A 42,248-nucleotide genomic window follows, 5' to 3' on the forward strand; every position below is an offset into this window, starting at 1 on the left:
GTGCGGCGGGACCACCGATCGCCCGCCGCCGCCGTGCGGCGGGACCACCGATCGCCCGCCGCTGCCGTGCGGCGGGACCACCGTCCGCCGCGCCCGAGCGGCGGCCGACGTTCCACCTCCCCCCCGGTGCCCGGTCGACCTGCCCCGTCGGCCGGGCACCTTGCAACCCTTGCGCGCCGAAGTACCGTCCTACGGCTATGAGGAAGTTCGCCGCCGCCCTCGCGGCCCTGGCCCTCGCCGGCTGCACCGGCGGCACGCCCACCGGCGCACCCGGTCCATCCACCACCCAACCGGGCGCCACGGCCTCGTCATCGCCTTCGACAACGTTGTCATCGCCCGGCGCGACCGACCGCCCCGCACCGCCACCGCAGTCCAGCGCCGAGCCGCTGCCCGGTGGCCCGACCGCCGTCCCGGCCGAGCGGATCGACGCCGGCACCCTGTCCGAGCTGTACAAGAAGGACGTGCAGGCCTCCGCGGACGGCCGGACCCTGCGCGTCGTCGGACTCGCCGGCGGGTGCAAGCGGGCGTCGGCCGAGGTCACCGCGCAGGCGGCGGACCAGGTGCGGATCACGCTCGTGACGACCTACTACCCGCCGGCCGGCGGCGGGGTGTGCACGCAGGAGTTCTACGACGTGCCGCTGAACGTCACCCTGGACGCCCCGCTGGGGGACCGCCGGGTCGTCCTGGAGAGCCGCGAGGACACCGCATGACACCCGTTCGGGTGATCTAGCATTCGGCGGATGGCGATCCCCGACGCGTTGAACTCCGCCCTGGCGGACCCGAAGTTCTGGGCGATGTACTGCTTCGAGGAGGACTTCGAGGGCTACGACGAGTACTTCGACCAGGACAGCCACGTCCTGGCCTTCCCCGTGGGCGGCGGGTACTCGCTGGACCTCGACATCAGCGACTCGTACTTCGACCTGGGCCTGCGGGCGCCGGGCGCGGACGAGCCGGTCACCGTCGGCTGGTCCGACGAGGCCCACTTCCACCCGCACGCCCTGCGCTGGGAGGAACTGGACCTGGTGTGCCGGGCCGCCGCGCTGCTCGACCCCGACCTGCGCCACCCCGGTCCGGGCCTCGCGCTGCTGAGCCGGTTCGTCGTGGTCAGCGCGTACGACGACGTCGAGACGATCCGCTCGCTGCTGCACGCCGCGTTCACCGGCCTCAAGCCGAAGGACGCCGAGGGCTACTGGCCGGCCGCGCAGGACGTCGCCGGCGATGCGGACTTCCGGCACCAGGCCGTGGTGTGGCACCGGGACACCGACGGCAACTACAGCGTGCACAAGGACATGTCGACGTTCGACGGCACCGACCTCTACAGCACCCGGACGCGCGGCTCGGACTTCCCGTGGGCGGACTGGCGCTCCCTGCTCGACCAAGCGGAACGCACCCTCGCCGCCGCCGTGGACCCGGCCTGGCTGGAACCCCTGGCGGTCGGCAAGCTCCTCGACCGCGCTGTCACCGACCGCGACCCGGCCGCCGCGCCGGAACTGGCCCGCACCCTGGCCGACGCGGGCTGCGCGAACCGGACGATCCTGACCGCGCTGACCGACCCGGTCCACCCTGCCGAGCCGGCGTGGGTCCTCGAACTCCTCAGCACCGCCCCGCGCGGCGCCCTGCTGCGCGGCCTGCCGACCACCGACGCCCGCGTGTGGTGGCCGCGCGCTTGACCTTGACGCGGGCGTCAATCTTTACGTTCGCGGCATGACGTTCAACGGCAAGGCAGTGATCGTGACGGGCGGCGGCACGGGCATCGGGCGGGCCACCGCGCGCGCCTTCGCCGAGCGGGGCGCGCGGGTGCTGGTCGTCGGCCGCACCGCCGCCCGGCTCGCGGAGACCGCCGAGGGCCTGCCCGGCATCCGCCCGCTGGTCCTCGACATCGCCGACCCGGACGCGCCCCCGGTCGTCATCGACACGGCGGTGCGCGAGTTCGGCCGGCTCGACGTGCTGGTCAACAACGCCGGCGTGGTTCGGCAGGGCCACGACCGGGACGCGGCGCTGGACATGCTGACGACCAACCTGCTGGCACCGACCCACCTCGCCGAGGCCGCCCGGCCGCACCTGGCCGCGTCGAAGGGCGTGATCGTCAACGTCAGCACGTCCATCGGGCAGCGCGGCTGGCCGATGCCCGGCGGAGCGCTGTACGCGGCGTTGAAGAGCGCCCTGGAGTCGCTGACCCGGAGCTGGGCGGTGCAGTTCGCGCCGGACGTGCGCGTGGTCGCCGTCGCGCCAGGCCCGATCGCCACGCCGATCGGGCTGCACCAGGGCCTGACACCGGAGCAGAACGCGGCCCTGCGGGAAGCCCTGGTCGCGCACGTCCCGCTGAAGCGGATCGGGCAGCCGGAGGAAGTGGCGTTCTGGATCACCCGACTGGCGAGCCCCGAGGCCGCCTTCACGACCGGTGTGGTGCTGCCGGTGGACGGGGGCGCCGTCGTGGCATGACGTACCGTCGGGCGGGTGAAGATCGGGCAGTTGGCGCGAGCCGGCGGGGTGTCGGCGCGGGCGTTGCGGTTCTACGAGGAGAACGGGCTGCTGGAGTCCACCCGCCTGCCCAACGGCTACCGCGTCTACCCGGACACGGCGGTCGCGCGCGTCCGCAACATCCGGCGACTGCTGGACCACGGCCTCACGCTGGAGGACGTGGCGCACTTCCGGTGCTGCCTCGACGGCGACGTGCTGGCGGCGGACCCCGATCCGGCGCTGGTCGAAGTGGCCCGCCGCAGGCTGGCGGTCCTGGACGAGCGCATCGGGGCGCTCGTCCGGGTCCGCGACCAGCTCGCCTCGGCGCTTACTTCCGGAAGGTGATCTGGAAGGTCGGCGCGGAGGTCTCGGCGAAGAAGTCGTTGCCCTTGTCGTCCACCACGATGAACGCCGGGAAGTCCTCCACCTCGATCTTCCAGACCGCCTCCATGCCCAGCTCCGGGTACTCCAGCACCTCGACGTGGCGGATGCAGTCCTGCGCCAGCCGCGCCGCCGGGCCGCCGATCGAGCCCAGGTAGAAGCCGCCGTGCGTCTGGCAGGCGTTGGTCACCTGCGCCGACCGGTTGCCCTTGGCCAGCATCACCATCGAGCCGCCGGCCGCCTGGAACTGCTCGACGTAGGAGTCCATGCGGCCGGCCGTCGTCGGGCCGAACGAGCCGGACGCGTAACCCTCGGGCGTCTTCGCCGGACCGGCGTAGTACACCGGGTGGTCCTTCAGGTACTGCGGCATCGGCTCGCCCGCGTCGAGGCGTTCCTTGATCTTGGCGTGCGCGATGTCGCGGGCCACCACCAGCGGGCCGGTCAGCGACACGCGGGTCTTCACCGGCAACTTCGACAGGGTCTCGCGGATCTCCGCCATCGGGCGGGTCAGGTCGATCCGGACCACCTCGTCGGACAGGTCCTCGCCCTCGACGTCGGGCAGGAACCGCGCCGGGTCGCGCTCCAACTGCTCCAGGAACACGCCCTCGGGCGTGATCTTCGCCTTGGCCTGGCGGTCCGCCGAGCACGACACCGCGACGCCCACCGGGCAGGACGCGCCGTGCCGGGGCAGCCGGATCACGCGCACGTCGTGGCAGAAGTACTTGCCGCCGAACTGCGCGCCGATGCCGAAGTTCCGGGTCAGCTCCAGGACCTGCTGCTCCAGGTCGAGGTCGCGGAAGGCGTGGCCGGCCGCGGACCCCTCGGTCGGCAGGTGGTCCAGGTAGCGGGCGGAGGCGAGCTTGGCGACCTTCAGGTTCTGCTCGGCCGACAGACCGCCGACGACCACGGCCAGGTGGTACGGCGGGCACGCGGCGGTGCCCAGCGAGCGCAGCTTCTCGTCCAGGAACCGGGCCAGCCGCGCCGGGTTGAGCAGCGCCTTGGTCTCCTGGTACAGGAACGTCTTGTTCGCCGAACCGCCGCCCTTGGCCATGAACAGGAACTCGTACTTGGGTTCCGTGCCGGGCGCGGAGAACAGGTCGATCTGCGCGGGCAGGTTGGTGCCGGTGTTCTTCTCGTCCCAGAAGGTGACCGGGGCCATCTGCGAGTACCGCAGGTTCAGCTCCTGGTAGGCCTCGAAGATGCCGCGCGACAGGGCTTCCGCGTCGGCGCCGCCGGTCAGGACGGACTCGGTGCGCTTGCCCATGACGATCGCCGTGCCGGTGTCCTGGCACATCGGCAGCACGCCGCCTGCGGAGATGCACGCGTTGCGCAGCAGGTCCATGGCGACGAACCGGTCGTTGCCGCTGGCCTCGGGGTCGTCGACGATCGCGCGCAACTGCTTGAGGTGCGACGAGCGCAGCAGGTGCTGGATGTCGCGGACGGCCTCCTTGGCCAGCAGCGTCAGCGTCGACGGCTCGACCTGGAGGAACTTCCGGCCGGCGGCCTCGACCACGGACACGCCGTCGGAGGTGACCAGGCGGTACTCCGTGGTGGTGTCCGGGCCGAGCGGCAGGACGTCGGTGTACTCGAAAGCTGTGGTGGGCACTGCGGGCACGTCGCGGGCTCCCTTGCGCGCGTTCGGGTTCCAACGAACCTATACCGAGCGGTCCGGTCCGGTCCCTCCACCGTGGTGTGATTCGCGTCGTGGTGGAGAGCGCTTCGAAGCGGCGGCTGGGTGTCGGCGAACTCGACGCCGGCGGTTCGACGTGGCGGTCGGCGTTCCTGGCGACCGTGGCGCTGTTCGCGGACGTCGACGCGGACTCCTTGGCGGGCTACGGCCGCACGGAACCGTTCACGCCGGCGGAAGAAACGAGAATCGCGCTGTACCGCGCGTATCTGTGCCTGATCATGATTGTCGAGGGAACCCCACGCGGCTACCGCGGTCCCGAGCACGACTCACATGTCACGTTCTTCCGCCAAAAACTAGCCGAATACCTGAGCTGACGACCACGCACCCCGCGAGGCCGCGTCGGCTTGTCGCGCCGCCTTTCCCGCCGATCACGCTTTCCGATCGGCGGGAAACGCGGCGCGATGAGCCGACTCCAGGCGGCCGAGCCGCCGCGACGGAGTCGCGGCAGAAAATACGGAAGGCCGGGCCGGCCCCCGACCGCCCCGACCTTCCTCAGCGTGCGACGACCCCCGCGAGATGGGGCGGGGGTGTCGCAAAGCTCGTGTAACACGCGACCGTGCCGTGATCGGCGTCACAAGTCAACCCGGCTGAACGGGTGATCCGCGCACCGGCCGGCCGAAGCCCGCGATCACCGGCCGGTGAGCGACGATCACTAGCTGGCGTAAGCGCGCAGCTTGGCGGCCCGCTCGCCCTGGCGGAGCTTGGCCATGACCTCGCGCTCGATCTGGCGCACCCGCTCGCGGGACAGGCCGAACTGCTTGCCGATCTGGTCGAGCGTGCGCGGCTGGCCGTCCTCCAGGCCGTAGCGCAGCCGGATCACCGCCTGCTCGCGCGGCTCCAGCGTGGCCAGCACGCGGCGCAGGTCGTCCTGCAGCAGGCCGGAGATGACGGCGCTCTCCGCGTCGGTCGCGTCGGAGTCCTCGATGAAGTCGCCCAGCGGGGCGTCCTCCTCGGCGCCGACCGGCATGTCCAGGCTCACCGGGTCGCGCGCGTGGTCGAGCAGGTCGGCCACCTTGTCCGGCGTCAGGCCCGACTCGCGCGCCAACTCGTCGTTGGTCGCCTCGCGGCCCAGTTGCTGGTGCAGGTCGCGCTTGATCCGGGCGAGCTTGTTGACCTGCTCCACGAGGTGGACGGGCAGCCGGATGGTGCGGCCCTGGTCCGCCATCCCCCGGGTGATCGCCTGGCGGATCCACCACGTGGCGTAGGTCGAGAACTTGAAGCCCTTGGTGTAGTCGAACTTCTCCACCGCGCGGATCAGACCCAGGTTCCCCTCCTGGATCAGGTCCAGCAGCGGCATCCCGCGGCCGGTGTAGCGCTTGGCCAGCGAGACGACCAGGCGGAGGTTCGCCTCCAACAGGTGGTTCTTCGCGACGTGGCCGTCGCGGATGAGCTGGCGCAGTTCCCCCTTGCGCGTGGCCGACAGGTTCGCACCCGTCTCCAGCATGTGCTGGGCGAAGACCCCCGCCTCGATCCGCTTCGCGAGTTCCACTTCCTCGGCCGCGGTGAGCAGCGCTGTCTTCCCGATCCCGTTCAGGTACACCCGGACCAGGTCGGCGGCCGGGCCCTGGGCGTCGAGGTCGAACTCGGCGCTCGTGGTGGTCGTGTCGCTCTCGACCTCGCGGTCGAGGACCTTCGGGACGGTCATGGAGCTCCCTCCCCCTTGTTCGCGGGCTGGCAGTGCGGTCACGCATCCCGCGCTGCGCTGCGCGAGGTTGCCTTTCGGCTGTCATCGGGGGAAACGTTCGCCGGTGCGAAATGGTTCCCGCCTCCCCGATCTGAGAGACGTCACTGCCGTCACAGCGGTTGCGCCACGAATCCTGAGATTTGGCTGAGAAGGATCTAGAGTTCCACCAACACGGTGAAGGGACCGTCGTTCACACTCCGCACCGACATCATCGCGCCGAACCGGCCCGTTTCCACCCGCGCGCCCTTTTGGCGCAGTTCCCGGACGACCGCGTCGACCAACGGCTCGGCGTGCTCGGGCCGGGCGGCGGCCGTCCAGGACGGCCGCCGACCCTTCCGCGTCTCGCCGTAGAGTGTGAACTGACTCACAACCAACAGCGGCGCACCGGTCGTGGCGCACGACTCCTCGTCGCGCAGGATGCGCAACTCGTGCAGTTTCCGCGCCATCAAGGGAGCTTTGGCCTCGGTGTCCTCGGCGTGGACGCCCAGCAGCACCAGCAACCCCGGCTCGTCGATCGCGCCCACGCGCTCGCCGTCCACGGTCACCTCCGCCTCGGTGACCCGCGCCACGACCGCTCTCACGCCGGCACCACCATGCCGTGCCGCACCAGCTCCCGGACGATCGGCAGCGCCGCCCGCGCCAGGTCCTCGGCGGGGACGTCGTCGGCGTAGGCGAGCAGCGTGATCAGGTCCTCCAGCGGCAACGCGCCCCGGAAGCCCGCCAGCAGGCGCGCGGCGGTCTCGTCCAGCTCGTGCTGCCACCCGGGCCCGTCCGTGCGGTGCAGGCGGCGCACGACGGACTCCCAGCCGTCCTCGGTGGGCGCGGAGACCTCTTCCAGCAGGACCGTCTCCGGCACGGTGAACCGGGTGGCGAGCACGGCGTCGGCGTCGTGCGTGCGCAGCCACTCGACCCGGTCCAGCCAGGCGGCGGACTCCGGCCCCAGCGGGTCGTCGTAGGCGTGGCGCAGGTCTTCGCACACCACCTCGGGGTGCGCGGCGTCGGTGCGCCGCAGGGTCACGAACCCGAAGCCGATGCCCTCCACGTCCTGCTCGGCGAACCAGTCCAGCCAGGCCGACGCCTTCGCGCGCCCCTCCGCCGACCGCGGGTCCACGCCCGCGTCGCGCAGCCACGTGCCGACGTAGAGCGCCGGGTCGGCGACGTCGCGCTGGACGAACCAGGCGTCCACGCCGCGCGGCAGCCACCGCGACACCCGGTCCGCCCAGTCCTCGCCCCGCCGGTGCAGCCAGGAGGCGAGGAGCTGCCCGACCCCGCCTTCGTTGAGGAAGGACGGGAGCTGCCGCACGACCAGCGCGCTGGCGTCGTCCCCGCCGAGCCCGGAGTCGCGGTAGACGTAGTCGACCCGCGGCGGACCCACCACGAACGGCGGGTTGCACACGACATGGTCGAACCGCCGGTTGCGCAACGGCGCGAACCACTCGCCCTGCCGCAGCTCCACGTCGATCCCGTTGAGCCGGAAGGTGGCGTCCGCGAGCCGCAGGGCCCGTTCGGACAGGTCGGTGGCGGTGATCCTGCGCGCGTGCCGGCTGGCGTGCAGGGCCTGCACCCCGCACCCGGTGCCGAGGTCGAGCAACGTCTCCACCGGCCGCCGGGACGTGGCCCGCGCGAGGCTGATCGACGCGTGCCCGACGCCGAGCACGTGGTCGGCCGGCACGGGCCCGCCGCGCTGCTCGGAGTCGAGGTCGGCGATCACCCACCAGGACCCCTCGTCGTCCCCGTAAGGCCGCACGTCCAACCCGGCCCGCACCCGGTCCCCGTCGCGCACCAGCAGCTGCGCGCCGACGGCTTCGTCGAGGTCGAGCCCGTCCAGCGCCGTGCGCACGGCGGCGGCGTCCTCGGCGTCGCCGAGCAGGAAGAGCCGGATCAACGTGCCCAACCCGCCCGCGTCCGCGGAGGCCCGCCGGGCGGCTTCCGGCTCACCGCGGCCCAGCGCGGCGTGCGCTTGGGGCCCGAGGACGTCCACGACCCCGTCAGCGTCGTACCCGGCGTTCTGGAACGCGCCGCGCAGGCGCGCGGTCAGCGAAGGAGAAAGGTCTGGAAGCACACCGGATTCTCCCGCCCCGGTGCCCGACCCGCTCGCCTCGGGGTCCCTTCACGACGGAAAACGCCCATTCAAGGCGCGCTGATAGCCAGAGCGATAGCCATAGCGAGCCGCTGATCCGGATCCTCCAACGGCAACGGGGTCACCTCGGCCATTTTCTGCATCCGATAACGCAAGGTGTTCGGGTGCACCGACAAAGCGCGGGCCGCTTCCCGCGCGTCCCCCTGCGCCGCGAGCCACGCCCGCAAGGTGGCCGCGTAGTGCGTTCCGTGCTCTTCGTCGTGCCGGACCAGTTCCGCCACCGGCCCCCGGACCGGCAACCGACCGCCGGCCGCCACCGCCGCGAGCCGCCGGAGCAGGACCTTCGCCCAAGCGTGGTCGTAGACGACCGGCTCGCCCGCGGACAGCGCAAGGCACTCGTCGGCCTCGTGGCGCGACGCCGGGAGCTGGGCGGCCTCCGCCCGACCGCCGATGCCGGCCTCCACCACGACCTCCGCCGGCAGTTCGCGCCTGAGCGAGCGGACCCACTCGACCGCCGCCGACGGGTCGTCGCCGCACGGCAGCACGGTGTAGAGGACGTTCCCGAACAGGGCGCTGCGCCCCGGCCGTGACCAGCCGAAACCCGCCGTGGCCCGCTCGAACGCGAGCAGCGCCGCGCCGTGCTCGCCCTCGCCGGCGTGGGCCTGCACGGCGATCACCCGCAGGTCGGTGGTCGGCAGGCCCAGGCGGGGCAGGTTGGCGCCGCTGTCCAGGGCCCCGATCACCAGGTCCGCCTCGGCCTGCCGCTCCAGGTCCGCCGACGCCCTCGCGCGCAGCAGGTGCAGGGCGGCGGTCCGCGCGCCGTCGGCCAGCGCCGCGTGCCGGGCCTGGTCCACGTCCCGGTCCACCTCGACCCACACCGAACCCAGCAGCTCGCGGCCGGCCCGGACGGCGGCCACCAGCCGGCCCCCGAGCTGGTCGGTGAGCTTGGGCACGAACAGCGGCTCGTCGCTGCGGGACAGGTGGGTGAACACGCCGTACTCGTCCAGGGCCTGCCGGGCCTCCTCGGGCACCCGCCGGCCCAGGATGGTCTGGACGCGCACCTGGTCCACGCCCTGTTGCCGGTAGGAGTAGGCCAGGACGCGCGACTGCTGGTCCTCGATGGTGACCGGGCCGCCCACCACGGCGGCGATGGCGTCGGCCACGGCGAACAGGTCACCGGACCCCTTGCGCTGCCCGCCCAGGACCAGCGTCTGCGCCACGTTCGCCAGCTGCCCCCACGCCACGGACGGCTCCACCAGCAGCACCGCCGCGCCCGAGCGCTTGGCGGCGGCCACCACCCGCTCGTCCAGCGGCGGCCGGCCGTGCAGGACCACGGCCGCCGCGGCGGTCGAGCCGACCAGGCGGGCGGCGGCGGTGGGGGTCGGCACGCCCAGGCCGAGCAGGACGTCGTCGGGCGCGGCGGTCGCGGGCTCGGCGGGGTCGTGCAGGGCCACCCCGCGCAGCTCCACGTCCCGGCCCCGGGGCGCGCAGCTCAGGTGCGTGCCCAGGCTGCCGAGCACGTCCACCAGCCGATCAAGGGCCACCACGGTCGGATCGTACGGTCACCCGCCGCGAACGTGCTCGAATACACCACCCTGACGGTGTCGCGGTAGGCCGAGCAGTGGGACTATGGAACACATGGTCGACCACGAGCGCGACGGCACCCCGGTGCTGATCACCGAAGCGGCGCCCTCCTACGAGGAGCAGCACGCCGCTCGCAAGCGCAAGTACGCGATCATGATGGGCGCCCGCATCCCGTGCCTGGTCCTGGCCATGGTCTTCTACCAGACGTGGTGGCTCGCGCTGCTGTTCCTCGTGCTGTCCGTGCCGCTGCCGTGGATGGCGGTGCTCATCGCGAACGACCGGCCCCCGCGCAAGGCGGAGAAGGCCAACCGGTTCGTCAAGGAGCACCGCGCCATCGAGGCCCGCGGGCATCAGGTCATCGACGGCTGAGCCCCAGCCACCGGTTGCGCCTTCGCCACCGGTTGGGCGCCCACGTTCGACACCGCCGAAGCCGCCGCCCGGACGCCCCCGGCCAGGGAGTCCGCCCGGGACGCGCCGCTCAACCACGCCGCGAGCAGCCCCGCGTCGAACGCGTCCCCGGCACCCGTCGAGTCCACGCACTCCACGTCCAGCGCCGGCACCGACAGCACGCCCCGCCGGTCCACCCAGCTCGCGCCGTCCGCGCCCGAGGTCAGCGCCACCGCGCCCACCGCGTCCAGCAGTTCCACCGCGCTGGCCGGCTCCGGTGACCCGGTGAGCGCGACCAGCTCCTCGGCGTTGGGCAGCAACAGGTCCACCCCGGCGATGTCGTCGAGGAACCCGTCGTAGACCAGCGCCGCCGACTGCGGGTCCACCGAGGTGGTCAGCCCGGCCTCGCGGGCCGCGCGCAGCACCGCCAGCCCGGCGGGCCGGGAGGAGGCGTCCAGCAGGACGTACCCGGACAGGTGCAGGTGCTTGACCCCGTGCAGCAGCCCGGGGTCGAGGTCGGCGGGGGAGAAGCGGGCGTTCGCGCCCCGGTCGGGCAGCATGGTGCGCTGCCCGGTGTCGTCCACCAGGACCACGACGCAGCAGGTGGCGGCCTCGGTGTCCACGGCGAACGCGCACCGCACGCCCGCCGCGGTCAGCTCCGCGTGCACCTGCCGGCCGGCCGGGTCCGCGCCCACCCGGGCGACCAGCGTGGGCGTCGCGCCGCACGCCGCCAACCACGCCGCCGTGTTCGCGCCCGCGCCACCGGGCTCGATGGTGACCCTGGCGCGCGAGTCGCCGCCGTGGACGATCGGGCCGGAGTGCCGGGCCACCACGTCCAGCCCGGCGTCCCCGACGACGACGATCGACGTCACTTCGCCAGCTCCACGGCGACCTCGGCGGCCAGGGCCGCGTTGGACAGCACCAGCGCCTCGTTGGCGTCCAGGCTCACGCCGCCGCTGGCGGTGTGGAAGTGCTCCAGCAGCGCCGGCGTGACGTCCTTGCCGTGCACGTCCCGGGTCTTCTCCAGGCCTTCGCGCAGCAGCCGGTCGTGCAGGTCCGGGTCCATCTCGAACTCGGCCGGGATCGGGTTGGCCAGCAGCACGCCCGCGCTGCCCGGGACCTGCCCGAAGTGCGCCGCGACGACGGCCGCCGCCTGCTCGGGCGCGTCCACCCGCCACGGCACGGCGTGGCCGGACTCGCGCCGGTAGAACGCGGGGAAGGAGTCGGTCCGGTAGCCCAGCACGGGCACCGACCGGGTCTCCAGCAGCTCCAGGGTGGCCGGGATGTCCAGGATCGACTTCACGCCCGAGCACACCACCAGGATCGGGGTCGTGGCCAGCACGTCGAGGTCGGCGGACACGTCCCAGGTCTCCCGCGCGCCCCGGTGCACGCCGCCCAGGCCGCCGGTGGCGAACACCGTCACGCCGGCCTGGCGCGCGATGGCGGAGGTCGAGGCGACGGTGGTCGCGCCGTCCTTCTTCAACGCGTAGGCCGCGCCCAGGTCCCGCCGGGACAGCTTGACCAGGTCGTTGGCCGGGTCGCAGACGTGGTCCAGCTCGGCGTCGGTCAGGCCGACCTTGGGCACCCCGCCCAGCACCGCGATCGTGGCGGGCACCGCGCCCGCCGCGCGCACCACGTCCTCCAGGCGCGCGGCGACCTCGCGGTTGCGGCCGGGCGGCAGGCCGTGGGACAGGATGGTGGATTCCAGGGCGACCACGGGCCGGTTCTCGGCCAGGGCGGTGCGGACCTCGTCGGTGATGCTCGGCGTACTCACGAGGGGCCATCCTCCCAGGTAAGCTGGGGACGTGAGCACGCAGACTCTGCCCGAGGTCGACGTCCGCCCGGAAGGCACCGACCACACCGGGGACGACACCCCGAAGATGTTCCACTACGTGCGCAAGAACAAGATCGCCGAGAGCGCGGTCATGGGCACGCACGTGGTGGCGCTGTGCGGCGAGGTGTTCCCGGTGACGCGGTCGCCGAAGCCGGGCTCCCCGGTGTGCCCGGACTGCAAGAAGATCTTCGACGGCCTGCCCAAGGGCGGCGGCGAGTAGGTCACCCGCCGAACAGGTCGTAGAGCTGCCGGGTCGCCTCGGCGCCGTAGGTGACGCTGCCCACCGGCACGCGTCCACCCACCGCGTCGAGGACCTTCGCCGTCCACACGGGCCCGAACGCGCCGCACAGCTCGACCAGTTCCGCGCCGTCGTCCACCAGCCGCCGCGCGGCGTCCACGACCTGCTCGACGCGTCCCACGCCGACCAGGACGGTCCGGCACGCCCCGGTGTCCACCACGGACGTGTCCCGCGCCGGGTCGCAGCCTTCGGCGAGATAGACGAAACCCCAGTGCCGCAGTGCCATGATCGCCTCCTGTTGGTCCTGACCAGGGTGGTCGTGACCAGGCAATCCCGGCGCGCACCGCGGCGTCCACGAGGCCGGGCCTGACACGCGTCAGGCACGGCCTGACGCGCCAGGTCCGACGTGGTGCGCGGCCGGCCCCGGTGTGGGTGCGGTCACAGCTTCCGGGCGAGCGTGGCCAGCCGGTCGGCTTGGTCGTGCGCCGGGCTCCACACCAGCGCGTGCCTCACCCGCGGCGCGGAGCGCAGAGCCGCCCAGTGCAGGCCCTCGGACCGGTCCCACCGCGGGCGCAGCGCCACCGCATCGCCACCGTGGCGCAGTTCCGCGACGAACAGCGACCGCCGCGACGGCCCGGAGCGCACGGTCGGCCGCCAGCCTCGCGCGGCACACGCTCCCAGCAGGGCGTCGTGGTAGCCGGGGGCCAGGTCGCGGTCGTAGAGCAGCAGGTCACGGCCGGTCAGGTCGGCCCACTCGACCTCGTCGCACCCCGCCAGCGGGTGGGTGTCGGCGACCAGCACGCCCAGCGCGGCGTCGCTCACCACCGCGGTCCGCAGGCCGTCCACCGCCTCGGGCAGCGCGATCAGCCCGGCGTCCAGCCCGCCGCCGCGCACCCGCTCCAGCTGCCGCGCCGCCTGGAGGTCCAGCAACTCCACGGTCTCGGCCGCGTGCAGCGCGGGCAGGACCGCCGGCGGCGCGCCCGGCGTCACCCCGATCCGCAGCGGCCGGTCCGCGGTGTCCCGGACGGCCCGCACGGCGAGGTCGGCGGCGTCGAGCAGGCGGCGGGCGTGGGGGAGCAGGGTCAGCGCGGCGGCGGTGGGCGTCATGCCGGCCGGGGTGCGGGTGAACAGGGTGACGTCCAGCTCGCGCTCCAACGCGATGATCTGCTGGCTCAGCGACGACGCGCGGACGCCCAGGCGTTCGGCGGCGCGGGTGAGGTGCCGTTCCTCGACCACCGCGCACAGGTACCGCAGGCGGCGAAGGTCCACGGACCGCACCCTACGGTTTGCGCTCCACCGGCAGGCGTTCGGTCTTCGTCGTGTCCGCCGGCGACGGGGCGGTGCCCAGCTCGCCGTTGCGCTCCGCCGGCCGCCAGGCCCGCTTGCCCTCGTCGGACCGGATGCGTTCGGCGGCCCGTTCCAGCTCCAACCGCCGCCACCGCCGGCGCTGGCGACGGGTCATCTTCGCGGGCCACATCTCCTGGATGGCGCTGTTGAAGTACGCGCCGATGGTGATCGCCAGGCCGATGAAGAACGCGAACAGCAGGAACGCGATGGGCGTGGCCAGCGCGCCGTAGGTGTAGCCGGTCGTGGTGATCCACCGGATGTAGAGGCGCAGGCCGATGGACGACAGCAGGAACACCGCCATCGCCAGCACCGCGCCCGGCAGCAACCGGTGCCACGGCAGCTTGTTGGGCAGCGACACCTTGTAGAGCGTCGCCAACGCCACGACCAGCAACACCGCGGCGGCGGGGTAGTAGAAGGCGCTCAGCCAGAACTCGATGGTGGCGCGCCACCCGCTCGGGAAGATCTCCGGCAGCAGGTCCGGGCCCAGCGCCAGCACCGGCAGCCCGACGATCAGCAGGACCAGGCTCGCCATGTAGAGCAGGAGCGCGAAGATCCGCTGCCACACCTCGTTGCGCACGCCGTACTGGTCGTGCGCGGCGGTGATGGCGTCCACGAACGACGACATCGCCGACGAGCCCGCCCACAGCGAGATCAGGAAGCCCACCGACACGATCTCGCCCTTGCCGATGGTCAGGATCTGGTCGACCGTGGGCGCGATCACGTCGTTGACGACGTCCTGGCTGAAGATCGTCCGGCAGGTCGAGATGATCCGGTCCTTGACCGCGCTGACCACCTCGGGGCCCAGCCAGTCGCCGAGGTAGCCCATCGAGCCGAGCAGGCCCAGCAGCAGCGGCGGGAAGGACAGGATCTGCCAGAACGCCGCCTCGGCGGCCTCGGAGAAGATGCTGCCCTCCCAGGCCTTGGCCAGCGTGCGCGCCAACAGCCGCAGTGGTCCCTTCCGGGGCCTGCTGCGTGCCGTCTCGTCAGTCGGCGAACCCATCGCAGGGTCAAGCATGGTGCATCGCGGGTGATTTCGCGGCATCGGAGCCGAGGTGTCGCCGGGCCGGCAGGTAAGCTGTCGGTGCCCTCGACGGTCATCCACCCGAGGGCATTCGCATGTTCACCGGGGCGCAGGAGGGGTTCAGAGGTTGTCGCTACCGCAAGTCGCCACGACCCGCCCGCTCCGCGCCTGGCAGCGGCGCGCCCTGACCAAGTACCTCGCGGCCGGGCCGAAGGACTTCCTCGCCGTCGCGACGCCGGGCGCCGGCAAGACCACGTTCGGGCTGCGCGTCGCGGCCGAGCTGCTCGCCGACCGCACGGTCGAGGCGGTGACGATCGTCGCGCCGACCGAGCACCTCAAGCACCAGTGGGCGCAGGCGGCGGCGGCCGTGGGCATCGCGATCGACTCGAACTTCCGCAACACCAACGCGGTGACCTCCCGCGACTACCACGGCGTGGCGGTGACGTACGCGCAGGTCGCGGCGCACCCGACGCTGCACCGGGTGCGCACGGAGAACCGCAAGACCCTGGTCCTGCTGGACGAGGTGCACCACGGCGGCGACGCGAAGTCGTGGGGTGACGCGATCCGGGAGGCGTTCACGCCCGCGACGCGGCGGCTGTGCCTGACCGGCACGCCGTTCCGGTCGGACGACTCGCCCATCCCGTTCATCAGCTACGAGCCGGGTCCGGACGGCGTGCAGCGCAGCAAGTCCGACCACTCGTACGGGTACTCGGACGCGCTCAAGGACGGCGTCGTCCGGCCGGTGATCTTCCTCGCGTACTCGGGCGAGGCGAGCTGGCGGACCAGCGCGGGCGAGGAGTTCTCCGCCCGGTTGGGCGAGCCGCTGACCCAGGAGCAGACGGCGCGGGCGTGGCGCGTGGCGCTGGACCCGACCGGCGAGTGGATGCCGTCGGTGTTGAAGGCGGCCGACGTGCGGCTGACCCAGTTGCGCGAGGGCGGCATGCCCGACGCCGGTGGGCTGGTGATCGCGACCGACCAGACGGTGGCGAAGGCGTACGCGGAGATCCTGAAGCGGACCACGGGCCACGACGCGACGCTGGTGCTGTCCGACGACCCGAAGGCGTCGGGGCGGATCGCCGAGTTCTCGGAGTCGACGGACCGGTGGATGATCGCGGTCCGGATGGTGTCCGAGGGCGTGGACGTGCCGCGCTTGGCGGTGGGCGTGTACGCGACCAGCGCCTCCACGCCGCTGTTCTTCGCGCAGGCGATCGGCCGTTTCGTGCGGGCGAGGGCCAAGGGCGAGACGGCGAGCGTGTTCCTGCCCAGCGTGCCGGTGCTGCTGGGGTTGGCCAGCGAGCTGGAGCAGCAACGCGACCACGTCCTGGGCAAGCCGCACCGGGAGAAGGACGGCTGGGACGACGAGCTGCTGTCGCAGGCCAACCAGGTCCAGGACGAGCCGGGCGAGGAGGAGCGCGCGTACACGGCGCTGGGCGCGTCGGCCGAGCTGGACCAGGTGATCTACGACGGGTCGTCGTTCGGGACGGCGGCGTTCGCGGGCAGCGAGGAGGAGCAGGAGTACCTGGGTCTGCCGGGCCTGTTGGAGCCCGACCAGGTGCGCGCCCTGCTGCGGCAACGCCAGGAGAAGCAACTGGTCGAGGCCAGCCGCAAGGCCGCCTCCGCACCGGTGTCCGCTCCCGCCCCGGCCGCGCGGCCGGCGAGCGTGCAGGAGCGGTTGGCCGCCCTGCGCAAGGAACTGAACACCCTGGTCGCGATGCACCACCACCGCACCAAGAAGCCGCACGGGAAGATCCACAACCAGCTGCGCGAGTACTGCGGCGGGCCGCCCACGGCCATGGCTTCGATCGAGCAGCTGGAAGAGCGGATCGCCACTCTGCGCTCCTGGTGACGCCCTGGCAGCAGCTGCGCACCTGGCCCTGCCCCCGCTCATCGGACTGTTCGCCAGTTTCGCCACCCAGCCGCGCCGGGCTGTGCCGCGGCGAGCTGCGCCGGCTGTGTCGCGCCCGGTTGTGTCGCGCCGCGCCCGCCCAGCCTCCGCTCGTCGAGCCGCCGCGATTTCGCCTGCTCAGCCTCGCCGCCCTCGCCCCGGCCGCCGCCAATCCCCAGCCTGCGGAGTGGCTCGGCGTGGCCTCCGGCCGGCCGGCCGGTGGTGGTTGTGGCGAGGGTTGTGGTGGTTGTGGCGGAGGCTGGAGCGAGGCTGCTGGAGCCCGTGTTGGCCCGGCCATTCGCAGTGGCTCGCAACAAACCCCACGTAACCCCTCAGGTGACCGGTCGTAACCGACTACTGCATCCGGAGTAGGCAGATGTCCGTTCGGTTACCTCGTCGTTAGCTCATCGTGCCTACTTTATCGGTCAAGTGTGCTTCCGGTCACCGCCTGTCCCGGCATACGTTGTGCGCCACAACATTTCCCGCGTAGCTCTGAAAGGGATGCGGATGCGCAGCAAGAGCCTCGCCCTCATCGCCGTCGGCACTGGCCTCGCCGTTGCCATGACGGCGTGCGGCGCCAACACGTCCGGCGGTGGCACCACCACGGGCACGAACACTGACAGCGGCTCGGGCGGCGCGAAGGTCGGCGTCATCCTCCCCGAAACCGCCACCTCCGCACGCTGGGAGGGCTTCGACAAGCCGCTCCTGGAGAAGGCCCTCAAGGACGAAGGTCTGACGCCCGACATCCAGAACGCCCAGGGTGACGTGCAGAAGTTCTCGACCCTGGCGGACGGCATGATCAACGCCGGCGTCAAGGTCCTGATCATCGCCACCCCGAACAGCGAAATCGGCGCGGCGGTCGCGAAGAAGGCCGAGGCGCAGGGCATCGCCGTCATCGACTACGACCGGCTCAACCTGGGCGGCAGCTCGAAGTACTACGTCTCCTTCGACAACGTGAAGGTCGGCGAGTTGCAGGGCCAGGGCCTCGTCGAGGGCCTCGCCAAGCTCGCCCCGGGCAAGAAGCCGGCCGAGGTCATCGAGATCGAGGGCGCCCCGACCGACAACAACGCGACCCTGTTCCACGAGGGCCAGCAGAAGGTCCTCAAGCCCAAGTACGAGTCCGGCGACTACAAGCTGGTCCAGTCGCAGCCCATCGAGGGCTGGGACAACCAGAAGGGCGGCACCACCTTCGAGCAGATCCTGACCGGCAACGGCCAGAAGGTCGACGGCGTCGTCGCCGCCAACGACGGCCTCGCCGGCGCCGTCATCACCGTGCTGAAGAAGTACGGCCTCAACGGCAAGGTCCCGGTCACCGGCCAGGACGCCACCCCGGAGGGCCTGCAGGCCGTCCTGCGCGGCGACCAGTACATGACCGTCTTCAAGCCGATCGCCGAGGAGGCCCAGGCCGCCGCCAAGCTGGCCGCCGCGCTGGCCAAGGGCGACACCGCCGCCGCCGACAAGCTCGCCACCGGCGTCACCAAGGACACCAAGGGCAACCGGGACGTCAAGTCGGTGCTGCTGACCGCGCAGCTGATCACCAAGGACAAGGTGAAGACCGTCGTGGACGCGGGCTTCGTCAAGGCCTCGGAGATCTGCGTCGCCGACACCCAGGCCGCCTGCACCGAGCTGGGCATCAAGTAATCCAGCGCTCGCCGATGCGGGGTGTGGCCTCACCACACCCCGCACCGGCGCGCACTCACCCCAGGAGACCTCAAGTGACTGAGCCGATCCTCGAACTGCGCGGCGTGAACAAGAGCTTCGGCCCCGTGCACGTCCTGCACGACATCGACTTCACCGTCCAGCCCGGTGAGGTGACCGCGCTGGTCGGCGACAACGGCGCGGGCAAGTCGACGCTGGTCAAGTGCATCGCGGGCATCCACCCGATCGACTCCGGCGAGGTGCTCTTCGAAGGGCAGCCCGTCCACATCCACGGGCCGCGCGACGCCGCCGCCCTCGGCATCGAGGTCGTCTACCAGGACCTCGCGCTGTGCGACAACCTCGACATCGTCCAGAACATGTTCCTCGGCCGCGAGCGCGGCAAGGCCGGCCTGCTCGACGAGGCCGACATGGAGCAGGCCGCCCGCAAGACCCTGACCTCGCTGAGCGTCCGCACGGTCAAGTCCGTGCGCACCCAGGTCGCCTCGCTGTCCGGCGGCCAGCGGCAGACCGTCGCGATCGCCAAGGCCGTGCTCTGGAACAGCAAGGTCGTCCTGCTGGACGAGCCGACCGCCGCCCTCGGCGTCGCCCAGACCCGGCAGGTGCTCGACCTCGTGCGCAGGCTCGCCGAACAGGGCCTCGGCGTCGTCCTGATCAGCCACAACATGAACGACGTCTTCGAGGTCGCGGACCGCATCGCGTGCCTCTACCTCGGCCGCATGGCCGCCGAGGTGCACACCAAGGACGTCACCCACGGCCAGGTCGTGGAGCTGATCACCGCGGGTCGTTCCGGCGACCTCGGCATCGCCCGCCCCGAATCCGCCACCATCTGAGGACCCCGGCATGACCAACACCACCAGCGAGACGTCGTCCCAGGACACCCCGCCCCCGGCCCCGGGCGCGATCTCGGACTTCGGCATCGACACCACGTCCCGCTCGACCGGCGAGGCGGTGCGCGACTACGGCGCGCGGCTGCGCGGCGGCGAACTGGGCCCGCTGCCCGCCCTCCTCGGCCTGTTCGTGCTGCTGATCGTGTTCAGCTCGCTCGCCGACACGTTCTTCACCCTCGGCAACATCGCGAACCTCCTCGCGCAGGGCGCGAGCATCACGATCATCGCCATGGGCCTGGTGTTCGTGCTGCTGCTGGGCGAGATCGACCTGTCCGCGGGCACCGCGTCCGGCGTGTGCGCCGCGGTCATGGCGCTGCACCTGAACAAGGGCGGCAACCTGCTGGGCGGCATGGGCGACACCGTCTTCTTCGTCTTCTGCGGCGTGCTGGCGCTGGCCGTGGTGCTCGCCGTGCTGATGCGGATCTGGGCCGGCGCGGCCCTGTCCGCGGTCGCGCTGGTCATCGCCGCGATCGGCGTGCCCGTCAACCCGTGGGTCGAGATGCTGCTCGCGATCTGCGTCGGCACGGCCATCGGCTGCATCACCGGCTTCCTGGTCGCCAAGGTCGGCATCCCGTCGTTCGTGGTGACGCTGGCGCTGTTCCTGATGTGGAGCGGCGTCGTGCTGCAACTCATCGGCCAGGGCGGCGTGCTGGGCCTGAACAACGAGGTGATGTTCAAGGTCGCCAACGGCAACCTGTCCACCGCCGGTTCCTGGGCGCTCTTCGCGATCGCGGTCGGCGGTTATGCTGCCGTCGTGCTCGGCAGGCATTTCTCCAGGCTGCGCAAGGGTCTGGTCGCTCCCCCCACCCCGCTGGTGCTGACCAAGGTCGGCGCGGTCGTGGTGCTCGGCGCGGTCGGCACCTACCTGCTGACGCTCAACCGGTCCGCGTCGCCGCTCGTGGTGATCACGGGTGTGCCGTACGTGGTGCCCATCGTGCTGGTGCTGCTGGTGATCGGCACGTTCGTCCTGGAGCGCACCCGCTACGGCCGGCACGTCTACGCCGTGGGCGGCAACAAGGAAGCCGCGAACCGGGCCGGCATCAACGTCGCCCAGATCCGCATGAGCGTGTTCGTGATCTGCTCCTCCGCGGCGGCGATCGGCGCGATCGTGTACTCGTCCAAGGTCGGCTCGGTGGACCCCAACGCCGGCGCCGGCAACACGCTGCTGCTCTCGGTCGGCGCGGCCGTCATCGGCGGCACCTCGCTGTTCGGCGGCAAGGGCCGGATGCGGGACGCGGTGATCGGCGCGGCCGTGATCGCGACCATCAACAACGGCATGGGCCTGCTCAAGCAGCCCGCCGCCGTCGTGTTCATCGTGACCGGCTTGGTGCTGCTGCTGGCCGCCAGCGTCGACGCGCTGTCCCGTCGCCGGGCGGCGGTGGCCCCGCGCTGACGTGACCACCCCCACCGCCGGTGCCCGGCCCGACGAGGTCCGCAGGCACAACCGCACCGCGCTGTTGCGCAAGCTGCACGTGGACGGACCGTCCACCAGGGCGTCGCTCGCGGCCGAGCTCGGGCTCAACCGCAGCACGATCAAGGCCCTGGTGGACGGGCTGGCCGAGTCCGGTGTGGTGGCCGAACGCGTCCCCGCCCAGCGCTCCGGCGCCGGGCGGCCGTCACTGCTGGTGCTGCCGCAACCGCACGCCGCGGTCGTGATGGCCATCGACGTCCGCGTCGAGCAGGTGGCGATGGCGTTCGTCGGGCTGGGCGGCGACATCCTCGGGCGCGACTCGTGGAACCTGCACCACCGGTCCCGCGACCCCGGCGAGGTGATCACGCACATCGCCGACTCCGCCAAGCTGCTGGCCGACGAGCTGGACGTGGCGCCGGTCGGGGTGGGCGTGTCCGTGCCGGGTGTGGTGCGGCGGTCGGACGGTCTCGTGCACGAGGCCCCCAACCTGCACTGGACGGACGTGGCCCTGGGGTCGCGGCTGTCGGCGGTGCTGAAGGTGCCCGTCCAGGTCGGCAACGACGCCGAGCTGGGGGCGCTGGCCGAGCACGTGCGCGGCGCGGCCCGCGGGTCGTCGGACATGGTCTACATCTCCGCGGACGTGGGTGTCGGCGGCGGCGTGATCTCGTCCGGGATGCCGTTGCGGGGCACCGGCGGGTACGTCGGCGAGCTGGGGCACATGGTCGTGCGGCCCGGCGGTCGGCGGTGCTACTGCGGCTGCCAGGGGTGCTGGGAGACCGAGGTGGGGGAGGCGGCGCTGTGCCGGGCGCTGGCGCTGCCCGAGGACGCGCCGCGCGGTGCCGTGGTGGCGGAGCTGCGGTCGTTGGCGGCGTCGCCGGAGGCCGTGGCGCACCGGTTGGGCGAGTTCACCGAGTGGCTGGCCATGGGGCTGGTCACGGTGGTCAACATGCTGGGGCCGGAACTGGTGGTCCTGGGCGACCTGTTCACCGCGCTGCCCGACCAGGTGGTGGACGAGGTGCGCGGGGTGGTGCAGAAGCGCTCCCTGGTCAGCCGAGCCGTCGGCGGGACCCGCATCCTGTCGTCGCCGCTGGGCCGGGACGCGAAGCTGCTGGGCGCCGCCGAGCTGGCCTTCGAGCCCGTCCTGTCCGAGGTCTGACCCGGGGTCGGGTGTGTCGGTTCGCCGAAATGCAGGGGGGCGGGGATCCGTTGATCGGATCCCCGCCCCGGACGGCTAGGGTGCTGGCGGGCCGCGGGCCCGCCGTGATCAGCCCTGCTGCAGTTCAGCAGCGAGTTCGCGCAGCTTCGTGCTGTGCTCGCGGGCGTGGTGCCCGCAGAACAGCAACTCGCCCCCGGACGGGAGCACGGCGCGCACCTGGGCAGCAGCCCCGCAGCGGTCGCAGCGGTCGGCAGCGGTCAAAGCGGGGCGGGTGAGCGTGGTAGTCATGGAAATCTCCCTCCGTCCCGGCACCGTGGTTCGGTGCCCTCACACCTAGCTGCGACCACTCCGCATCTGGCGGGTGCGTCGTGTTCGCTGCTTCCACTCTTGCAGACGCACGGGCGTAAGTCAGTGTTCCCGAGGTCGTGGCGACCCGCGTCACTCGTCATTTACCCGGACACCAGGACGTTCGAACGCGGCACTTCCACCGGTTCGCCACGGGAACCGCTCACGTTCCGCTGTCGCGCCAACGCTTTCGGACCTGCGAATACGGCAACGGACGCACGTGCGCTGCTCCGAACGGTGGGCCCGGAATGCTCCTGGCTGTGACGGGTAACACTTTGGTCAGCCGAGAGCGAACAGAGCCTGGTATTCCACGATCCGGACGCCCGGTGTCCGATTCACCGGCCGTCAACCAACGCCGGAACGGCCCCCAACGCACCCGCTCCGCACCGCGCGGATGGCCGCCACCACACCGCCGCCGCCACACGCCGCCGCCACACGCCGCCGTCGCGCCAGGCCGCCGCATCGCCGCGCCGCCGCCGATGTCCCGCCGCGCTGTCGAACGCCACAACCGCGCCGGCCGCCCGTCGCCGCAACCACCCGAACGCGCGCGAGTCCCCTCGAACGAAACGCCGGCGACCCCTTGAGGGCCACCGGCGTTCGCCGTGTCGCGGAAGCTCAGTCCAGGTAGTCGCGCAGCACCTGCGAGCGCGACGGGTGGCGGAGCTTCGACATCGTCTTCGACTCGATCTGCCGGATGCGCTCCCGCGTCACCCCGTAGACCTGGCCGATCTCGTCCAGCGTGCGCGGCTGGCCGTCGGTCAGGCCGAAGCGCAGCCGGACCACGCCCGCCTCGCGCTCGGACAGCGTCGCCAGCACGGACTGGAGCTGGTCCTGCAGCAGCGTGAACGACACCGCGTCCACGGCCACCACGGCCTCCGAGTCCTCGATGAAGTCACCGAGCTGGCTGTCGCCCTCGTCGCCGATCGTCTGGTCCAGCGAGATGGGCTCCCGGGCGTACTGCTGGATCTCCAGCACCTTCTCCGGGGTGATGTCCATTTCCTTGGCCAGCTCCTCCGGCGTGGGCTCGCGGCCCAGGTCCTGGAGCAGCTCGCGCTGGATGCGGCCGAGCTTGTTGATGACCTCGACCATGTGCACCGGGATGCGGATGGTGCGGGCCTGGTCGGCCATCGCGCGGGTGATGGCCTGGCGGATCCACCACGTCGCGTAGGTCGAGAACTTGTAGCCCTTGGTGTAGTCGAACTTCTCGACCGCGCGGATCAGACCCAGGTTGCCCTCCTGGATCAGGTCGAGGAACGCCATGCCGCGGCCGGTGTAGCGCTTGGCCAGCGACACCACCAGGCGGAGGTTGGCCTCCAGCAGGTGGTTCTTGGCGCGCTCGCCGTCCCGCACGATCCACCGCAGGTCGCGGCGCAGCTGCGGGGTGAGCTTCTCGCTCTCCTCCTCGGCGCGGCGGACCCGCTCGGCGGCGTAGAGGCCGGCCTCGATGCGCTTGGCGAGCTCGACCTCCTCCTCCGCGTTGAGCAGGGCGACCTTGCCGATCTGCTTGAGGTAGGCGCGGACGGAGTCCGCCGACGCGGTGAGTTCGGCGTCCTTGCGGGCCTGCCGCAGGGCCTCGGACTCCTCCTCGTCCCAGACGAAGTCGCCCTCGCCCGGCTTGGCCTCCTCCTCGGCCGGCTCCTCCTCGACGGGCTCGTCGATCAGTTCGACGTCGTCGACCAGGTCCTCGTCACCCGGCAGGGCTTCGAGGTCTTCGGGCTCGTCGCCCTCGCCGGGCTTCTTCGCCTTCGCCGGCGCGGCGGCACCGGCCTTGGCGGCCGTCTTGCGCGGTGCCCGCGTGGCCGTCTTTCCCGCCGCGGCGGTCTTCGCCGCCGGCTTCTTGGCCGGGGCCTTCCTCGCCGAGGTGGCCTTGGGCGTCTCCTCGGCGTCAGCCTTAGCTGCCTGAGTCGTCTTCGCGGCTGCCACGTACGCCCTTTCGCGACTGTCGATCAAGGCAAACCGAAGGGCGCGAACCTCGGTCGCCGGAGTACGGGGGAGAGCCCGCCGGATGTTCGTCGGCGGGGCACCGTTCCATTGTAACGACGAGAATCGCGCGCAGATGCGCATCACCCGCATCAGATGCGCATCGACCCGCGTTTCCGCAGCTAGAACGAACGCGAATGGTTCAGTGTCGGAGACCGTGCGTGGCGGCCACGGCCGCGCCGACGATGCCCGCGTCGTTCTTCAGCGCCGCCGCGACGACCTCGGTGCGGACCTCCAGCAGCGGCAGCCACTTCTCCGCCTTCTTGCTGACCCCGCCGCCCGCGATCACCAGGTCGGGCCAGATGAGGTCCTCCAGCACGTTGAGGTACCGCGACACCCGCGGCGCCCACTCCGCCCAGCTCAGCCCCTTGTCCTCCTTCACCGAGGCGGCGGCGCGCTTCTCCGCGTCGTGCCCGTCGACCTCCAGGTGGCCGAACTCGGTGTTGGGGATCAGCTCGCCGTCGACGAACAGGGCGCTGCCGATGCCCGTGCCGAACGTCAGCAGGACGACCAGGCCGTCCTTGCCCCGCCCGGACCCGAAGCGCATCTCGGCGATGCCGGCGGCGTCGGCGTCGTTGAGCACGACGACGTCCTCCTTCGGCTTCCCGAGGCGCCGGGCGAACAGCTCGGCCGCGTCGGTGCCGATCCACGCCTTGTCGACGTTCGCGGCGGTGTGCGCGACACCCCGCTTGACCACGCAGGGGAGGGTCACGCCGAGAGGACCGGTCCACTCGAACTTCTCGACGATCTCGGCGACCACGTCCGCGACCGCGTCGGGCGTCGACGGCTGCGGCGTCACGATGCGCAGGCGCTCACCGTCCAGCGCGCCGGCCTCCAGGTCCACCAGGCCGCCCTTGATGCCCGAACCGCCGATGTCCACGCCGAACCCGCGGGTCATGCCCATCCCCGTGGCCCTTCCTACTCGATTCAGTAACCGTGGCCGCAGACCTTAGCCTGGACTCCCCCGATAGTCCCGTGAGAGTGACGCAGGAGGAACACCTTGCCGTTGGATCCAGGCGCATTGGTCGACGTCGCGGTGCTGGTCGGGCGCGAGGCGAGCGACCTCGTGCAGTCGATGCGGGCCGCCGCCGTGTCCGATTTCGACACCAAGAGCACCATCACCGACGTGGTCACGGCCGCCGACCGGGCCTCCGAGCAGCTCGTGCGGCGGCGGCTGGCGGAGCTGCGGCCCGGCGAGCCGGTGGTGGGCGAGGAGGAGGGCGGCGACGAGGTCGACGGGCTGACCTGGGTCGTGGACCCGATCGACGGCACGGTGAACTACCTGTACGGCATCCCCCACTACTCGGTGTCCATCGCGGCCCAGGTGGACGGGGTGTCCGTGGCGGCGGCCGTGGTGGAGCCTGCCAGCGGGCGGGTGTGGACGGCGTGGCAGGGCGGCGGGGCGTGGCTGGACGGGCGGCGGCTGGCCGTGTCCGACCAGACGCGGCTGGACCTGACGCTGCTCGGGTACGGGTTCGCCTACCGGGCGGACCGGCGCAAGCGGCAGGCGGAGACGTGGGCGTCGATGGCGACGGTCGTGCGGGACATCCGGCGGGCCGGGGCGGCGTCGCTGGACCTGTGCGCGGTGGCGGCGGGTCGGTTGGACGCCTACGCCGAGCACACCCTGGGCCGGTGGGACTGGGCCGGTGGCGCGCTGGTGGCCCGGGAGGCGGGTGCGGTCGTGTACCTACCGGGTGAAACTCCGGAGTTGGGCGCGGACGCCACGTTCGCCGCCGCGCCGGGCATCGCCGACGCGCTCTTCGCGGCGCTGGTCGAGCACGGCTTCAGCAAGGTCTGACCGGCGAGGACCGGTCAACGATCCCCGCGGAGGTCGTTGCACACCCGACGGACCTGCCGAAATCGCCCGCGCGGGGGAGGAACGGCCCCGCGCGGGTGAGGCGGTCACCCCCGGCTCGGCCGTGCCGGCGCGCAGCCGAGCACCCGAAGCGTCGAGAACCGCCCGCGCCACTTGGCCGAGCCCCGCGGCCGGGCTCAGCAGTGGACGTCGCGTGCGCCCTTGAGGTGGTCCGGGTTGACCGACGGCGGCGGGATCTCGGCCACCTGCCCGCCCTGCCGGTCCGGGTACTGCTCGGCCCACGTCGTCAGCTGGTCGAGCACCCGGCGCGCGTCCTGGTTGGGCTTGACCTCGCCGAACTTCTTGCCGATCGCCACGTCCACCGTCGCGTCCTGGCGCTCGTCGCGCACCAGCTCCAGGCACGGCGCGATCAGGCTCAGCGTCCGCGCCGCCCCCGCGCCCGGCGCGCCGAAGCGGATCTGGCCGCGGCACGTCATGTCCTGCGCCGGGTACACCGGGTCGTTGCCGGGTTCGGCGGCCTGTTGCAGGCCCAGCTCGGTCAGCGTGGTGGCCACGAACCGCGCCTGGTTGCGCTGGGTGCTCGCGTTGACCACGCGGAACTTCACGTCGCTGACCGGCACCGGGTCGGTGCGGTCCAGGGCGTCGTGGGACAGGACCGTGCCCAGCGCGGGCGCGGGCTGCGGCGGCTCGGGCGCGGGCGCCCCGCCGGGGACCGGAGCGGCCACCGACGACGAGGGCGCGCTGCCCGGCGAGTTGCACTTGATGGCCGCGTCCACGTCGCCCGCGTCGGCCAGCACGCGGTTCCACACCACCACGGCGGTGACCGCCAGCACCAGGAACAGCACGATGGCGGGCCACGGCCGCCGCCTCCGGTACCGCGACGACCCGCTGCTCCCCGACCCGGGTCCCACGTCCGCCGACCTCCCCTGGCGTAGAGCTGTTGGTGATCAGGCTATTCCGCCCCGCCGCGATCCGCGTCCCGGGCTCCCGCGTAGCGCCCCGCAATCACCCGGTAGCGGACGGTCAGCGGTGCTCGGAGGCATCGCAACACGGCCGGCACGGGTGGGCAAGACCCGCTGCCAGCCTATCCGGCCTGGCAGCCGAGGGCCTCTCACCCGTCTGCTCAATTAGGGGGAACCCGCTGCACGCCCACCCGATCAATGAGCTACCCTCTCGGCGCTCCGCGCGCTCCCGGACAGCCTGATGCGTCGACGTACAGGGGGTTGGCGCCCGGCCGCGCGGGCGAGACCTCCGTCACTGGGGACGGAGGGCACAAACAGGGGCGCTGGTGCGTTAACCAGCGACACGAACAGTCTCCGTAGACCGCAGGGGTGAAAAGACAATGGCGACCGACTACGACGCACCGCGTCGCAGCGAGGCTGACGAACTCGCTGAGGACTCCCTGGAGGAGTTGAAGGCGCGGCGCAACGAGACGCAGTCCGGGGTCGTCGACATCGACGAGGACGCGTCCGCCGAGAACTTCGAGCTGCCGGGCGCCGACCTGTCCGGTGAGGAGCTGACCTTCAAGGTGCTGCCCAAGCAGGCCGACGAGTTCACCTGCTCGAAGTGCTTCCTGGTGCACCACCGCAGCCGCCTCGCCGAGGAAGTCGGCGGACAGTACATCTGCCGCGACTGCGCCTGAGCCCGGGAACCCTGCCGCGACTGGCGTGACCAGCGCGGACAGCCGACCGGTTCGAGCACCACGACCCGTTCCTGGGCGCTCACCCCAACCGCCGGGGTGGCGCCCAGACGCGTTCCCGGAGATGGACGCGAGCGGAACTCGCGTCTCATCGGGCACTCTTTCAGGCGGACTTCGCCGCGTCCAGCGCGGCCACCAGCTTCTCCGGCGACTTGACGCTGAACAGCCAGTACGGCGTCGGGTCGGCCGGGTCCTCCAGGACCACCTTCACCACCGGACCCACCCACCCGCGGTGCGCGACGAACGCCGCCGGGTCCAGGTGCGGCCCCATCGCCTTGCGCTTGGTCTTCGCGTCGAACACCTCGACCGCGCCGAGCAGCGCCACCGGCACGTGCGCCTCGCCGACCCGCAACTCGCCGCCGGACACCTCGACCTTGAGCGAGCCCATCCGCCACAGCAGCAGCAACGCCAGCGGCACGGTCACCACGTACGGCAGCCACGACCGCACGCCGGGGAAGCCCATGTGGATCTCGGCGGCCAACAGCACCGCCGCGGCCAGCGGCAGCGGCCAACCCCACCAGGGCACGGTCAACCGCTCCCGGAAGGTGATCGGGACGGTCACAGCACTCTCGCTCACACCACCAGGGTAGTCTCGCGCGCCGTGCCCAGCGTCGAGGTCCTGCTGTCCCGGCTCGATCCCTCCGTGCCGCTCCCGTCGTACGCCAGACCAGGCGACGCGGGCGCCGACCTCGTGACGACCACCGACGTGGTGATCGAACCGGGGGAGCGGGCCGTGGTCGGCACCGGCGTCGCGATCGCGCTGCCCGAGGGGTACGCGGGGTTCGTGCACCCGCGCAGCGGACTGGCCGCCCGGGTCGGGCTCAGCGTGGTCAACACACCGGGCACGATCGACGCGGGCTACCGGGGCGAGATCAAGGTCTGCCTGGTCAACCACGACCTGCGCGAGCCGGTGGTGCTCACGCGCGGCGACCGGATCGCCCAGCTGGTGGTGCAGAAGGTGGAGCACGCCGTGTTCCGCGAGGTCGAACAGCTGCCCGACTCGGCGCGGGGCGCGGGCGGCTACGGCTCTACAGGCGGGCACGAGGTGCTCGCCCGGACGGAGGGGTGAGGGCGAGATGTTCGGAAAGCGCCGCAAGCGCGGTAGGCACTCCGCGAACCGGGGGACGGCGCCCGAGGTGGAGGTCGACCTCGACATCCCGGAGGTCGGCCCGTACGACTCCGAGCACGCCCCCGACGACGGCCTGAACCGGCTGGACCTCGGCTCGGTCCTGTTGCCCGTCCCGGAGGGCGCGCAGCTCCAGGTGGAGATGGACCAGGCGGGCGCGGTGCGCGCGGTGCACCTGCTGACCCCGGTCGGCCAGCTCACCATCAGCGCGTTCGCCGCGCCGAAGACGGACCGGCTGTGGCCGGAGGTCGGCGCGGAGCTGATCGCCCAGCTCAAGGGCGACGGGTTCCGCATCAACCGCGAGAACGGCCAGTGGGGCGAGGAGATCACCGCCCGCAACAACGAGGTGTACCTGCGCTTCGTCGGCGTCGACGGTCCGCGCTGGATGCTGCGCGGCGTGGCGGCGGCCCCGTCCGAGCAGCAGGCCGAGCAGGCCGGGTACGCGCTGTACGAGCTGGTCAAGCACACCGTGGTGGTGCGCGGCGAGCAGCCGATGCCGGTGCGCACCCCGCTGCCGATCGAGCTGCCGGAGGCCATCGCCCGGCACATCGCGGCGCAGCAGCAGGGCTAGGCGTTCCGCAGGGCGTCGAGGGCGGCGCGGCCCAGGGCTTCCCGGTCCGCGCCGACCTCGGCCAGCGTGGTCGTCCGCAGGGCGGCCCGCGGCAACGCCGATACCCACTTCCGGGCTACCTCGAACGGGTGGACCGGGTCGTCGGTGCACGCGGCCACCCCGACCGGCACGGCCAGCCCCCGCAACTCCGCCACGGTGGGCGCCTCGGACACCGCCGCTTCCCGCAGCACCGCGGGCAACGCCGCCCCGTACCGCGGCCACGCCCGCCGCAACTCGTCGCCGACCCACCCGTCCACCCCGGCGACCGCCGCGTGCACGCCTTCCGCCGCCACCACCGCCGCGCTGGCCGAAGCCGCCAACGCCGCCGGCGCGCCGTCCGGCCGCCCGGTCCACGCGGGCAGCGCCGCCAGCACCCCCGCACACCGCGACGGGTTGCGCACCGCCCACACCGCCGCGATGTGCGCACCCAGTGACACACCCCCGACGACCAGCGGTTCCCCGTCGTACGCGGCGTCCAGCGCGGCGAAGTGCTCCTGCACCGACCGCGACTGGGGCGCGACGAGCGCGAGGCCCGCGGCGGCCAGCGGCCGGGCGAACACGGAGCGCACGAACACCTCGTCGGAGGCCGTGCCGGGCAGGAGGACGGCGGTGGTGGAAGTCATGGCGCGAACATCCTCCCCCAGTCGGATACCCGGTCGGGTGGACCCGGTTACCCTGGCCTCGTACGGGCCTCATAGTCGAGGTCCACCGGAGGAGCACCCAGGAGTCGGGGATGACTGGAACTGGGGGCGGCTACTGGCGCCGCCTCGTGCGTCGGCTGACCACCGACGTGAGCGAGCTGGACGCCGACGACCTCTCGCGAAAAGCCGTGGAGATCGGCGCCGTCCGGGCGTGCGACTGCAAGTCCGGCCAGGAGGTGACCGTGCTCGGCCGGCTGCGCACCGTCGAGCTGTGCCCCCGGGACGCCGCCGCGACGCTGGAGGCCGAGCTGTACGACGGCACCGAGGGCGTGACCCTCGTCTGGCTGGGCCGGCGGCGGATCGCCGGCATCGAGCCGGGCCGGACCATCAAGGCCCGCGGGCGCATCGCCGTCCGTGACGGGCGCAAGGTGCTCTACAACCCCTACTACGAGTTGCAGACCGCTTCATGACCTCAACCGAATCAGAGAAGCAGCCGACCCTCCTGGAGCAGATGGGCGGGGTCAGCGGCTTGCTGTTCTCGTCGTTGCCGGTGGTGGTCTTCGTCCTGGTGAACGCGTTCGCGGGGCTCATGCCCGCGATCTGGAGCGCGCTGGGGTCGGCCGTGGTCATCGGCATCGTGCTCGCCATGCGCAAGGGCAGCGTCCAGCCGGCCGTGTCCGCGGTGTTCGGCGTCGGCATCGCCGCCTTCATCGCCTACCGGACCGGTGACGCCAAGGGCTTCTTCCTGTTCGGCATCTGGCAGAGCCTGGTCTACGCGGGCGTCTTCGTGGCCTCGATCGTGGTCCGCTGGCCCCTGGCCGGTGTCATCTGGAGCTTCCTCAACGGCCAGGGCACGGCGTGGCGCAAGGACAAGGCGTCGGTCCGCGACTACGACATCGCCACCCTCGTCTGGGCGCTGGTGTTCGGCTCGCGGTTCGTCGTCCAGCGCTGGCTCTACGACGAGGCCTCGGTGGGCTGGCTTGCCGCCGCGAAGCTGGCCATGGGCTACCCGCTGATGGCCGTGGCCCTGGTGGCGACCGTCTGGGCCGTCCGCCGCTCGGACAAGCGCCTCAAGGCCGCCCAGGCCGAGGAGGAAGAGGAGAACAGAGCCGCCGAGGAGCGACTCCGTTCCCAGTACGACTAGCTAGTCCTTGCGCCCGGTGACGGCCACGGTGACGCCGAGCCCGATCATGGCCAGCCCACCCGTGCCCCCGACCAGCGAAAGCCGCCTGGGCGACCGCGCGAACCACCCCCGCGCGGTCGCCGCGGCCAGTCCCCACACGCTGTCGGACACCACGGCGATCACGTTGAACACCAGCCCCAGAAGCAGCATCTGCACCACGACGTGCCCCTGAGCCCGGTCCACGAACTGCGGCAGCACGGCGGCGAAGAACACGATCGTCTTGGGATTGGCCACCCCGACCGCGAACCCTTCCCAGAGCGTCCGCCAAGCGCCCCTCACGACGCCACCCCCGTCGAACGAGGCGACCATCGCGCCACGCTCCCGGAACGCCTTGACCCCGAGGTAGACGAGGTAAGCGGCCCCGACAAGCTTGAGCCCGGCAAACACCACCACCGACCGCTCAACGACCGCGCCCACCCCCAGCGCCACCGCGACGACCAGCGCATACGCCCCGAGGGTGTTCCCGAAAACCGTCATGAGCGCAGCCCGCTTCCCCTGCGCCAACGCCCGTCCGACGACGAACAGCACACTGGGCCCGGGGATGATGATCAGCAGGAACGACATCGCCGCAAAGGCAAGCAACCGGTCAGTGGACACCATGCCGGCATGCTAAGCCGCCACCAGCACACCCACACCCATGTTTCCACCCACAGGACCCCCAGCGCCGCCTGCGGCGAAGCCGCCAAGCGGGCAGTCCACCGGAGGGGACACAACCCAAGCCGGGCTTCTTGCTTGTGTCATCTCCGTATGGCCCGCCCGAAGGGCTACCACATTTTCCCGGGGTTGGGCCAAAAAGTTTTGCGAGGAACGAGCAAAAGTTTTTCGACCAACCGCGGGAAAATGTGGTCGGCTTTGCCGGGTCATGCGGAGATGGCACAAGCAAGAAGCCCCCGCTTTGGCAGTTGTGTCCATCTTCGGTGGCTCGCCCGCCGGCGAGGCTCTTTTACTCTTTGAACTTGACGCTTCGCTGCTCGAATCCACGCTTCGCGGGTCTGAACAGGACGCGCTCCGCTCTCTTGACCTCGGACGCGCTCCGCGCTTGGGAGCGCTGCGCGCGTTGAAGGACGCGCTGGCGCGCTCTCAAGATCAGAAGCGGCTGGGGAGGCCTCCAGTGGGGGGAAGGGCGTCGTGTCCCCCACCGCATGACCTGGCGGAGCCGACCACACTTTTCGGGGGTCGGTCGAAAAACTCTTTGCTCGTGCCTCGCAAAAACTTTTTGGCCCGACCCCCGAAAAGTGTGGTAGCCCTTCGGGCAGGTCATACGGTGGGGGACACGAGGCCCCTCCCCTGGGCTAATTAGCCCAAAGGAAGCGCCTTCGGCGCTTGAAGGGCGCCGTAGGGCACCCGTGGTCGTCTAGTACCCGAGTGAGGAGCGGATCTCGCGTTCCACGTCGGCCGCCGCGACGAACAGCAGCTCGTCCCCACCCTCCAACGTGTCGTCCGGCGTCGGCACGATCACCCGCCCGCCCCGCAGGATCGTGACCAACGCCGCGTCCCGCGGCAGAGCCAGGGAGTTCACCGGCGACCCGGCCAACGGGGTGTCCTCCGGCAGGGTGATTTCCACCAGGTTCGCCTGGCCCTGCCGCAGGGTCAGCAGCCGCACCACGTCGCCGACCGTCACCGCCTCCTCGACCAGCGCCGACAGGATCCGCGGCGTCGAGACCGCCACGTCCACGCCCCACGACTCGGTGAACAGCCACTCGTTGCTCGGGTCGTTGACCCGCGCCACCACCCGGCGCACCGCGAACTCCGTCTTGGCCAGCAGCGACACCACCAGGTTGACCTTGTCGTCACCGGTCGCCGCGATGACCACGTCGCACAACTGCATCCCGGCGTCTTCCAGCGACGACAGCTCGCAGGCGTCCGCCTGCACCCACTCCGCCTGCTCCACGGTGTGCGGCTCGAAGTGGTTCCGGTCCCGTTCGATCAGCATCACCTGGTGGCCGTCGGCCACCAGCTCCGCCGCGATGGACCGGCCGACGGCACCCGCCCCAGCGATCGCGATCCGCACGTCAGGCCTCCTCAGGGGCGTGGGCCGCCGCGGCGGCCACATCGGTCACCGTGCCGGACAGCGCGGCCACGTAGACGACGTCGTCGGCCTGAAGCACCGTCTTGGACTCCGGCAGGACACCCGTCCCGAAGCGCATGATGAACGCCACCCGGCACCCGGTCGCCTCCTGGAACGAGCGCACCGAGTGGCCCACCCAGCCCTCGTCCAGCTCCAGCGGCAGCACGGCCACCGCGCCGGACGGGTCGCGCCACGCCGTCGCCGCGCCCTCGGGCAGCAGCATCCGCAGGAACCGGTCCGTCGTCCACGGCACCGTCGCCACGGTCGGGATGCCCAGGCGCTCGTACACCGCCGCGCGCTTCTCGTCGTAGATGCGGGCGACCACGGCGTCCACGCCGAACGTCTCCCGCGCCACCCGGGCCGAGATGATGTTCGAGTTGTCGCCGCTGGACACCGCCGCGAACGCGCCCGCCCGCTCGATGCCCGCCTCGATGAGCACCTTCTGGTCGAACCCGTTGCCGACGACCTGCTGGCCGTGGAAGTCCGCGCCCAGCCGCCGGAAGGACTGGGGGTCCTTGTCGATCACCGCGACCTGGTGGTCCAGGCGTTCCAGGGCCTTGGCCAGGGAGGATCCCACCCGGCCGCACCCCATGATCACCACGTGCACGAAAGCCTCCTGAACGACGCCTGGGAAGAACCTACCGACGATTACTCCGACCAGGGGAGGAGGACCCCTTACGCTGTGCACCCGTGTCCAAGCTCGCAACCGCGGCCAAGCGCCTCCTGGTCGGCAGGCCCTTCCGGAGCGACCGTCTCGCCCACACGCTCCTGCCGAAGCGGATCGCGCTGCCGGTGTTCGCCTCGGACGCCATGTCCTCCGTGGCCTACGCGCCCGAGGAGATCTTCCTCGTCCTGTCGGTCGCGGGGCTGAGCGCCTACACGTTCGCCCCGTGGGTCGGGATCGTCGTCGTCATCGTCATGCTGACGGTGGTCGCGAGCTACCGCCAGAACGTCCACGCCTACCCGTCCGGCGGCGGCGACTACGAGGTCGCCACGGTCAACCTCGGCCAGCGGGCCGGCCTCACCGTGGCCAGCGCCCTGCTGGTCGACTACATCCTCACCGTCGCGGTCTCGATCTCCTCCGCCGCGGCGAACATCGGCTCGGCCGTGCCGTTCGTCGCCACCCACAAGGTGGAGTTCGCCGTCGCCGCGATCGTCCTGCTCACCGCAGTCAACCTGCGCGGCATCCGCGAGTCGGGCGCGGCGTTCGCCATCCCGACCTACGCGTTCATGGTCGGCATCCTGGTGATGATCGGCTACGGCCTGGTCCGGGGCGTGGTCATGGGCGACGAGATGCGCGCCGAGAGCGCCGGGTTCGAGCTGCGCGCCGAGGACGACCACCTGCTCGGCCTGGCGTTCGTGTTCCTGGTCTTGCGCGCCTTCTCCTCCGGCTGCGCGGCGCTGACCGGCGTCGAGGCCATCTCCAACGGCGTCCCGGCGTTCCGCAAACCGAAATCGCGCAACGCGGCGACCACGCTGCTGATGATGGGCCTGATCGCCGTCACGATGCTGATGGGCCTGGTCGTCCTGGCCCAGCTGACCGGCGTGAAGATGGCCGAGGACCCCGGCCACCAGCTCGTGGGCGCGCCCGAGGGCTACGAGCAGAAGACGATGGTCGCCCAGATCGCCCACGCGGTCTTCGAGGGCTTCCCGGCCGGGTTCTTCTTCATCACCCTGGTCACCGCGCTGATCCTGGTCCTGGCCGCGAACACCGCGTTCAACGGCTTCCCGGTGCTCGGCTCGATCCTCGCCCAGGACCGCTACCTGCCCCGCCAGCTGCACACCCGCGGCGACCGGCTGGCGTTCAGCAACGGCATCGTCTTCCTCGCCGCCGCCGCGGTCATCCTGGTCATCGCGTTCGACGCCGAGGTCACCAAGCTCATCCAGCTCTACATCGTGGGCGTGTTCGTGTCGTTCACGATGAGCCAGACCGGCATGATCCGGCACTGGAACCGGCTCCTGTCGACCGAGACCGACCCGGTGGCCCGCAACCGCATGCGCCGCTCGCAGGCCATCAACGCGTTCGGCCTGTTCATGACCGGTTCGGTGCTCATCGTCGTGCTCATCACGAAGTTCACCAAGGGCGCCTGGATCGCCATCGCCGCGATGGCCGCCATCTACGCGCTGATGACCGCGATCCGCCGCCACTACGACCGGGTCGCCGAGGAGCTGCGCCAGCAGGAGCGGCAGAAGCTGCTCCCCGCCCGCAACCACGCGATGGTGCTGGTCAGCAAGCTGCACATGCCCACCCTGCGCGCCCTCGCCTACGCCAAGGCCACCCGCCCCGACGTGCTCGAAGCGGTCACCGTGAACGTGGACGACGCCGACACCCGCCGGCTGGTCGCGGACTGGGACAAGGAGAACTTCAAGGTCCCGCTCAAGGTCATCGAGTCGCCCTACCGGGAGATCACCAAGCCGGTGCTGGACTACGTCAAGCGCGTCCGCACCGACAACCCGCGCGACGTGGTGACCGTGTTCATCCCGGAGTACGTGGTCGGTCACTGGTGGGAGCAGTTCCTCCACAACCAGAGCGCGCTGCGGTTGAAGGGCAGACTGTTGTTCCAACCCGGGGTGATGGTGACGAGCGTGCCGTGGCAGCTCGCGTCGTCGTCCAAGGTGACCGACAAGGACGTGATCGCGCCCGGAGCCATCCGGCGCGGCTTGGACAAACGCGGCGGTAACGAGAAGTGACGGCCACCTGGAAGCAGCGGCTCATCGAGGTCGAGGTGGGCGCGGTCGCCCACGGCGGGCACTGCGTCGCCCGGCACGAGGGCCGCGTGGTGTTCGTGCGGCACGCCCTGCCGGGCGAGCGCGTGCGCGTGCGGATCACCGAGGACACCGGCGGGTCGTTCTGCCGGGGCGACGCCGTCGAAGTCCTCCAAGCTTCACCCGATCGTGTAGAACCGCCGTGTCCGTTCTCCGGACCCGGGCTCTGCGGCGGCTGCGACTGGCAGCACGCGTCGTGGGAGGCGCAGCGCGAGCTGAAGGCCGCCGTGGTCAGCGAGCAGCTGCACCGGCTGGCCAAGCTCGACTGGGAGGTCATCGTCGAGGACCTGCCCGGCGGCCCCACCGACTGGCGCACCCGGATGCGGATGGCGGTCGCCCCCGACGGCCGGCCCGGCTTCCGCGCCCACCGCAGCCACGACGTCGTCCCCGTGGACCACTGCGTCATCGCCGTCCCCGGCGCCCTGGACCCGGTCGTCGGCCGCACCTGGCCGCCGGGGTCCGAGCTGGTCGTGACCCGCGACGCGGGCGGGCAGGTGCACCTGACCGAGGTCGGCCCGCCGGTCGTGCGGCGCGGCCGGCCCGTCCCCGGCCCGGCCAAGCGCCGCGCGGGCAGCGGCACCGCCACCGAACTGGCCGCCCACCGCGCCTGGAACCTGCGCGCCGACGGCTTCTGGCAGGTCCACCCGGCCGCCGCCGACACCCTGGCCGCCGTGGTCCGCGACTGGGCCGACTGCCAGCCCGGCGACCGGGCCTGGGACCTCTACGGCGGGGTCGGGCTGTTCGCGTCCGTGCTGGCCGAGCAGGTCGGCGAGAGCGGCTCGGTGGCCGTGGTCGAGTCCTCGACCGGCGCGGTCGAGGACGGCCGGGTCAACCTGTCCGACCTGCCGCAGGTCGCCTGGTACCCGGGCCGCACCGAGCAGGTCCTGGAGACCCCCGACTTCACCGACCTGCCGCCCGACGTGGTCGTGCTCGACCCGCCGCGCAAGGGCGCCGGCCGCAGCGTGGTGACCGCGATCGCCCGCAGCCGGCCCGCCCGTGTGGTCTACGTCGCGTGCGACCCCGCGGCCCTCGCCCGCGACATCGCGTCCTTTTCACACCTGGGCTACGAGTTGACCCAGCTCAGGGCGTTCGACGCGTTCCCGATGACGCACCACGTCGAATGCGTGGCGCTGCTGGAGCCCGTTCGCTGAGCGGCGTCTCAGCCGGTGGTCCGTAGACTGACCGGACGATCGGGGAGAGAAACCACAGGCGAGGTGGAGCGGTGGGCTTGCTGGAATCCGTGCACGGACCGGCGGATCTGAAACGGCTGGAGCACGACGAGCTGGCGCGGCTCGCCGAGGAGATCCGGCGGTTCCTGGTCGAGAAGGTCTCCCGGACCGGCGGCCACCTGGGGCCCAACCTCGGCGTGGTCGAGCTGACCATGGCCGTGCACCGCGTGTTCGACTCGCCGCGCGACCCCGTGGTGTTCGACACCGGCCACCAGAGCTACGTGCACAAGATCCTCACCGGCCGCGCCGCCGGGTTCGACTCGCTGCGCCAGAAGGGCGGCCTGTCCGGCTACCCCTCGCGCGCCGAGAGCGAGCACGACGTGGAGGAGAACAGCCACGCCTCCACGGCCCTGTCCTACGCCGACGGCCTGGCCAAGGCGTTCCAGCTCACCGGGCGCGGCGGCCACGTCGTCGCGGTCGTCGGCGACGGCGCGCTGACCGGCGGTATGTGCTGGGAGGCGCTGAACAACATCGCCGCCGGCACCGACCGGCCCGTGGTGATCGTGGTCAACGACAACGGCCGGTCCTACTCGCCCACCATCGGCGGCCTGGCCGACCACCTGGCGTCGCTGCGCCTGCAGCCCGGCTACGAGCGGGCCCTGGAACGCGGCAAGAACGCCCTCCAGAGCGCCCCGATCGTCGGCAAGCCCCTCTACGCGGCCCTGCACGCGGCCAAGCGCGGCATCAAGGACGCGCTGAGCCCGCAGGCCATGTTCGAGGACTTGGGCATGAAGTACATCGGGCCGGTCGACGGGCACGACCTCCCGGCCCTGGAGTCCGCGCTGCGCCGCGCCAAGTCCTTCGGCGGCCCGGTCATCGTCCACACCGTGACCCGCAAGGGCATGGGCTTCGCCCCGGCGGAGAACCACGAGGCCGACCAGATGCACGCCACCGGCGTCATCGACCCCATCACCGGCGAGAACGTCGGCCCGTCCAAGCGCACGTGGACCCACGTGTTCGCCGACGAGCTGGCCGCCCTGGGCGGCGAGCGCTCCGACCTGGTCGCCATCACCGCCGCCATGCGCGGCCCGACGGGCCTGGACAAGTTCGCGGGCCTGTACCCCGACCGGTGCTTCGACGTCGGCATCGCCGAGCAGCACGCCATGACCTCGGCGGCGGGCCTGGCCATGGGCGGCCTGCACCCGGTGGTCGCGGTGTACGCCACGTTCCTCAACCGGGCGTTCGACCAGCTGCTGATGGACGTCGCCATGCACAAGCAGGGCGTCACCGTCGTGCTCGACCGCTCCGGCATCACCGGCCCCGACGGCGCGTCCCACCACGGCATGTGGGACCTGTCGATCTGCGGCCTGGTCCCCGGCATCCACGTGGCCGCCCCGCGCGACGCGGCGACGCTGCGCGAGGAGCTGCGGGAGGCGGTCGCGATCTCCGACGCGCCGTCGGTCGTGCGCTACCCGAAGGCCTCGGTGGGCGAGGACCTGCCGGCGCTGGAGCGCGTCGGCACGGTCGACGTGCTCAGCCGCTCCGGCGACGACGTGCTGCTGGTGACCGTGGGCGCGTTCGGCGGGCTGGGCGTGTCCGCCGCGCAGCGCCTGGCCGACCAGGGCATCGGCGTGACCGTGGTGGACCCGCGCTGGGTGTTCCCCGTGTCCCCGGACCTGGTGGCGCTGGCCGCCCGGCACCGGCTCGTGGTGACCGTCGAGGACGGCGGCCGGCACGGCGGCTTCGGCTGGGCGCTGGCCGCCGCGCTGCGCGACGCCGGCGTGGACACCCCGTTGCGCGACCTGGGCATCCCGCAGGAGTTCCACCAGCACGGCGAGCGCGCCGAGGTGCTGGCCGAGCTGGGCCTGACCGCGCAGGACGTGGCTCGTCGCATCACCGAGTGGGTCGTCCCTGTGTTGGATGGCGCGACTCCGTCGCGCGGCGCGGCCGCCCTGTAGTCGGCTCGTCGCGCCGCGTTTCCCACCGATCGGAAGAACTGATCGGCGGGAAACGCGGCGCGACAAGCCGACGACGGCCGCGCAGCCCGAGGAAATCGACGCGACGGTGGAGAAGTAGGCCGGTTACCCTTCCCCCGCCCGGCCAGTGGCCCGGACGGCACTGCCGCTCCGGGTTCCGCGATCGCAAACCGGGCGCACTGGTAGCCGCGCTGTAAACGCGAATCAGGGGTTCGACTCCCTTACCTCGCCGCGACCCCGGTCGAGCACCGGGTGCAGGGCTCTGCGGGCTTCGGGCCCCCGCCCGGCACCCCACGGCCGGGGTCGCGGTCCGCGTTCGCAAGCGTCTTGGGGAGGAGGGGACGTGAAGCACACGCTCATGCCGTGGGAACGCGGCGTGCACTTCAGCAAGGGCTCCGTGGTGGGCGAACTGGGACCCGGCGAGCACCGCACCCCCCGCCGCGACCTCGTGCAGCGCGTCGACGTCCGGCCCCGCTCCCACACCCCCGCCTGGCAGGACATCCCGACCGCAGACGGCGTCCTGGTCCGCGTGACCCTGGTGATCACGTGGTCGGTCACCGACGCCACGGCGTTCGTCGTGACCGCGCCCAACCCCGAGCACGAACTGCACCTGGTCTTCCAGCTCGCCCTGCGCTCCGCCGTGCTGGGCCGCGCCCACGACCAGGTGGACCCGGACCGCGACACCATCGCCGCGGAGGTCCTCGCCGCGGTCCAGGCCCGCGCGGCCCAGCTGGGTGTCGCGGTCGCGTCGGTCGCCGTGCGGGACGTCGTGATGCCGGCCGAACTGCGCAAGGCGGCGCTGGCCGAGATCGTGGCGCGCGCGGAGGCCAAGGCCGCCCTGGAACGCGCCCGCGGCGAGACGGCCGCGATGCGGTCGCTGCTCAACGCCGCCCGCCTCGCCGAGGACCACCCGGCCCTCCTGCGGCTGCGCGCGTTGCAGTCCGCCCAGACCGTCGTGGTGGAACAGCCGTCCTCCTGAGCAGGTTGGGGGGACGGCCGTCCTAAGCACGCTCTCAGGGATGTGTGGCACCTTTGTGAGGTGCGCATCCTGGTAGTCGAGGACGAGGTGCCGCTGGCCGACGCGATCGCGCGCGGCCTGCGGCGCGAAGGCATGGCCGTGGACGTCGCCTACGACGGCGAGACCGGCCACGAGAAGGTCACCGTCACCCGCTACGACGTCGTCGTGCTGGACCGCGACCTGCCCGGCATGTCCGGCGACGAGCTGTGCAAGGAGATCCTCGGCTCCGGCGCGCTGACCCGCGTCATGATGCTCACCGCCAGCGCCGGCATCGACGACCGCGTCGCCGGCCTGTCCCTCGGCGCGGACGACTACCTGGCCAAGCCCTTCGCGTTCCCCGAACTGGTCGCACGGGTGCGCGCCCTGGCCCGGCGCGCCACCCCCGCCACCCCGCCGCTGCTCACCGCCCGCGACGTCGAGCTGGACCCGGCCCGGCGCACCGTGCGGCGCGCCGGGCAGCCCGTCGAGCTGACCCGCAAGGAGTTCGGCGTGCTGGAGGTGTTGCTGGCCGCCAAGGGGTCCGTGGTCAGCAGCGAGGAACTGCTCGAACGCGTGTGGGACGAGAACGCCGACCCGTTCACCACGACCGTCCGGGTCACGGTCATGACGCTGCGCAAGAAGCTCGGCGAGCCGGGCATCATCGACACGGTCGTCGGCTCCGGGTACCGCGTGCCCACCGCCGGCCTGCCTGAGTGACGCCGGCGCTGCGCCGCCGCGGGCCGGGTCTGCGCGCCCGGCTCACCCTGCTCGCCACCGGGCTCGTCGCGTTCGTCAGCGGACTGCTCCTGCTCCTGGGCTGGATGCTGGTCGGCCGCGTGGTCGCGTCCTCGCCCCGGTTCCCGGAGGGCAGCACGGTCGTCGTGGACGGCGTCGAGGTGGACTCCGGGGTGCTCGCCGACGCGCTGGGCCAACAGGCGCGCGACGACGTGCTGCGGTCGGGGACGATCGCCTTCCTGTGCGTGGTGGCCGCCGCCGCGCTGCTCGCGTGGACCATCGCCGGCCGCGTCCTCCAGCCCGTGCACGACGTGACCGACGCGGCCCGGCGGCTGTCCGCCGAGTCGCTGGGGGAGCGGCTGCGCCTGGCCGGCCCGCGCGACGAGGTCGCCGAGCTGGCCGACACGTTCGACGAGATGCTCGACCGGTTGCAGGCCGCGTTCGACTCGCAGCGCCGGTTCGTCGCCAACGCGTCCCACGAGCTGCGCACGCCCCTGTCGGTGATCCGGACCGAGCTGGACGTGACCCTCTCCGACCCCGACGCGGACGAGGAGGAGTTGCGGCGCATGGCGTCCGTGGTGCGGTCGGCGACCGAGCGGGCCGAGCAACTGGTGAGCGCCCTGTTGCTGCTCGCGCGCACGGACGGGCTGGGGTTGGCCGTGCGGGAGCCGGTGGACCTGAACGCCGTGGTCGAGTCCGCGTGGAAGGCCGTGCGCGGCGAGGCCGGGGAACGCCAGGTGCGGGCGTCGTTCGTGACCGCGCCGGCGCCGGCCGTCGGCGACCCGGCCCTGCTGGAGCGGATCGCGGGCAACCTGCTGGAGAACGCCGTGCGGCACAACGTGCCCGGCGGGTGGATCGAGGTGCGCACCGAGGGTGGGCCGGAGTGGACGTCCCTGCGGGTGTCCTCCTCGGGCCCGGTCATCGCGCCGGACCGGGTGGACGAGCTGTTCGAGCCGTTCCGCCGGGGCGTCGCCGACCGGACCGCGCGCACCGGGACGGGACTGGGGCTGTCCATCGTGCGGGCCGCCGTCGCAGCTCACGAGGGTCGCGTGCAGGCGTCCGCCATCCCCGGCGGCGGGCTGTCGGTGGCGGTCTTCCTGCCGTGCGCGCCCCGCTGAAAACTCGTTCGCGTGGCCCCGGTCACACATGATCCGGTTTCGGGGTGGGTACACGGGGGTTGACCTGCGCAGACCGGCCCCCGGACCCCCGATTTGTCTCCGCGTTGGGCGGGGTGTAACTTTCTCTCTGCCAGCGCGGAACGGGCCGGAACGAAAGAGCCGGAACGGAGCGCGGCGAACATCAGCCCCAGATCAAGTCGCAAGAAGCGATGAGTGACGGTGAGCGCGTGTTCTTTGAGAACTCAACAGCGTGCCGAATAGCCAGTAAATTTATGAACCTCGTCAAGAGGTTTCCTTTGAGATTGACTGGACAAC

General features: G+C 71.9%; 43 protein-coding genes and 1 tRNA gene. 25 read left to right on the top strand and 19 right to left on the bottom strand.

Going from position 1 to position 42,248, the window contains the following annotated elements:
* Positions 1-197 precede the first annotated feature (197 nt).
* From ABD126_RS24615 to ABD126_RS24630, 4 genes are read left to right on the top strand one after another with little or no spacing between them, the layout of a single operon-like run.
* Complete coding sequence (locus tag ABD126_RS24615) at positions 198-710, top strand: hypothetical protein (protein WP_343936260.1); 513 nt, start codon at positions 198-200, stop codon at positions 708-710.
* Between the two features lie 30 nt (positions 711-740).
* Positions 741-1,670, top strand: coding sequence for a hypothetical protein (locus ABD126_RS24620; protein ID WP_343936261.1), 930 nt, complete (start codon positions 741-743; stop codon positions 1,668-1,670).
* A 34-nt stretch (positions 1,671-1,704) separates the two neighbouring features.
* Positions 1,705-2,442, top strand: coding sequence for an SDR family NAD(P)-dependent oxidoreductase (locus tag ABD126_RS24625; RefSeq protein WP_343936262.1), 738 nt, complete (start codon positions 1,705-1,707; stop codon positions 2,440-2,442).
* A gap of 15 nt (positions 2,443-2,457) precedes the next feature.
* A complete protein-coding gene (locus ABD126_RS24630; protein WP_343936263.1) occupies positions 2,458-2,805 on the top strand; it encodes a MerR family transcriptional regulator in 348 nt (115 codons plus the stop codon).
* Here ABD126_RS24630 and ABD126_RS24635 read toward each other — a convergent pair.
* A complete protein-coding gene (locus ABD126_RS24635; protein WP_343936264.1) occupies positions 2,789-4,456 on the bottom strand; it encodes a fumarate hydratase in 1,668 nt (555 codons plus the stop codon). The two genes, ABD126_RS24630 and ABD126_RS24635, sit on opposite strands and share 17 nt — an antisense overlap.
* An 89-nt stretch (positions 4,457-4,545) precedes the next feature.
* On the opposite strand from ABD126_RS24635, the gene ABD126_RS24640 reads away from it, so the two are divergent.
* A complete protein-coding gene (locus ABD126_RS24640; protein ID WP_343936265.1) occupies positions 4,546-4,845 on the top strand; it encodes a hypothetical protein in 300 nt (99 codons plus the stop codon).
* Between the two features lie 338 nt (positions 4,846-5,183).
* Here the strand turns inward: ABD126_RS24640 and ABD126_RS24645 are convergent, their stop codons facing one another.
* The 4 genes from ABD126_RS24645 to ABD126_RS24660 form a co-directional block, all read right to left on the bottom strand.
* Positions 5,184-6,176 (bottom strand): sigma-70 family RNA polymerase sigma factor, encoded by a 993-nt coding sequence (locus tag ABD126_RS24645; RefSeq protein ID WP_343936266.1) that lies wholly within the window; start codon positions 6,174-6,176, stop codon positions 5,184-5,186.
* Positions 6,177-6,370: 194 nt separating this feature from the next.
* A complete protein-coding gene (gene dtd / locus ABD126_RS24650; protein ID WP_343936267.1) occupies positions 6,371-6,796 on the bottom strand; it encodes a D-aminoacyl-tRNA deacylase in 426 nt (141 codons plus the stop codon).
* A complete protein-coding gene (locus tag ABD126_RS24655; protein WP_343936268.1) occupies positions 6,793-8,277 on the bottom strand; it encodes a DUF7782 domain-containing protein in 1,485 nt (494 codons plus the stop codon). Before ABD126_RS24655 ends, dtd begins: the two co-directional genes overlap by 4 nt.
* 68 nt (positions 8,278-8,345) lie before the next feature.
* Positions 8,346-9,842 (bottom strand): PucR family transcriptional regulator, encoded by a 1,497-nt coding sequence (locus tag ABD126_RS24660; RefSeq protein WP_343936269.1) that lies wholly within the window; start codon positions 9,840-9,842, stop codon positions 8,346-8,348.
* 91 nt (positions 9,843-9,933) lie between these two features.
* Between ABD126_RS24660 and ABD126_RS24665 the strand changes: the two genes are divergently transcribed.
* On the top strand, positions 9,934-10,248 hold the full coding sequence (locus ABD126_RS24665; protein ID WP_343936270.1) for a DUF3099 domain-containing protein: 315 nt from the start codon (positions 9,934-9,936) through the stop codon (positions 10,246-10,248).
* On the opposite strand, the gene ABD126_RS24670 is transcribed toward ABD126_RS24665, so the two are convergent.
* Together ABD126_RS24670 and ABD126_RS24675 are read right to left on the bottom strand one after the other, a co-directional pair.
* The gene (locus tag ABD126_RS24670; RefSeq protein ID WP_343936271.1) at positions 10,230-11,138 is read right to left on the bottom strand and encodes a carbohydrate kinase family protein; all 909 of its coding nucleotides are present in this window, start codon (positions 11,136-11,138) and stop codon (positions 10,230-10,232) included. The genes ABD126_RS24665 and ABD126_RS24670 overlap by 19 nt on opposite strands.
* Positions 11,135-12,040 (bottom strand): pseudouridine-5'-phosphate glycosidase, encoded by a 906-nt coding sequence (locus tag ABD126_RS24675; RefSeq protein ID WP_343936272.1) that lies wholly within the window; start codon positions 12,038-12,040, stop codon positions 11,135-11,137. Before ABD126_RS24675 ends, ABD126_RS24670 begins: the two co-directional genes overlap by 4 nt.
* A 31-nt stretch (positions 12,041-12,071) precedes the next feature.
* On the opposite strand from ABD126_RS24675, the gene ABD126_RS24680 reads away from it, so the two are divergent.
* Positions 12,072-12,320, top strand: coding sequence for a DUF3039 domain-containing protein (locus tag ABD126_RS24680; RefSeq protein WP_309113749.1), 249 nt, complete (start codon positions 12,072-12,074; stop codon positions 12,318-12,320).
* A gap of 1 nt (position 12,321) precedes the next feature.
* On the opposite strand, the gene ABD126_RS24685 is transcribed toward ABD126_RS24680, so the two are convergent.
* The 3 genes from ABD126_RS24685 to ABD126_RS24695 all read right to left on the bottom strand — a co-directional run bounded on the left by ABD126_RS24685 (position 12,322) and on the right by ABD126_RS24695 (position 14,685).
* Complete coding sequence (locus ABD126_RS24685; RefSeq protein ID WP_343936273.1) at positions 12,322-12,624, bottom strand: DUF6506 family protein; 303 nt, start codon at positions 12,622-12,624, stop codon at positions 12,322-12,324.
* A 152-nt stretch (positions 12,625-12,776) separates the two neighbouring features.
* Entirely contained in the window at positions 12,777-13,607 is an 831-nt protein-coding gene (locus ABD126_RS24690; RefSeq protein ID WP_343936274.1) for a LysR family transcriptional regulator, read from the bottom strand.
* A gap of 10 nt (positions 13,608-13,617) precedes the next feature.
* Complete coding sequence (locus ABD126_RS24695) at positions 13,618-14,685, bottom strand: YihY/virulence factor BrkB family protein (RefSeq protein WP_425542876.1); 1,068 nt, start codon at positions 14,683-14,685, stop codon at positions 13,618-13,620.
* A 148-nt stretch (positions 14,686-14,833) separates the two neighbouring features.
* On the opposite strand from ABD126_RS24695, the gene ABD126_RS24700 reads away from it, so the two are divergent.
* The 5 genes from ABD126_RS24700 (at position 14,834) to ABD126_RS24720 (ending at position 21,704) form a co-directional block, all read left to right on the top strand.
* Positions 14,834-16,552, top strand: coding sequence for a DEAD/DEAH box helicase (locus ABD126_RS24700; RefSeq protein ID WP_343936276.1), 1,719 nt, complete (start codon positions 14,834-14,836; stop codon positions 16,550-16,552).
* A 546-nt stretch (positions 16,553-17,098) separates the two neighbouring features.
* On the top strand, positions 17,099-18,232 hold the full coding sequence (locus tag ABD126_RS24705; protein ID WP_343936277.1) for a sugar ABC transporter substrate-binding protein: 1,134 nt from the start codon (positions 17,099-17,101) through the stop codon (positions 18,230-18,232).
* 74 nt (positions 18,233-18,306) lie between these two features.
* Positions 18,307-19,080 (top strand): ATP-binding cassette domain-containing protein, encoded by a 774-nt coding sequence (locus ABD126_RS24710; protein ID WP_343936278.1) that lies wholly within the window; start codon positions 18,307-18,309, stop codon positions 19,078-19,080.
* Positions 19,081-19,090: 10 nt separating this feature from the next.
* The gene (locus ABD126_RS24715) at positions 19,091-20,530 is read left to right on the top strand and encodes a sugar ABC transporter permease (RefSeq protein ID WP_343936279.1); all 1,440 of its coding nucleotides are present in this window, start codon (positions 19,091-19,093) and stop codon (positions 20,528-20,530) included.
* Position 20,531: 1 nt separating this feature from the next.
* The gene (locus ABD126_RS24720) at positions 20,532-21,704 is read left to right on the top strand and encodes an ROK family protein (RefSeq protein WP_343936280.1); all 1,173 of its coding nucleotides are present in this window, start codon (positions 20,532-20,534) and stop codon (positions 21,702-21,704) included.
* 108 nt (positions 21,705-21,812) lie between these two features.
* On the opposite strand, the gene ABD126_RS24725 is transcribed toward ABD126_RS24720, so the two are convergent.
* From ABD126_RS24725 to ppgK, 3 genes are all read right to left on the bottom strand, one after another.
* On the bottom strand, positions 21,813-21,992 hold the full coding sequence (locus ABD126_RS24725; RefSeq protein ID WP_015800348.1) for a DUF7455 domain-containing protein: 180 nt from the start codon (positions 21,990-21,992) through the stop codon (positions 21,813-21,815).
* Between the two features lie 672 nt (positions 21,993-22,664).
* Positions 22,665-23,999, bottom strand: a complete 1,335-nt coding sequence (locus tag ABD126_RS24730) for an RNA polymerase sigma factor (RefSeq protein ID WP_425542877.1) — start codon at positions 23,997-23,999, stop codon at positions 22,665-22,667.
* A gap of 172 nt (positions 24,000-24,171) precedes the next feature.
* On the bottom strand, positions 24,172-24,933 hold the full coding sequence (gene ppgK / locus ABD126_RS24735; RefSeq protein WP_343936282.1) for a polyphosphate--glucose phosphotransferase: 762 nt from the start codon (positions 24,931-24,933) through the stop codon (positions 24,172-24,174).
* 96 nt (positions 24,934-25,029) lie between these two features.
* Here ppgK and ABD126_RS24740 point away from each other — a divergent pair, with 96 nt between their 5' ends.
* A complete protein-coding gene (locus tag ABD126_RS24740; protein WP_343936283.1) occupies positions 25,030-25,827 on the top strand; it encodes an inositol monophosphatase family protein in 798 nt (265 codons plus the stop codon).
* 194 nt (positions 25,828-26,021) lie between these two features.
* Here ABD126_RS24740 and cei read toward each other — a convergent pair whose 3' ends face one another.
* Complete coding sequence (gene cei / locus ABD126_RS24745; RefSeq protein ID WP_343936284.1) at positions 26,022-26,756, bottom strand: envelope integrity protein Cei; 735 nt, start codon at positions 26,754-26,756, stop codon at positions 26,022-26,024.
* 431 nt (positions 26,757-27,187) lie between these two features.
* Between cei and ABD126_RS24750 the strand changes: the two genes are divergently transcribed.
* Positions 27,188-27,487, top strand: a complete 300-nt coding sequence (locus ABD126_RS24750; protein ID WP_343936285.1) for a DUF4193 domain-containing protein — start codon at positions 27,188-27,190, stop codon at positions 27,485-27,487.
* A gap of 160 nt (positions 27,488-27,647) precedes the next feature.
* Here ABD126_RS24750 and ABD126_RS24755 read toward each other — a convergent pair whose 3' ends face one another.
* On the bottom strand, positions 27,648-28,121 hold the full coding sequence (locus ABD126_RS24755) for a DUF3093 domain-containing protein (protein WP_343936286.1): 474 nt from the start codon (positions 28,119-28,121) through the stop codon (positions 27,648-27,650).
* 24 nt (positions 28,122-28,145) lie between these two features.
* Here ABD126_RS24755 and dut point away from each other — a divergent pair, with 24 nt between their 5' ends.
* Positions 28,146-28,613 (top strand): dUTP diphosphatase, encoded by a 468-nt coding sequence (gene dut, locus ABD126_RS24760; RefSeq protein ID WP_343936287.1) that lies wholly within the window; start codon positions 28,146-28,148, stop codon positions 28,611-28,613.
* A 7-nt stretch (positions 28,614-28,620) separates the two neighbouring features.
* Positions 28,621-29,241: a DUF3710 domain-containing protein gene (locus tag ABD126_RS24765; RefSeq protein WP_343936288.1), complete on the top strand. Its 621-nt coding sequence runs from the start codon at positions 28,621-28,623 to the stop codon at positions 29,239-29,241.
* On the opposite strand, the gene ABD126_RS24770 is transcribed toward ABD126_RS24765, so the two are convergent.
* Positions 29,238-29,903: an alpha/beta fold hydrolase gene (locus ABD126_RS24770; RefSeq protein ID WP_343936289.1), complete on the bottom strand. Its 666-nt coding sequence runs from the start codon at positions 29,901-29,903 to the stop codon at positions 29,238-29,240. The two genes, ABD126_RS24765 and ABD126_RS24770, sit on opposite strands and share 4 nt — an antisense overlap.
* Before the next feature lie 110 nt (positions 29,904-30,013).
* Between ABD126_RS24770 and ABD126_RS24775 the strand changes: the two genes are divergently transcribed.
* Together ABD126_RS24775 and ABD126_RS24780 are read left to right on the top strand one after the other, a co-directional pair.
* Complete coding sequence (locus ABD126_RS24775) at positions 30,014-30,391, top strand: OB-fold nucleic acid binding domain-containing protein (RefSeq protein WP_337728907.1); 378 nt, start codon at positions 30,014-30,016, stop codon at positions 30,389-30,391.
* The gene (locus ABD126_RS24780) at positions 30,388-31,065 is read left to right on the top strand and encodes a DUF3159 domain-containing protein (RefSeq protein WP_343936290.1); all 678 of its coding nucleotides are present in this window, start codon (positions 30,388-30,390) and stop codon (positions 31,063-31,065) included. Before ABD126_RS24775 ends, ABD126_RS24780 begins: the two co-directional genes overlap by 4 nt.
* On the opposite strand, the gene ABD126_RS24785 is transcribed toward ABD126_RS24780, so the two are convergent.
* The 3 genes from ABD126_RS24785 to ABD126_RS24795 form a co-directional block, all read right to left on the bottom strand.
* A complete protein-coding gene (locus tag ABD126_RS24785) occupies positions 31,066-31,704 on the bottom strand; it encodes a LysE family translocator (protein WP_343936292.1) in 639 nt (212 codons plus the stop codon).
* 754 nt (positions 31,705-32,458) lie between these two features.
* Positions 32,459-33,115 (bottom strand): potassium channel family protein, encoded by a 657-nt coding sequence (locus ABD126_RS24790; protein WP_343936293.1) that lies wholly within the window; start codon positions 33,113-33,115, stop codon positions 32,459-32,461.
* A gap of 1 nt (position 33,116) precedes the next feature.
* The gene (locus tag ABD126_RS24795; protein ID WP_343936294.1) at positions 33,117-33,779 is read right to left on the bottom strand and encodes a potassium channel family protein; all 663 of its coding nucleotides are present in this window, start codon (positions 33,777-33,779) and stop codon (positions 33,117-33,119) included.
* 83 nt (positions 33,780-33,862) lie between these two features.
* Here ABD126_RS24795 and ABD126_RS24800 point away from each other — a divergent pair, with 83 nt between their 5' ends.
* From ABD126_RS24800 to ABD126_RS24830, 7 genes are all read left to right on the top strand, one after another.
* Complete coding sequence (locus ABD126_RS24800) at positions 33,863-35,863, top strand: APC family permease (protein WP_343936295.1); 2,001 nt, start codon at positions 33,863-33,865, stop codon at positions 35,861-35,863.
* Positions 35,860-37,089, top strand: coding sequence for a class I SAM-dependent RNA methyltransferase (locus ABD126_RS24805; RefSeq protein ID WP_343936296.1), 1,230 nt, complete (start codon positions 35,860-35,862; stop codon positions 37,087-37,089). The genes ABD126_RS24800 and ABD126_RS24805 overlap by 4 nt, the downstream gene beginning before the upstream one ends.
* Before the next feature lie 71 nt (positions 37,090-37,160).
* The gene (gene dxs, locus ABD126_RS24810) at positions 37,161-39,065 is read left to right on the top strand and encodes a 1-deoxy-D-xylulose-5-phosphate synthase (RefSeq protein ID WP_343936297.1); all 1,905 of its coding nucleotides are present in this window, start codon (positions 37,161-37,163) and stop codon (positions 39,063-39,065) included.
* Positions 39,066-39,256: 191 nt separating this feature from the next.
* Positions 39,257-39,315: transfer RNA gene (locus ABD126_RS24815), tRNA-Ser, on the top strand.
* Positions 39,316-39,426: 111 nt separating this feature from the next.
* Entirely contained in the window at positions 39,427-40,062 is a 636-nt protein-coding gene (locus ABD126_RS24820; protein WP_343936298.1) for a slipin family protein, read from the top strand.
* Between the two features lie 60 nt (positions 40,063-40,122).
* Positions 40,123-40,797: a response regulator transcription factor gene (locus ABD126_RS24825; protein ID WP_343936299.1), complete on the top strand. Its 675-nt coding sequence runs from the start codon at positions 40,123-40,125 to the stop codon at positions 40,795-40,797.
* Positions 40,794-41,933: a sensor histidine kinase gene (locus ABD126_RS24830; RefSeq protein ID WP_343936300.1), complete on the top strand. Its 1,140-nt coding sequence runs from the start codon at positions 40,794-40,796 to the stop codon at positions 41,931-41,933. Before ABD126_RS24825 ends, ABD126_RS24830 begins: the two co-directional genes overlap by 4 nt.
* Positions 41,934-42,248 lie beyond the last annotated feature (315 nt).

The sequence above is a fragment of the Saccharothrix mutabilis subsp. mutabilis genome (assembly GCF_039521145.1).
Classification (GTDB): domain Bacteria; phylum Actinomycetota; class Actinomycetes; order Mycobacteriales; family Pseudonocardiaceae; genus Actinosynnema; species Actinosynnema mutabilis.

Coding starts and splice junctions, on each gene's coding strand:
- ABD126_RS24615 (WP_343936260.1), top strand. CDS start 198: ATGAGGAAGTTCGCCGCCGCCCTCGCGGCCCTGGCCCTCGCCGGCTGC.
- ABD126_RS24695 (WP_425542876.1), bottom strand. CDS start 14,685: ATGGGTTCGCCGACTGACGAGACGGCACGCAGCAGGCCCCGGAAGGGA.
- ABD126_RS24685 (WP_343936273.1), bottom strand. CDS start 12,624: ATGGCACTGCGGCACTGGGGTTTCGTCTATCTCGCCGAAGGCTGCGAC.
- ABD126_RS24625 (WP_343936262.1), top strand. CDS start 1,705: ATGACGTTCAACGGCAAGGCAGTGATCGTGACGGGCGGCGGCACGGGC.
- ABD126_RS24770 (WP_343936289.1), bottom strand. CDS start 29,903: ATGACTTCCACCACCGCCGTCCTCCTGCCCGGCACGGCCTCCGACGAG.
- ABD126_RS24750 (WP_343936285.1), top strand. CDS start 27,188: ATGGCGACCGACTACGACGCACCGCGTCGCAGCGAGGCTGACGAACTC.
- ABD126_RS24780 (WP_343936290.1), top strand. CDS start 30,388: ATGACCTCAACCGAATCAGAGAAGCAGCCGACCCTCCTGGAGCAGATG.
- ABD126_RS24705 (WP_343936277.1), top strand. CDS start 17,099: ATGCGCAGCAAGAGCCTCGCCCTCATCGCCGTCGGCACTGGCCTCGCC.
- ABD126_RS24785 (WP_343936292.1), bottom strand. CDS start 31,704: ATGGTGTCCACTGACCGGTTGCTTGCCTTTGCGGCGATGTCGTTCCTG.
- ABD126_RS24620 (WP_343936261.1), top strand. CDS start 741: ATGGCGATCCCCGACGCGTTGAACTCCGCCCTGGCGGACCCGAAGTTC.
- ABD126_RS24775 (WP_337728907.1), top strand. CDS start 30,014: ATGACTGGAACTGGGGGCGGCTACTGGCGCCGCCTCGTGCGTCGGCTG.
- ABD126_RS24665 (WP_343936270.1), top strand. CDS start 9,934: ATGGTCGACCACGAGCGCGACGGCACCCCGGTGCTGATCACCGAAGCG.
- ABD126_RS24715 (WP_343936279.1), top strand. CDS start 19,091: ATGACCAACACCACCAGCGAGACGTCGTCCCAGGACACCCCGCCCCCG.
- ABD126_RS24765 (WP_343936288.1), top strand. CDS start 28,621: ATGTTCGGAAAGCGCCGCAAGCGCGGTAGGCACTCCGCGAACCGGGGG.
- ABD126_RS24725 (WP_015800348.1), bottom strand. CDS start 21,992: ATGACTACCACGCTCACCCGCCCCGCTTTGACCGCTGCCGACCGCTGC.
- ppgK (WP_343936282.1), bottom strand. CDS start 24,933: ATGGGCATGACCCGCGGGTTCGGCGTGGACATCGGCGGTTCGGGCATC.
- ABD126_RS24645 (WP_343936266.1), bottom strand. CDS start 6,176: ATGACCGTCCCGAAGGTCCTCGACCGCGAGGTCGAGAGCGACACGACC.